At 35.2% G+C, this 57,671-nt stretch carries 59 protein-coding genes and 1 riboswitch (2 of these 60 running past the window's edge); of the genes, 17 read left to right on the top strand and 42 right to left on the bottom strand.

The genetic code is table 11. The annotated features are described in order from the left end of the window. Together uxuA and MHH98_RS20515 are read right to left on the bottom strand one after the other, a co-directional pair. On the bottom strand, positions 1 to 529 hold the beginning of the coding sequence (gene uxuA, locus MHH98_RS20510; protein ID WP_038180638.1) for a mannonate dehydratase. The gene continues 548 nt to the left of window position 1, outside the view; the window shows 529 of its 1,077 coding nt (coding positions 1–529); its start codon is at positions 527 to 529; its stop codon lies beyond the left edge, outside the window. 25 nt (positions 530 to 554) lie between these two features. Beyond that, entirely contained in the window at positions 555 to 1,574 is a 1,020-nt protein-coding gene (locus MHH98_RS20515) for a zinc-binding alcohol dehydrogenase family protein (protein WP_038180641.1), read from the bottom strand. 477 nt (positions 1,575 to 2,051) lie between these two features. On the opposite strand from MHH98_RS20515, the gene MHH98_RS20520 reads away from it, so the two are divergent. Beyond that, a complete protein-coding gene (locus tag MHH98_RS20520; protein ID WP_340713453.1) occupies positions 2,052 to 3,389 on the top strand; it encodes an AAA family ATPase in 1,338 nt (445 codons plus the stop codon). Beyond that, on the top strand, positions 3,382 to 4,110 hold the full coding sequence (locus tag MHH98_RS20525) for a hypothetical protein (protein WP_038180645.1): 729 nt from the start codon (positions 3,382 to 3,384) through the stop codon (positions 4,108 to 4,110). Before MHH98_RS20520 ends, MHH98_RS20525 begins: the two co-directional genes overlap by 8 nt. A 47-nt stretch (positions 4,111 to 4,157) precedes the next feature. Here the strand turns inward: MHH98_RS20525 and MHH98_RS20530 are convergent, their stop codons facing one another. The 4 genes from MHH98_RS20530 to MHH98_RS20545 are packed head-to-tail and all read right to left on the bottom strand — an operon-like array spanning position 4,158 to position 7,644. Then, positions 4,158 to 4,853: an ABC transporter permease gene (locus MHH98_RS20530; protein ID WP_038180648.1), complete on the bottom strand. Its 696-nt coding sequence runs from the start codon at positions 4,851 to 4,853 to the stop codon at positions 4,158 to 4,160. Continuing rightward, positions 4,846 to 5,778: an osmoprotectant ABC transporter substrate-binding protein gene (locus MHH98_RS20535; protein ID WP_340709375.1), complete on the bottom strand. Its 933-nt coding sequence runs from the start codon at positions 5,776 to 5,778 to the stop codon at positions 4,846 to 4,848. Before MHH98_RS20535 ends, MHH98_RS20530 begins: the two co-directional genes overlap by 8 nt. Positions 5,779 to 5,793: 15 nt before the next feature. Beyond that, a complete protein-coding gene (locus MHH98_RS20540; RefSeq protein WP_038180651.1) occupies positions 5,794 to 6,429 on the bottom strand; it encodes an ABC transporter permease in 636 nt (211 codons plus the stop codon). A 30-nt stretch (positions 6,430 to 6,459) separates the two neighbouring features. Next, positions 6,460 to 7,644 carry a betaine/proline/choline family ABC transporter ATP-binding protein gene (locus tag MHH98_RS20545; protein WP_038180654.1) on the bottom strand — a complete coding sequence of 395 codons (1,185 nt, stop codon included), beginning with the start codon at positions 7,642 to 7,644 and terminating at the stop codon, positions 6,460 to 6,462. Between the two features lie 344 nt (positions 7,645 to 7,988). Further along, positions 7,989 to 8,091, top strand: a riboswitch (SAM riboswitch). Positions 8,092 to 8,202: 111 nt separating this feature from the next. Here MHH98_RS20545 and MHH98_RS20550 point away from each other — a divergent pair. The 5 genes from MHH98_RS20550 (at position 8,203) to MHH98_RS20570 (ending at position 12,571) form a co-directional block, all read left to right on the top strand. Then, complete coding sequence (locus MHH98_RS20550) at positions 8,203 to 9,378, top strand: acyl-CoA dehydrogenase family protein (protein WP_340713455.1); 1,176 nt, start codon at positions 8,203 to 8,205, stop codon at positions 9,376 to 9,378. A 35-nt stretch (positions 9,379 to 9,413) separates the two neighbouring features. After that, positions 9,414 to 10,280: a transporter substrate-binding domain-containing protein gene (locus MHH98_RS20555; protein ID WP_038180659.1), complete on the top strand. Its 867-nt coding sequence runs from the start codon at positions 9,414 to 9,416 to the stop codon at positions 10,278 to 10,280. A gap of 84 nt (positions 10,281 to 10,364) precedes the next feature. Further along, on the top strand, positions 10,365 to 11,072 hold the full coding sequence (locus tag MHH98_RS20560) for an amino acid ABC transporter permease (RefSeq protein WP_340709377.1): 708 nt from the start codon (positions 10,365 to 10,367) through the stop codon (positions 11,070 to 11,072). 12 nt (positions 11,073 to 11,084) lie between these two features. Beyond that, positions 11,085 to 11,798 carry an amino acid ABC transporter permease gene (locus MHH98_RS20565; RefSeq protein ID WP_340709378.1) on the top strand — a complete coding sequence of 238 codons (714 nt, stop codon included), beginning with the start codon at positions 11,085 to 11,087 and terminating at the stop codon, positions 11,796 to 11,798. A 17-nt stretch (positions 11,799 to 11,815) separates the two neighbouring features. Further along, on the top strand, positions 11,816 to 12,571 hold the full coding sequence (locus tag MHH98_RS20570) for an amino acid ABC transporter ATP-binding protein (protein ID WP_038180666.1): 756 nt from the start codon (positions 11,816 to 11,818) through the stop codon (positions 12,569 to 12,571). A 54-nt stretch (positions 12,572 to 12,625) separates the two neighbouring features. Here MHH98_RS20570 and MHH98_RS20575 read toward each other — a convergent pair whose 3' ends face one another. Genes MHH98_RS20575 through MHH98_RS20590 form a run of 4 tightly spaced genes read right to left on the bottom strand, consistent with a single transcriptional unit; the run spans position 12,626 to position 14,989 of the window. Next, positions 12,626 to 13,030, bottom strand: coding sequence for a disulfide oxidoreductase (locus MHH98_RS20575; RefSeq protein WP_038180669.1), 405 nt, complete (start codon positions 13,028 to 13,030; stop codon positions 12,626 to 12,628). After that, the gene (locus MHH98_RS20580; RefSeq protein WP_340709379.1) at positions 13,020 to 13,670 is read right to left on the bottom strand and encodes a DsbA family protein; all 651 of its coding nucleotides are present in this window, start codon (positions 13,668 to 13,670) and stop codon (positions 13,020 to 13,022) included. Before MHH98_RS20580 ends, MHH98_RS20575 begins: the two co-directional genes overlap by 11 nt. 53 nt (positions 13,671 to 13,723) lie before the next feature. Further along, on the bottom strand, positions 13,724 to 14,572 hold the full coding sequence (locus tag MHH98_RS20585) for a M56 family metallopeptidase (RefSeq protein WP_340709380.1): 849 nt from the start codon (positions 14,570 to 14,572) through the stop codon (positions 13,724 to 13,726). A gap of 3 nt (positions 14,573 to 14,575) precedes the next feature. Further along, a complete protein-coding gene (locus MHH98_RS20590) occupies positions 14,576 to 14,989 on the bottom strand; it encodes a BlaI/MecI/CopY family transcriptional regulator (RefSeq protein ID WP_038180676.1) in 414 nt (137 codons plus the stop codon). Positions 14,990 to 15,210: 221 nt separating this feature from the next. Between MHH98_RS20590 and MHH98_RS20595 the strand changes: the two genes are divergently transcribed. After that, positions 15,211 to 15,507, top strand: a complete 297-nt coding sequence (locus tag MHH98_RS20595) for a hypothetical protein (RefSeq protein ID WP_038180679.1) — start codon at positions 15,211 to 15,213, stop codon at positions 15,505 to 15,507. 216 nt (positions 15,508 to 15,723) lie between these two features. After that, positions 15,724 to 16,206 carry a SepA family multidrug efflux transporter gene (locus tag MHH98_RS20600; RefSeq protein WP_038180682.1) on the top strand — a complete coding sequence of 161 codons (483 nt, stop codon included), beginning with the start codon at positions 15,724 to 15,726 and terminating at the stop codon, positions 16,204 to 16,206. 389 nt (positions 16,207 to 16,595) lie between these two features. Here the strand turns inward: MHH98_RS20600 and MHH98_RS20605 are convergent, their stop codons facing one another. The 3 genes from MHH98_RS20605 to MHH98_RS20615 form a co-directional block, all read right to left on the bottom strand. Continuing rightward, positions 16,596 to 17,141, bottom strand: coding sequence for an HPP family protein (locus MHH98_RS20605; protein WP_038180684.1), 546 nt, complete (start codon positions 17,139 to 17,141; stop codon positions 16,596 to 16,598). Between the two features lie 142 nt (positions 17,142 to 17,283). Then, positions 17,284 to 17,898 carry a PH domain-containing protein gene (locus MHH98_RS20610; RefSeq protein WP_038180686.1) on the bottom strand — a complete coding sequence of 205 codons (615 nt, stop codon included), beginning with the start codon at positions 17,896 to 17,898 and terminating at the stop codon, positions 17,284 to 17,286. A gap of 88 nt (positions 17,899 to 17,986) precedes the next feature. Continuing rightward, positions 17,987 to 19,231: an RNA-splicing ligase RtcB gene (locus tag MHH98_RS20615; RefSeq protein WP_038180688.1), complete on the bottom strand. Its 1,245-nt coding sequence runs from the start codon at positions 19,229 to 19,231 to the stop codon at positions 17,987 to 17,989. Positions 19,232 to 19,379: 148 nt separating this feature from the next. Here MHH98_RS20615 and MHH98_RS20620 point away from each other — a divergent pair, with 148 nt between their 5' ends. From MHH98_RS20620 to MHH98_RS20630, 3 genes are all read left to right on the top strand, one after another. Next, the gene (locus MHH98_RS20620; protein ID WP_038180691.1) at positions 19,380 to 20,078 is read left to right on the top strand and encodes a response regulator transcription factor; all 699 of its coding nucleotides are present in this window, start codon (positions 19,380 to 19,382) and stop codon (positions 20,076 to 20,078) included. 7 nt (positions 20,079 to 20,085) lie between these two features. Then, the gene (locus MHH98_RS20625) at positions 20,086 to 21,516 is read left to right on the top strand and encodes a sensor histidine kinase (RefSeq protein ID WP_076034218.1); all 1,431 of its coding nucleotides are present in this window, start codon (positions 20,086 to 20,088) and stop codon (positions 21,514 to 21,516) included. A 533-nt stretch (positions 21,517 to 22,049) separates the two neighbouring features. Continuing rightward, positions 22,050 to 24,197, top strand: a complete 2,148-nt coding sequence (locus tag MHH98_RS20630; protein WP_340713458.1) for a M28 family peptidase — start codon at positions 22,050 to 22,052, stop codon at positions 24,195 to 24,197. A 199-nt stretch (positions 24,198 to 24,396) separates the two neighbouring features. On the opposite strand, the gene MHH98_RS20635 is transcribed toward MHH98_RS20630, so the two are convergent. The 14 genes from MHH98_RS20635 to MHH98_RS20700 form a co-directional block, all read right to left on the bottom strand. After that, positions 24,397 to 24,930: a chromate transporter gene (locus MHH98_RS20635; protein WP_076034217.1), complete on the bottom strand. Its 534-nt coding sequence runs from the start codon at positions 24,928 to 24,930 to the stop codon at positions 24,397 to 24,399. Then, positions 24,927 to 25,523: a chromate transporter gene (locus MHH98_RS20640; RefSeq protein ID WP_076034216.1), complete on the bottom strand. Its 597-nt coding sequence runs from the start codon at positions 25,521 to 25,523 to the stop codon at positions 24,927 to 24,929. The genes MHH98_RS20635 and MHH98_RS20640 overlap by 4 nt, the downstream gene beginning before the upstream one ends. After that, positions 25,517 to 27,121, bottom strand: a complete 1,605-nt coding sequence (locus MHH98_RS20645) for a gamma-glutamyltransferase family protein (protein WP_038180698.1) — start codon at positions 27,119 to 27,121, stop codon at positions 25,517 to 25,519. The genes MHH98_RS20640 and MHH98_RS20645 overlap by 7 nt, the downstream gene beginning before the upstream one ends. A 2-nt stretch (positions 27,122 to 27,123) precedes the next feature. Beyond that, positions 27,124 to 28,140 carry an ABC transporter ATP-binding protein gene (locus MHH98_RS20650; protein WP_038180709.1) on the bottom strand — a complete coding sequence of 339 codons (1,017 nt, stop codon included), beginning with the start codon at positions 28,138 to 28,140 and terminating at the stop codon, positions 27,124 to 27,126. Next, positions 28,109 to 29,119: an ABC transporter ATP-binding protein gene (locus tag MHH98_RS20655; RefSeq protein ID WP_340713460.1), complete on the bottom strand. Its 1,011-nt coding sequence runs from the start codon at positions 29,117 to 29,119 to the stop codon at positions 28,109 to 28,111. Before MHH98_RS20655 ends, MHH98_RS20650 begins: the two co-directional genes overlap by 32 nt. 8 nt (positions 29,120 to 29,127) lie before the next feature. After that, on the bottom strand, positions 29,128 to 30,666 hold the full coding sequence (locus MHH98_RS20660) for an ABC transporter substrate-binding protein (protein WP_038180715.1): 1,539 nt from the start codon (positions 30,664 to 30,666) through the stop codon (positions 29,128 to 29,130). Positions 30,667 to 30,685: 19 nt separating this feature from the next. Further along, a complete protein-coding gene (locus tag MHH98_RS20665) occupies positions 30,686 to 31,561 on the bottom strand; it encodes an ABC transporter permease (RefSeq protein ID WP_412104678.1) in 876 nt (291 codons plus the stop codon). 33 nt (positions 31,562 to 31,594) lie between these two features. Next, positions 31,595 to 32,536, bottom strand: a complete 942-nt coding sequence (gene nikB, locus MHH98_RS20670) for a nickel ABC transporter permease (protein WP_340709387.1) — start codon at positions 32,534 to 32,536, stop codon at positions 31,595 to 31,597. Between the two features lie 280 nt (positions 32,537 to 32,816). Next, a complete protein-coding gene (locus MHH98_RS20675; protein WP_038180723.1) occupies positions 32,817 to 33,269 on the bottom strand; it encodes an Lrp/AsnC family transcriptional regulator in 453 nt (150 codons plus the stop codon). Between the two features lie 397 nt (positions 33,270 to 33,666). After that, complete coding sequence (locus MHH98_RS20680; protein WP_076034215.1) at positions 33,667 to 34,026, bottom strand: YxeA family protein; 360 nt, start codon at positions 34,024 to 34,026, stop codon at positions 33,667 to 33,669. 5 nt (positions 34,027 to 34,031) lie between these two features. Next, on the bottom strand, positions 34,032 to 35,945 hold the full coding sequence (locus MHH98_RS20685) for an ABC transporter permease (RefSeq protein WP_076034214.1): 1,914 nt from the start codon (positions 35,943 to 35,945) through the stop codon (positions 34,032 to 34,034). Beyond that, complete coding sequence (locus MHH98_RS20690) at positions 35,932 to 36,699, bottom strand: ABC transporter ATP-binding protein (RefSeq protein ID WP_038180730.1); 768 nt, start codon at positions 36,697 to 36,699, stop codon at positions 35,932 to 35,934. The genes MHH98_RS20685 and MHH98_RS20690 overlap by 14 nt, the downstream gene beginning before the upstream one ends. A 168-nt stretch (positions 36,700 to 36,867) precedes the next feature. After that, positions 36,868 to 38,013, bottom strand: coding sequence for a VanZ family protein (locus MHH98_RS20695; protein ID WP_038180733.1), 1,146 nt, complete (start codon positions 38,011 to 38,013; stop codon positions 36,868 to 36,870). A gap of 117 nt (positions 38,014 to 38,130) precedes the next feature. Continuing rightward, a complete protein-coding gene (locus MHH98_RS20700; protein WP_038180735.1) occupies positions 38,131 to 38,421 on the bottom strand; it encodes a DUF6509 family protein in 291 nt (96 codons plus the stop codon). 118 nt (positions 38,422 to 38,539) lie between these two features. On the opposite strand from MHH98_RS20700, the gene MHH98_RS20705 reads away from it, so the two are divergent. Continuing rightward, positions 38,540 to 39,727, top strand: coding sequence for an alanyl-tRNA editing protein (locus tag MHH98_RS20705; protein ID WP_340713462.1), 1,188 nt, complete (start codon positions 38,540 to 38,542; stop codon positions 39,725 to 39,727). Between the two features lie 106 nt (positions 39,728 to 39,833). Here MHH98_RS20705 and MHH98_RS20710 read toward each other — a convergent pair whose 3' ends face one another. From MHH98_RS20710 to MHH98_RS20720, 3 genes are all read right to left on the bottom strand, one after another. After that, complete coding sequence (locus MHH98_RS20710) at positions 39,834 to 40,568, bottom strand: sulfite exporter TauE/SafE family protein (protein WP_038180741.1); 735 nt, start codon at positions 40,566 to 40,568, stop codon at positions 39,834 to 39,836. A gap of 103 nt (positions 40,569 to 40,671) precedes the next feature. Next, positions 40,672 to 41,949 (bottom strand): dicarboxylate/amino acid:cation symporter, encoded by a 1,278-nt coding sequence (locus MHH98_RS20715; RefSeq protein WP_340713463.1) that lies wholly within the window; start codon positions 41,947 to 41,949, stop codon positions 40,672 to 40,674. Positions 41,950 to 42,238: 289 nt separating this feature from the next. Beyond that, positions 42,239 to 43,555 carry a hypothetical protein gene (locus tag MHH98_RS20720; RefSeq protein ID WP_051448595.1) on the bottom strand — a complete coding sequence of 439 codons (1,317 nt, stop codon included), beginning with the start codon at positions 43,553 to 43,555 and terminating at the stop codon, positions 42,239 to 42,241. Positions 43,556 to 43,755: 200 nt separating this feature from the next. Between MHH98_RS20720 and MHH98_RS20725 the strand changes: the two genes are divergently transcribed. Beyond that, positions 43,756 to 44,898 carry an FAD-dependent monooxygenase gene (locus tag MHH98_RS20725; RefSeq protein ID WP_340713465.1) on the top strand — a complete coding sequence of 381 codons (1,143 nt, stop codon included), beginning with the start codon at positions 43,756 to 43,758 and terminating at the stop codon, positions 44,896 to 44,898. A 53-nt stretch (positions 44,899 to 44,951) separates the two neighbouring features. On the opposite strand, the gene MHH98_RS20730 is transcribed toward MHH98_RS20725, so the two are convergent. The 4 genes from MHH98_RS20730 to MHH98_RS20745 all read right to left on the bottom strand — a co-directional run bounded on the left by MHH98_RS20730 (position 44,952) and on the right by MHH98_RS20745 (position 47,565). Then, the gene (locus MHH98_RS20730) at positions 44,952 to 45,767 is read right to left on the bottom strand and encodes a metallophosphoesterase (RefSeq protein ID WP_038180746.1); all 816 of its coding nucleotides are present in this window, start codon (positions 45,765 to 45,767) and stop codon (positions 44,952 to 44,954) included. A gap of 80 nt (positions 45,768 to 45,847) precedes the next feature. Next, positions 45,848 to 46,084, bottom strand: a complete 237-nt coding sequence (locus MHH98_RS20735; RefSeq protein ID WP_038180749.1) for a hypothetical protein — start codon at positions 46,082 to 46,084, stop codon at positions 45,848 to 45,850. Positions 46,085 to 46,232: 148 nt separating this feature from the next. After that, complete coding sequence (locus tag MHH98_RS20740; protein ID WP_081730028.1) at positions 46,233 to 46,907, bottom strand: ankyrin repeat domain-containing protein; 675 nt, start codon at positions 46,905 to 46,907, stop codon at positions 46,233 to 46,235. 40 nt (positions 46,908 to 46,947) lie between these two features. After that, positions 46,948 to 47,565 (bottom strand): NAD(P)-dependent oxidoreductase, encoded by a 618-nt coding sequence (locus MHH98_RS20745; protein ID WP_076034210.1) that lies wholly within the window; start codon positions 47,563 to 47,565, stop codon positions 46,948 to 46,950. A gap of 197 nt (positions 47,566 to 47,762) precedes the next feature. Between MHH98_RS20745 and MHH98_RS20750 the strand changes: the two genes are divergently transcribed. The 3 genes from MHH98_RS20750 (at position 47,763) to MHH98_RS20760 (ending at position 50,435) form a co-directional block, all read left to right on the top strand. Next, positions 47,763 to 48,113, top strand: a complete 351-nt coding sequence (locus tag MHH98_RS20750; protein ID WP_076034209.1) for a YybH family protein — start codon at positions 47,763 to 47,765, stop codon at positions 48,111 to 48,113. 209 nt (positions 48,114 to 48,322) lie between these two features. Further along, entirely contained in the window at positions 48,323 to 48,988 is a 666-nt protein-coding gene (locus MHH98_RS20755) for a response regulator transcription factor (protein ID WP_038180757.1), read from the top strand. After that, complete coding sequence (locus MHH98_RS20760; protein ID WP_340713467.1) at positions 48,981 to 50,435, top strand: sensor histidine kinase; 1,455 nt, start codon at positions 48,981 to 48,983, stop codon at positions 50,433 to 50,435. Before MHH98_RS20755 ends, MHH98_RS20760 begins: the two co-directional genes overlap by 8 nt. A 172-nt stretch (positions 50,436 to 50,607) precedes the next feature. Here MHH98_RS20760 and MHH98_RS20765 read toward each other — a convergent pair whose 3' ends face one another. From MHH98_RS20765 to kdpA, 8 genes are all read right to left on the bottom strand, one after another. Beyond that, positions 50,608 to 50,889, bottom strand: coding sequence for a hypothetical protein (locus MHH98_RS20765; RefSeq protein WP_038180761.1), 282 nt, complete (start codon positions 50,887 to 50,889; stop codon positions 50,608 to 50,610). A gap of 221 nt (positions 50,890 to 51,110) precedes the next feature. Then, entirely contained in the window at positions 51,111 to 51,323 is a 213-nt protein-coding gene (locus MHH98_RS20770; protein ID WP_038180763.1) for a hypothetical protein, read from the bottom strand. A gap of 142 nt (positions 51,324 to 51,465) precedes the next feature. Beyond that, complete coding sequence (locus MHH98_RS20775) at positions 51,466 to 52,143, bottom strand: ABC transporter ATP-binding protein (RefSeq protein WP_340713469.1); 678 nt, start codon at positions 52,141 to 52,143, stop codon at positions 51,466 to 51,468. A 10-nt stretch (positions 52,144 to 52,153) separates the two neighbouring features. Continuing rightward, a complete protein-coding gene (locus MHH98_RS20780; RefSeq protein ID WP_340713471.1) occupies positions 52,154 to 53,590 on the bottom strand; it encodes an ABC transporter permease in 1,437 nt (478 codons plus the stop codon). A 213-nt stretch (positions 53,591 to 53,803) separates the two neighbouring features. Continuing rightward, positions 53,804 to 54,226, bottom strand: a complete 423-nt coding sequence (locus MHH98_RS20785; RefSeq protein ID WP_038180770.1) for a GNAT family N-acetyltransferase — start codon at positions 54,224 to 54,226, stop codon at positions 53,804 to 53,806. A gap of 227 nt (positions 54,227 to 54,453) precedes the next feature. Beyond that, positions 54,454 to 55,092: a K(+)-transporting ATPase subunit C gene (kdpC, locus tag MHH98_RS20790; RefSeq protein ID WP_038180773.1), complete on the bottom strand. Its 639-nt coding sequence runs from the start codon at positions 55,090 to 55,092 to the stop codon at positions 54,454 to 54,456. Positions 55,093 to 55,102: 10 nt separating this feature from the next. Next, positions 55,103 to 57,169 carry a potassium-transporting ATPase subunit KdpB gene (gene kdpB / locus MHH98_RS20795; protein WP_038180775.1) on the bottom strand — a complete coding sequence of 689 codons (2,067 nt, stop codon included), beginning with the start codon at positions 57,167 to 57,169 and terminating at the stop codon, positions 55,103 to 55,105. Between the two features lie 15 nt (positions 57,170 to 57,184). Continuing rightward, positions 57,185 to 57,671: the final stretch of a potassium-transporting ATPase subunit KdpA gene (kdpA, locus tag MHH98_RS20800; RefSeq protein ID WP_076065550.1), read on the bottom strand. 1,208 nt of this gene lie beyond the right edge of the window; only the last 487 of its 1,695 coding nucleotides appear in the window; its start codon lies beyond the right edge, outside the window; the stop codon is at positions 57,185 to 57,187.

A 57,671-nucleotide genomic window follows, 5' to 3' on the forward strand; every position in this document is an offset into this window, starting at 1 on the left:
CGATTTCTTTATACGCTTCGAATAGTTCAGAAATCTTCGCCATTTTTTCTGGCTCCCAACCTGGAAGTGTTAAATCTGACGCTGAAGCTACTGTATTAATAAGTTCTTTTGGATCTAAATTTTCCACTTTTGCTTTTTCAAAAAATAATGCTGTTGAGCCATCTTCTAAAGGATGGAACATTTCTGTACGTGTCCAGTCGAAAATCGGCATGAAGTTATAACAAATTGTATTAACTCCAACTGCTGCAAGATTACGTATTGTTTGTTTATAATTTTCGATATACTGATCGCGTTCAGCATTACCTAATTTAATTGATTCATGGACATTCACACTTTCCACTACAGCTGTGTGGAATCCAAAGCTTTGAATATAATCTACTTCACTCTGAATCTCTTCTTTTCCCCAAACTTCACCAACCGGTTTTTGATGTAATGCCCAAACAATTCCCTGTACACCTGGGATTTGCTTCACTTGCTCTAAAGTAACTGTGTCATTACCTCGTCCATACCATCTAAATGTAATATTCATATAGCACCTCCGACATTTTTTCTTTTTACTCAAATGTGATAATAGCTTTTCTAACTTGATCTGGATGTTTTTCAATAAAGTCAAAAGCCTCTTGAACTTGATCAACTGTAAATGTATGTGTAATTAACCCATCATGACGTAACTTTCCTTCATTCAATAATTGAACAATTTTAGGGAATTGGTAGGTTTGTAAACGTGATCCAGTTACTGTAATTTGCTTTTTCGTAATTGGTAATTGCGAAATAGCCGCTGGACGCTCATCAAATCCTAACACGACTATGTTACCTGCAGCAGACACTACTTCAAATGATAACTCGAAAGTTGAAGGTAAACATACTGCATCAATCACAATATTTGCTCCTTCACCGTCTGTTATTGCCATTACACGTTCCTTCACATCTTCTGAGCCTACTTGTATGACTTCATCTGCCCCTAATTGTTTTGCATAAGCAAGTCGTTCTTCACTTAAATCTGTAATGAAAACTTTAGCACCTTGAATTTTTGCTAGTTTCAAAATACAAATTCCAATTGGACCGGCTCCTTGGATTAAAACGGTATCTCCCTTTTCTACTCCGCCTCTCCAAACAGCTTGTGCACCAATTGTATATGGTTCCGCCAACACGACTTCTTCCCATGGTAATGCAGAATCTACTACATGAAGTTGCTTCTCCGGAAGTACGATCCACTCACGCATACCTCCGTCTTCATGAACACCGAAAACAGACAATTGCTCACATACATTAGGTTGACCTTTACGACACGCATAACATTTCCCACAGTAACTAATTGGTTCTACAACGACATGGTCTCCTACTTTTAAATTTGTTACTTCAGAAGCGATTTCTACTACTTCTCCTGTTACCTCATGACCAACAACTCTTGGTAAAGTAGCAAGTGGATTTGTCCCATGATAAATATGCATATCTGACCCGCATATCCCTACACGCTTAACTTTCACAAGTACATCTGTACCTTCGCTTACTTGTGGTTTTTCCATATCTTTCATAACCAGCTCATATGGCCCTAATACTTGAAGCGCTTTCATTTTTAACATCCTTTCTTTTAGAAACTTATAGTTATAAGCAGTCTTTCTAATTTAGATGCAAATTCATAGATTACACATTACCTATTTAGATCAAAAATTTTTTCATTTGTAGAATTTTGTTGTCCTATGTAGCTAATTTAGGTATTTATAAACAATAAATCGGTTTAGTATTTATAAAATATAGTTACTAAATCGGTTTAGTGAAATTATAAAGGATATATTTTTCAAAATCAATTATTAATTGAGACAATTTTGTTTATATTTTCACTATTTTAAATAGGGTAAATTTAACAATTTGATAAATAAATAGAGAGATTACTAATGTAGTATGTCAATGATCAACCCATCTTTTATGTAACAAAAATACTATTATTAACAATAAATGACACATAACAACTTCGAGTTTATAATTAAAATTAGTATATTTTTTATCCTTTATCTAAATAATATAAACAGTTCGTTTTTAGGAGGAAGTACATGAAACCGATTATTAAAGTTCTAGATGTTACATTAAACAACCTAAAAAACGTAAAATATGGAACATTCCACATCGATACAAATTTTGACAAATTAGAAGAGGCTAATGTTATTGGATTCTATGGTCAAAATGGTTCAGGTAAGACTGCAGTTGTACAGGCATTTCAAATTTTATCGGCACTCTTAGATGGTGGAATCTATAAAAAACTTCCTCATGTTCATCATCTACATATATACTACGGTGAATCATCTTTACAACTAAATTTCCAATTCATCATCAAAAATAAATTTGGCGAGTATTTCTTAAAATACGCTGTTTCTCTTGTGATTGGTGAACAAAGGTTAAATGTGATGGCAGAAAGCTTAAGTTATCGAGAAAATAAACGAGGTAAACGCTTTAAAAATATACTCTCAAAAAACGGAGAAGAAGTTACTATCCGCACTACCAATCTCACCTCTTTAAACCAAAATGATCGAGTTAAAGTATTAGTAGCAAACCACCTTTCTAAAGAAAATCATTCTTCTTTCATTTTCAGAAAAGAAGTTAGAAATATTCTTCCCAATTATTTAGATGAAGTGGAAATGGCACTCATTCAAAATATTATTTTTGACTTCAAAAGAGATTTGCATATCATTGATAATACGCAGTTTGGCAATTTAATCTCTAATATTACGATGCCTTTTAATATACATCTCGAAAATAAACGTGGCGTGATTCCCTCCAAATTAGAAGATACTACTTTACTGCCAAAAGACATGTTCAATGCAATGAAAGAATTAATAGAACAAACGAACATTGTCCTTAAAATGCTTATTCCTGGTTTACAGATTAAAATTCATGTTCTTCATACACAAAAATTGAATGACGGATCTGATGGTGTGCTCGTTGAATTTCTTTCTCGAAAAGGCGACATCGAGCTACCTTTGAAATGTGAATCCGAGGGTACATTGAAAATAATTTCTATCTTAAGTACACTCATTGCTGTTTATAACAATCCTAATGCATGCGTTATTATTGATGAATTAGATGCTGGTGTATTTGAATACTTATTAGGTGAATTACTTGAAATTATCCATGAGAATGGAGCAGGCCAATTGATATTCACTTCTCATAACTTACGTATCCTTGAAGTACTACCAATTCATAATTTATGGTTCACTACTACCAATGAAGAGAATCGTTATATGCAATTAAAAGGTGTTAAAAAGCTTAATAATCCTAGGGATGTTTATTTACGTGCAATACAGTTAGGTGGTCAAGACGAAGCAATTTATAAAGAAACGAATGCCTATGATATGAAGAGAGCATTTAGAAAAGCGGCTATTATTAATGAGTAAAAAAGCGAAAAAAGTTGTCTTGTTACTAGTAGAAGGTGCCTGTGAAGAAGCTTTATTATACGATCGAATACGTACATTATTTAATAATAATGAAATTAGATTCGACATTATTAAAGGGGATATTTTGGGGGATTTAAATCAAAAGAACTCCAATATAAAAAACTTAATTGGAGATCGTGTTAAAAGCTATATTAATAAAATGAAATTAGGCCCTACAGATTTATTGGCAATTATCCAAATAGCCGATACAGACGGCTGCTTCATCGGCGAATCGGCCGTAATTATTGATGAAAACCAAGATAGATTAACACTTTATAACGCTACAACAATCAGCGTGCCAAATAGTAATCAACAAAGTAAAATTATTGAAAGAAACAAATTAAAAAGCAAAAACATTCATACCATGCGGACACTCAATACCATTTTATCTGGCAAGGTAAATTATCAAATTTATTATTTTTCAAGAGCACTTGAACATATTTTGTTTAACGAAGCCAATCCAGAAACACGTTATAAAGTACGTGAGGTTGAGGAGTTTTTAGAAAATGAACAAAAGCCAATAGAAGAGTTTCTTTCTAATTTTTTACCCATTTCAACTAGTATGACATTAGAAGAAAAGTATTTGGAAAGTTGGCAAAGCATATCTGCTGACCTTGCCTCTTTGGAAAGATTTACTAATGTATCTCTAATGTTCGATTATATGAAAATGATTAACGAGTAACAATAAAAGCCTTGAAACCGATTAATTTTGGTTTCAAGGCTTTTACTTTACTCATTCAAACTTTGTACTGTTGGTGTCGTCAAATTTTTATGACGCTTTACTGGATCCAATTTACGCTCTATGAAACCAAGTATCAAATCTGTAATGATAGCCATCAGTGCTGTTGGAATGGCACCTGCTAGAATAATCGCTGTACCATCCGTAGCATTTGTACCACGAATGATAATATCCCCAAGTCCACCTGCTCCAATGAAAGCACCAATTGCTGTAATACCGATAGCAACAACAAGGGCTATACGAATTCCTGCAATAATTACAGAGAGTGAGAGTGGTAACTCAATCATATACAGCACTTGAATGCGTGTCATTCCCATCCCTCTACCGGAATCGGTAAGATCCTTATTAATATTATTAATACCTGTATATGTGTTTTTAATAATCGGCAGTAATGAATATAGGAATACCGTGATAATTACTGTCGTTTTTCCAAGCCCCATACCTAGCATAAGAATCGCTAGTAATGCAAGCGCTGGTATAGTCTGTATAATATTCGCTATCGTAATGATAAACCCTGATAATTTAGCGTATTTCGAAATTAGTACGCCTAGTGGAATACCGACGATGGCTGCTAAGATTACACCGTAAATTGAGATAAGAAAATGTGTTATAAATTGCTCGAATACATAAGAACCATTTTCAGAGAAGTAGTAAAAGAATTGTTGGAATGTATTTAAATCAGTCATCCTTTTTCCCTCCTTCTGCATCTTCAAAATAATTATGTTCTTCTAAAAATTTTTCGGCCACAATAGCTGGTTCAACTAGATTGTTATCAGCTTCATAGTTAAGCTTTTGCATTTGCTCTGTTGAAATTTTACCTATTAATTTTTCAATCGCTTCTTTTACTTTTGGTTTTGCTTCTAATAATTCATTTACTGCAAGAGTACTCGCATCATACGGTGGGAAGAATTGTCGGTCATCCTCTAATACAACAAGATCATAACTTGCAATACGACCATCTGTTGTATAGCCAAGAATAACATCCATTTTGCCTGCTTCTACAGCATCGTAGACAAGCCCAATCTGCATAGGATACACGTCTTTAAAATCAAAACCATACGTTTTCACAAAGTCTTTATAGCCATCCCCTACACGATTGACCCATGAGTTGTCGACGCCTGCCTGTAAATCTTTTGCGATGCCTTTTAAGTCACTCACTTTTTTCAAATGATGCTTTTCAGCCATTTCACGTGTGACCATAAATGCATACGTATTTGCAAAACCATATGTGTCGAAAAATGTTTGATCATAGCGCTCTTGGAATATTTTTTGTACAGTATCCATCGCTTTTTTAGGATCTTTAACAGGATCTTCTTTTAAAGCCCCAGTAAGGTCTGTTCCTGTATAACGTGTTGAAGAAATATTTGCATCGCCGTTAATCATTGCTTGATGCAGCACGACACTTGATCCTAAATTATTAATCAGTTCTACCTTTTCATCTGTTTCATGTTCAATCATTAATTTCAGCATATTAGCCATAATCTTACTTTCTGTCGTTGTCATTGAAGCAATTTTCACGTCATTATCATCACTTGAACCGGTTAGTGAACAAGCAGATAAAATTAACACCGTCATAATCAAGCCAATGGTAATTATTTGTTTATATTTCATAAGCATGTTCCCCTCCTAACGTTCAATTTTTAAACCTCTTGGTGTAGCCCACTTTTCTACTTTAGATAATATAAAGTCAGTAATTAAGGCCAAAATAGTTACTAATACAGCGCCGCCAATAATAAATTCAGGTTGATAAAGGTTCAGTCCATTAAAAATAAAATCACCTAAGCCACCTGCTCCTATGTAAGATGCTAACGTTGCCCATGAGATTGCGTACACTGCAGATAAGCGAATCCCAGACATAATGACAGGGATAGCTAATGGCAGTTCCACCATCCCGATGGATTGTATTTTTGTCATTCCCATACTAATTCCTGCTGATTTCAGACCTGAATTCACAGAATTCATACCAATATAAGTATTATTTAAAATAGGTAATAGTGTGTAGATAAATAGAGCAATAATTGCAGGGATTTTCCCGACTCCTAAGAATGGAATCATAATTGCTAAAATAGCTAATGACGGCAGCGTTTGTAAAACACTTGTAATACCTAAAACGATTTTAGCGGTTCTCTGTAGTTTTGATAATAAAATACCTAAAGGAACTGCAACGACTATACCTAAAATTAAAGCTATAGCAGATATATAAAAATGTTCCCATGTTTTTTGCACAATATCTCCGCCGTTTTGTGTTATAAAATCAATCATCTACTCACGTCCTTTCTATTTAGTTAATATTCAGTTAAGTTGTTTATTAGATTCACTTTGTTGCTCTGGATTAATACCATTTGCATCCTCATTTATTTCCTCATCACCCCAAATAGTGTCGTATACCATATCCACAATATTTGCACGAGTAACAAGTCCAATTAAACGATGCTCTTCATCTACAACAGGAATGTGTTTTAAATTCCGCTTTAAAATACGACGCACTGAATCTTGTAATTTTGTACCATTTCGTACATAAAAGACGTCTTTTTCTACTGCTTCAGAAATGCTAGAAGTGGTATGTCGTGCCGTAGTTAATCCCTCAACATCGATATAACCTTTCAAATGATTTTGTCCATCAACAACAAATAATGTGTCGACACGCTTTGTCACCATCAAACGAAAAGCATCATTAATACTTTTTTCTAACGTTATAGAGATTGGTTTAATCATTACATCATCAACAATTTTTGCACTTGGTTTTTCTTGCATTAAACGGTGAGAGCCAATAAATTCACGAACAAATTCGTTAGCAGGGTTAGATAGGATATTGTCAGGAGTATCAAATTGGATAACTTGGCCACTATGCATTATGCAAATACGATCTGCCAATTTAATCGCTTCGTCCATATCGTGCGTGACGAAAATTACTGTTTTACCAAGACGTTGCTGTAAATCTTTCATCAAGTCTTGTAGCGTGTCACGAGTAATAGGGTCTAATGCGCCGAATGGTTCGTCCATTAAGATAATGTCTTGGTCTGCGGCTAATGCCCGGAGCACGCCGATACGCTGTTGTTGACCACCAGATAATTGCGCGGGATATAGATCGAGATAGCTTTGAGGTAAATTAACAAGTTCAATGAGGCGTTCTGCTGTTTGATCTTTCTTTTCTTTTGTCCATTTTAACAATTTAGGTACAAGCGTAATATTTTCACGAATGGTCATATGTGGCATAAGACCGATTTGTTGAATAACATATCCAATACTCCTACGAAGTGCTACGGGGTTCTTTTTCGCTAAATCTTCCCCTTCTAAGTATATGGTGCCTTTGGTTGGTTCTATCATTCTATTAATCATACGCATGGCAGTCGTTTTCCCACTTCCACTTGTACCGATAAAGGCGACAAATTCACCGCGTTCTATTTCAATATTCATATCATCAACGGCTTTCTTTCCACCCCTATAAACTTTCGATAAATTCTCTATCTTTAGCATAAGTATTCCCCCTCAAATTTTATAACCTAAGTTCTTTTACCCACTATCGATAGACATTAAACCTCAAAAAATAAAAATATTGAAAATATTTACTTGATTGTATAATTCATCACAATTTCCAACTGTATGAATGTGCTTGTTTCAATACGTCAAATGCTTTGATTCCTTGCAATCTACTGATCATTGATAATTAAAATCCTTCATTTATATCCAATAGAATTTATCTCATTTTAAATTGTAATCTTAGGTTCTTTTCTATAACTTTTAATCCCTACAAAAATACTTTGTTTTTCATATTGACTTTCATCTTTAGAAAAAGTAAGATAATTGAAACAATAGAATATTACTTATCATGAGAAGCTAAGGGACTGGTCCGATGAAGCTTCAGCAACCACTGTATAACAGAATGGTGCTACTTCCAGCAAGAGAAATCTTGACAGATAAGGGTGCATACACAACATTTAAGCTCCCTCTATTATAAATGGGGGATTTTTTATACCTTCAATACATAGTAATTCTATAAGAATTATAAACTTAGAAAAGACGAGGGGATTTATTATGAAAGAGATATTTATAAGAACAGAGCTACAACGACAATGGTTAGATAAGCTAGCGTTGCTTCAAGACCAAATTACAGGTAGCGCCGCAACTGTAGATGAATTATCTATCTTTCCTAAAGAGAGCTTTAGCCTGCTACGCGAAATTGGCTATCCTGCAATCACTTTGCCGAAAGAATTTGGTGGCGAAGGATTTTCAGTTTACGATATGGTCCTTCTACAAGAAACACTTGCAAGCTACGATGAGAATACTTCACTTTCAATGGGCTGGACTTTAGGAGTTGTGGGTGAATTGTATCAGGAGAAATTGTGGTCAGATGACAAGCTTAATTTTTTTGCAAACAAAGTACAAAATGGCGCCATTGTGAATCGTTCTGTAAGTGAGGCACGCACTGGCAGCCCCACTCGAGGCGGGCGTCCTGGAACAACTGCAGTTCGTTCTGAAATAGGGTGGCTTATAAATGGACGCAAAATTTTCACAACGGCTTCCCCTGTTTTAGATTATTTTTTAACTTCTGCTTGGATTGAAGAAAAACAACAAGTCGGGTTCTTTTTAATTCATAAAGATACAGCAGGGGTATCTATTGAAGAAACGTGGGATGTTATGTCGATGCGCGGCACATCAAGTCACGACTTAATATTACAAAATGTTAAAGTAAGTGACTCGGATTTAGTCGAATTACCAAATCATCCAAGCGGAGGTAAAATCAACGGCTGGTTGTTGCATATTCCTGCAACATATTTAGGCATAGCACAAGCAGCTCGTGATTATGCGGTTCACTTCGCAAATCATCATCAACCAAATAGCTTAAATGCACCGATCAGCTCATTACCAAATGTGCAGCATCAATTAGGTGAAATTGAGTTAAAACTTCAGCAATCTAGATTTGTCTTATATGGTACAGCAGAAGCTTATGACGACCCAAAACGAAGAGACTCATTGAGCAATGAAATTGCCGTTGCCAAACATACAGTGACTAATGCAGCCATTGATATCGTTGATAAAGCTATGAGAGTAGTAGGTGCAAAAAGTTTACAAAACGCTAATCCATTACAACGATATTACCGGAATGTCCGTGCGGGTCTACACAATCCTCCAATGGATGATATGACTATAACAAAATTAGCATTAACAGCTATTGAAGAAGAAAAGAAAAAGAATTCGATTGTGAATTAATAATAAAAAAATTAACTTAAAAGGGGTTTTAAGATATGTTCAGTAAAAAACTATTAAAATTTGCAGCAGTCGGTATTACTTCAATAGCAATTTTAGCTGGTTGCTCTACAAGTGAAGCATCCGATTCTAAAGATAAAGGAAATTCCTCTAAAGTACGTACCGTGAAAGTTGCCTTTGACCAAGCGAGTAAGCCAATTTCATATATTGACGACCAAGGTAATCCAACTGGATACGATGTAGAAGTGATGAAGCTAGTAGATGAATTATTACCAGACTATAAATTTGAATATGTAGGCACGACTAGTGACGACCTATTGATTGGTGTCGAACAAGGTAAATACCAAGTCGGTGTCAAAAATGCCTTCTTCACAGAAGAGCGTACAGAAAAATTCATCTACCCTAAAGAGTTCCTTGGCTTAAGTAGTGCAGGTTTAGTATTACGTAAAGAGGATGAAAATATTAAATCGTTAAAAGACTTTGCATCAGCAGGTTACTCTCTAGCACCAATCGCTGCGAATAATGCTCAATATACAGTCATCGATGAATACAACAAAAAAAATCCAGATAACAAAGTAAAACTAAAAGCTGGAGATGCTTTCACTATCGATATTGTTCAATGGGTCAATGAAGGTCGAGTAGATGGTGGTGTAATGATTGAAGGTCCTTTTAACCAACAAGTTACAGCCAAAGACGGTGCTTATCATAAATTAGAAAATGACATTGTGTACAATGAATTTGCAGTAATTAAAACATGGCCACTATACAACAAAAAAGAACAGAAATTTGCAGATGCATACGACAAAGCTATAAAACAAATTAAAGAAGAACAAAAAACAAATGAACTAAGCAAAAAATTCTACGACCGTGATTTATTTGAAGTACTTGAGCAAGTGGAGCGTTAATTGCTTATGCATACGTAACGTCCTTAGGCTGTTGAGTCATTACACTCAACAGCCTTTCCAATACAAAACGAAAATGGTGAGCATATGGAAAAATATTTTGATGCATCTTACATCTGGGAGTCACTCCCTATTTTACTCCCCTTTCTAAAGGTGACATTTATGATAGCAGGTCTGTCCATTTTACTAGGTTCTTTTTTCGGTTTATTACTTGCGATAGCCAAACTGAGTAGCAGTAGAATTGCTCAAAAACTTGCAAACGGCTATACAACTATCATGCGTTGTACACCTTCAATCGTCTTACTATTTCTCGTTTATTATGGTGTACCTGCATTAGCTGAAAATTTCGGCCTCAATTTGCATGATATTGATACAGCCATATTTGTTATCGTAACTTTCACACTACAATTTGCAGCCATTATGTCAGAAGTAATTCGTTCTTCTTACGGTTCAATTGACAAGGGCCAATACGAAGCAGCTGTTAGTGTAGGCCTAACACCTTTTCAGGCCTATCTTCGTATTATTTTTCCACAAGCTTTAGTTGTAGCACTCCCCAATCTTGGTAACGGTATGATTGCCTTATTACAAGAAGGTGCACTTGCTTATACTATCGGGCTTATTGATGTCGTTGGAAAAGCTAATCTCATTATCGCCAGCAATATAAATGCACATGCTCTCGAAATTTTTATCGCTTTAGCAATCATCTACTGGGTATTGTCATTGATCATCGAAAAATTCTTCTCAATTCTAGAGAAATTCTTTAGTAAAGGTAAAAAAACTTTGGAGACAACATAAGGAGGTACGCGCATGTCTGAAGGATTAAATTATAAATTTTTGATTGATACATTTTTCGTCGCATTGTCTGGCGTACCAGTGGCCCTACTCGTGACTATTGTTTCTTTACTGATTGCTATACCTCTTGCGTTTTCACTCGCTTTAACACGTATTTATCGAATACCTTTTATACAACGTTTAACTCAAGTGTACGTATCTTTTGTACGAGGTACACCTATTATTATTCAAATCTTCATCGTCTATAGTAGCGTTCCATTAATTTTAACCGCACTATTTAAAAAATATGATATTGCTATTGATGTCTATAAAATCCATCCAATTTGGTACGCCTTTATCGTCTTTTCATTTAGCACTACTGCCATTTTAATCGAGATTTTCCGTTCTGCACTGAGCACAGTCAACAAAGGACAGTTAGAAGCTGCACATTCGGTAGGCTTAACGACTTATCAAGCATACCGACGCATCATCATTCCACAAGCACTTGTGGTAGCACTACCGAATATTTGTACAGCAACCGTCAACCTCATCAAAGCTACTTCCCTTGGTTACGCAATGTCTTTACAGGAAATCACATTGAAAGCTAAGGTTGCTGCAAACGTAGGTTATAACTATGTTGAAGCATATATAGATATATTCATCGTGTACTTAATCTTATGTAGTGTTGTCGAATATGGATTTAAATTGTATGAAAAACACTTACGGAAATATAAATTAGCAAATGCTTAAAACTGGGGTGTGATAATATGTTAAATATTAAAAATGTGCATAAATCATTTGGCAATAATGAAATATTAAAAGGTGTCGACTTATCCATTGATAAGGGGGATGTTGTCGTCATCTTAGGTCCTAGTGGTTCCGGTAAAACGACTTTACTCCGTTGCCTTAACTTTTTAGAAAAGGCAGATCAAGGTCATGCTACTTTCGGAGAAATTGATGTAGATTTACATGATGCAAAGAAAAAAGATATTCATGCTATTCGACAGAAAATTGCATTTGTCTTTCAAAACTACAACCTATTTAACAATAAAACTGCACTTGAAAACGTCATAGAAGGCCTTATTATTGGACGTAAAGTGCCAAAAAATGAAGCTATTGAAATCGGTAAAAAAGCTTTAAGTAAAGTTGGTCTTACCGACAAATATGATGCTTATCCAAGCCAACTGTCAGGTGGACAACAACAACGAGTTGGTATTGCACGTGCAGTTGCTTTGAATCCTGATATTATTCTTTTTGATGAACCTACATCTGCTCTAGATCCAGAGCTTGTTGGTGAAGTACTAGCTGTTATGAAGAATATCGCCAATGAAGGTACAACAATGCTTGTAGTTACTCATGAGATGTCCTTTGCTAAAGATGTAGCTAACCGCGTTATCTTTATGGATGGTGGCGTTGTCGTTGAGGAAGGTAATCCTCATGAAATTTTCGTTAAACCTAAAGAAGAACGTACGAAGAAATTTTTAAAACGTGTGCTACCTGAAGATTATTCATTCTTTATTTAAATTAAAAAACGCCCACCTCTAAGTTTTATAAGAGGTGGGCGTTTTCTAATTTATTTATTTACGTTTCCATAGTACTAACATCGAAATTGTAATCAATGTAAAACCGATAAAAGATAAAAATGGAATCGTTACAAAGCCAAACCAATTAATATATTGCCCTGAGCAAGGTACTCCATTTGTGCATGTACTGAACTCATGCATGGATGGTATCTTTTGTAATGCATAATGATAGCCAGAGAGAAGCATCCCAAAAGTCGACATTGGAAGCACATATTTATAAATCGCTTTATCATTCCTATAAAATGCCATCCCTAAGAAAAAGACAAGTGGGTACATTAATATACGCTGATACCAACAAAGTGTACATGGGATAAAACCCATTTTTTCACTAAAAAACAAACTACCCATCATGGCTATAATCGACGTTATCCAGCCAAAGAGGAGTGCTTTATTTACCATTAGCAGTCGCCTCTTCTACCATTTTCACAAAATCATCGTATGTGTTTCCAGTGAATTGCTTGCCATCAATATAGATAGTTGGTGTTGATTGGACACCGAGATTTTTTGCCATTTGCATATCTTTATCCCATGCTTCTTGTCCCGCATTTTCACCAAAAGCTTTCATTACCTTTTTAGTTTCTTTCTCAGTGGCTATTTCAGATAATGCATCTTCTAAAAAGTCCTCAGTATATAAATCTACTTTTTCATAAGATAAATCTGTTGGTTGTTTACTGAACATTAGTTCATGGAAAGCCCAAAACTTCTCATTTCCCAATTCTTTATAGACCGTTTCGGCAAATTTGGCTGAACGATTGGAATCGACATTAATAAAAGAATAATTCACAAAGTAAAACTTGGCTTTCCCTGTTTCAACAAGGTCTTTATTAATAATAGGAAACAGTCGATCATTGAAGTCTTTACAACTTGGGCATTTATAATCACCAAATTCAACAATATCTACGGGTGCTGATGCTTCACCTAAAAACGGTTGCCCTTTATAATCAATTTCTGCCGATTTTTCTGCAGAATTCGTTAAAAAAATAATACCTACGATACAAACTACTACTATACCTACAAACCAAAATATTTTCTTAGACATTAATAAGCACTCCTAATCAAGACTACATTACGTAGTGTATTGGGGTAAAAAATTTACGCCAAGGCGTAAATAAATAAAGAACAAATAAAGCTAAAAACTGCTAAAGAGATTACTAACATTTTCACTGGTAAATTCCATTGAATTTCTCTTAACGGATCTAAAATAAAGCCAATTCGATAGTTAACAGATGTATCTGCAAATGATGCATAAGAAAAAGGCATTTTTTCATACTTACTTACTTTTAACATCTTCAACAAGGCACTACCCAAGTGGACAGATGTCTGCTGTTTTTCAATAGCATATTCATCTGCTAGTAATTCTTTCATGATTTTATATTTCTGATTACACCAATCTAAAATCGGAATATACCACATTGTAGATGAACAGAGTTCCATTAAAAAGATTTTAAGTGGATCTCGATTTTCCTTATGGTACATCTCGTGTGAAATAACCGCTTCTAACTCTTCGTCAGATATAAGATTCATCAAACCTGTTGATAAGACGATCTTTGGTCTTATAAACCCAATAGTAAGTGCTAATGGTGTAGGATGAGAAATGACAAGCAATACCTCTTTACCTTGGCTATATATACAATTCATATTGAGTGTAAGCATATTCTCTCTATATTGCTTAAATCTCTTTTTCATACGAATAGCATGATAGAATTGAGATCCTATTTTCCATATAGTCAAAATCAGTGTATAGCCGACCAGTATATCAAGTATATAGTCCAGTGAAGACAATCCTGCTATCCTCATCCAGCTATGACAGACGGCTACAAGATTGTATTGAACAGTCCAACCAGCTATCTTTGCTACGAAATATAAACCCATTTCTAAAAAAATAATTCCCGAAATAATGAGTGATACGATGAGGGTGATAGACGAGTGACGTTTGTACATACGTTACATGTCCTTTTTCAGTTCTTTAATTTTTTTCTCAAGCATAGCTACAAGATCATCATCGACATCTTCTAATGCATCAAGCATATGGCTAACTACAACATTACCAAACTCGTCAATTAGCTCATTAGTCATTTCTTTAGATTGTGTATTCAAAAAGTCATCTCTCGAGAGAACTGGCTTATACAAAGACGATCTACCTTCTGTTCTCTTTTGAAGAATTCCCTTGTCTACTAATCGATTCATGACTGTCATGACTGTGTTAAAGTTCGTCAACTTTTCTTGATCAAGTGTTTGTTGAACATCTTTGATGGTCATTTCTACATCGTTCCATAAAATGTCCATAATCTTTGCTTCTAGAGGGCCAAAAAAACGATTTAACCCACTTTCGTTCATTTTGAATTTTCGAATCCTCACGACTTGTTCACCTCACATTACTCATTGTAGTGTTACGTCTATTTCCAGTCAAGAATTGTTAACCAAATACTATTTATTAACATCATTTATCATCTTTAATTATTAAATATATTATGAATTCATTAAATTTGAGGGTTCAAATAACATTCTTTAATTAGAAAACTGTTAAGATATGCGTATAGTTTTTCTATCATGGGCATCTTATGATTGGAGGTATCGTCATGACTCAACAAAATAACACAGCTATATGCGCCATCAAATATCATTTAGTAGAGCGGATTACAGGTTGGTTTGAACAAACAACACAACGTACTACTCACCACATACACTTGTATACCGATTCAGTTTCAACTGCCAAAAAAATCTTTAAGTTAGAACATGTTCATGACATGTCATATAAACCTTTCTCTAGTGGGTCCGGATTATTTTATTTGCATACAAACCAAGGAGTATTCATGTTCGAAATCGAAGTGGATCCAACTCAATTTATTCAAACGTATAAAAGAATACGTGGATGAAGATTTTTTTATAAGTAGCTAATAGTTCTTTTACCTCTGTGCTATTCCATCGCTCACTAGCCACTTTCTATTATCTTCTAATACTCTGATATAGCATTCAGGTGCATTGTAAGCATTCCTGATTTATAATGAAAGGTATGAAATGAATAGAGAGTATTAATTTGGGGTTAAAGAGAGGCGCATAAGTTGCGTCATGAGTAGGTGAAGAAGGGTTTTATGTTTAAAAATAAAAAAATAAAAATCCGTGTATCTGGATGGTCAGCACTTCTGATTTTGATATTTATATTAATTCTTGGACTTTTTTTAGTAGTGACTGTACCGCTCTTCGGATTTTTTGGTTTGTATAATTTATTGGCTAAGTATGATTTAGCATCTATACAAATTTACGAACAGTGGTATAGAAATGGATTATATTACGGATGGTTTTTAATATTGATTGCCGCAATGATGTTCTTGGTGGACTTCATAAATTTATTTGTCGTTGCGAGTTTTAATCTACTTTGGTCAAAACCGGTAGCAGTTATTAGTTATGCCATACAAACTACTGTTTGTGCTATCCTTTTTAAAAGTTTATTAGTAATGAGCTTTAGTCGAATTGATGTAACATGGACTGGTTCTATTATTATATTTGTACTTTTATATATTATTGTGGCCGTATTTAGTTATGAAAAACCAGAGCAAGCTAAAAAAAATGAGTGATGTAGTTAGAGCTTCTTTAATAGAAGCTCTTTTATTTTTAGAAACCTAACATATCCAAAGCTTGACTCAATCACTAAAATTTGATAAGATTTCAATCGTTCGGTAATTTTATCGTTTTTTAATTCGGTAAAGTTCGAACTTCATGTGAGTATAAACTTGTTTTTGAGCTTCTAACACTCGGTTAGGTGCTCTTTTTTTTCATTCATTTAAATAAAAAATCCTACAACCTGCCAATAACTTAGCGATGTCGGATTTTTCATATAAATACCTAAATAATTCACTAACTATAAAATGATTCACTGTGAACAATAATTTTATAAATTAAAACAGGCACTTCTAAGTTAGCTGTTTTAATCTAAAAATTATTAACCAATTTTGGGTAGATTTTGTCACCACCAGAAAGTTGGATATCTTCTTGTGCTTCTCATGTTATTTATTATGAGTGCGAAAATAACAATTATTAGTGAACCTATTAATACAGGAGTAATGATATAATGCCAGCTGTAGTTACCCAGCATTATTATAACTGGATTGGCTCCTGCTGGTGGATGTGTTGTCTTAGTAATCATAATAAGTGCTATAGCTAACGCTACTGCTAGAGCAATTGCCCAAGGCTCGTTACCAAAAAGGTTTAGTATAATGATACCAACTGCACTTGTTAATACATGACTTCCAATAATATTACGTGGCTGTGATAGTGGTCCGTTCCAAAAAGCAAAGGCTAATAAACAACTTGAACCAAAAGGTGCCATAAACCATAGCGTATTAGTCATTTTCGTTAGTTCAAGGAGAACAAAGATCGTGATATAACAACCAATTAAAGCTGTCAGTATATCTTTCCAATTTGTTTTCAGCGGTGAATTGCCTTTACCTCTCATTTTAGCGATGTACGATAGCGTTTTTGATTTTTGTTTTGGTGATGCATTTTGTGACACGTTGTTTCCCTCCTGATTTATTTACTTTACTACAACTAAGTGAATAATTAAGGAGTCTTAATATTTAAATTATATTGCTAGAAATGCTTTTACTAGTCACTAAAAAAGAAGTTATCCACTAAAGTGGATAACTTCTTTTTTATTAGTGATTAATATATAACTCAAATATTTCTCTGTAATCTTCTTTAACATATTGCTTTTTGTTTTGAAGAACCCAATCGTTAGCGAAGCGAGCAATTTGTTCAAATGATTGAGCCGGTGTTACTACATTACTCTCTACTTTGCCGATTGACTCTGCTGCATACGTTAAGCTGTTTTGAGCTATTTCAAAGTATTGTGTGTTGTTTTTCATTTCTACTGAAATTGCATGAAGTGCTTTATATAAATCTTTAATTTCTGTGTCGAATTTTTTGTGAATATCGATGGACATTGGAATATTGTTAATAGTGAATTTAATTTCGATATCTAGATCGATTGTGCCTGCAGTTTCTAACATAACATCTGTAATTGTGCTATGTTGATAGTCATAGCGCTTTAATAGACGCTTTTTACTAATCGCATTTTCACCGTCTACGTGTATCAGTGCTTTATTTGTGAAACAATATTCGTCTGCTTTCGTTTTGATTAGGAAGTAAACAACTTCACCTGATTCGTGTAGAACGAAATCGTCGGCTTCTGTTTTGTCGAAATTTTCTTTTGGTACAACAATCCCAATATCAGAAAGACCTAGTGCATCTGAGGCAAATTTTTTAAGCATATTTTGTTCCTCCACTAATGTTAAGATTTTATTCTATCTTCTCTATATACGAAGTAACATTAGGACAAGTTCCATTTCTGATCAAAAATTATTTAGAACGTTTCTTACGGCGATAAGATGGCCACTCATTCTCACTCGCTTTAAAGTTATAAACAGGCTTAATGATAGTTTTGACATCAACAGTATTACGGACATTTTCAAGAATTTCTTCCATTGGTTTATAAGCCATTGGCGCTTCATCAAGCGTTTCCTTATTAACTGATGATGTCCAAATACCAGCCATTGTTTTTTGATATTCTTCAAGATTTAAATTTTTATTCGCTTGAGTACGGCTCATAATACGCCCTGCACCGTGTGGGGCTGAATAGTTCCAATCTTCATTTCCCTGCCCATAGGCGATAATGGAGCCGTCACGCATATTAATAGGTATAATGAGCTGTTCCCCCTTTTGCGCAGAAATGGCACCTTTTCTTAAGATCATATTGTCAGTATCGATATAATTGTGAATAGAATCAAATTCTTCAACTAAATACTTTTCAAGATCTAAATGTTCAATAATAGAACGCGCAATTTGTCGACGATTTTCTTTTGCGTATTGCTGTGCAAGCTTCATATCATGGATATAATTTTGAAAATCTTCACCTTGTACATAAGCAAGTTCCTTTGGAATAAGTGGTGTTTCTTTTTGGTATTTCTTAAGGGCAGGTTGAATTTCTTGAAAGCGCCCTTGCTCTTTTAAAGCCGCTACTATTCCTGATACATCGCGGTGTTGTATTTTTTCATATGCTATCTTTTGATAATAAGTAGCTATTTTAGCACCTACTGAGCGGCTACCTGTATGAATGCATAGATACAGGTAGCCATCCTCATCTTGAGATACTTCGATAAAATGATTACCTCCACCTAATGTTCCGAGACTAAGCTTACTTCTTTCATCATTTAAAATATGAGAAGCTATAAATTGCTGTGCTTTAGGGAAGTTGCCTGTGACGTATCGAATACTGTCGTTATCATGTAAATTGGTGCCGGATGGAACATATTGTTTTACAGTATCATCAAGCTTTTGGAAGTCGATGTCGATTGGTGCAATCTTTGTCACATGTACTCCGCAGCCAACATCCACTCCTACTAGGTTTGGAACGACTTTATCTTTTAAGACGATAGTTGTACCAATGACACAACCTTTACCAGCATGATAATCAGGCATAATACGAATTTTCGCATCGTTTAAAAATTGTTGGTCGCATAATTCTTGAACTTGTTCTACTGCTTTGTCCTGTTTAATATGGGAAAATATTTTCGCATTTGTATACAAACCCTTTATTTCAATCAAATTAGTCATCTCCTTGTAATTTTTTCCGCCAGTGTAGTTTGGGCTATTTTAACATACTAGGTGAGTGTTTGAAATTATCATATGCAGTGAAAAATGAAAACGTATACTATACTTACGATATAACAATTAATACGGAGGAGGCTTTCTAATGAACACACAATGTATTTTATTAATAGATGATGAAGAGGATTTGGCAAATTTGCTACAAACAGTATTACATAAGGAAGGCTTTTCAAATGTGATAACGGCTGGAACAATTCGTGATGGCTGGGCTAAATTCCAGGAAGTAAAACCCGAATTAGTGCTACTAGATATTATGCTGCCTGACGGTGAAGGGTATGATTTATGCAAACAGATTCGTGAAATCTCAAATGTACCGATCTTATTTATGTCCGCGAAGGATGAAGAGATTGATAAGCTCTTAGGGCTCGCAATTGGTGGGGATGATTATATTACAAAACCATTTAGCCCTAAAGAAGTGGCTTATCGAGTGAAAGCACAACTACGACGAGCAAGCTTTTCGGAGGAAAAAACAGTTTTAAACAATATTACTGTAGGCCCTTTTGAAATGAATATGGACGGTACTGAATTGAAGAAAAATGGCACAATAATCGAGCTTACAGCAAAGGAGATTGGCTTAATGAATTGTTTTATCCATCATCCTAATCAAATCTTAAGTAAAGAAACACTTTTTGAAAGAGTTTGGGGAGAAGACTTTTTTGGTTCAGATAATACAGTCATGGTGCATATACGCCGGTTACGTGAAAAGATTGAGGATACTCCATCTAACCCAACATTTTTGATCACCGTTAAAGGTCTAGGCTATAAATTGAACAGTAAGGGGTGATGATAAAATGAAGTGGAGAATAACTGGACGTTTTTTATGGTCAGTTGTAATGATTGTTATTATTGTCGGTATCATCAATACTGTGCTATTAGTTGGACTACTCCTTTATCAAAGAAGTCATCTTGCTTTAAGCACTCCTGAAACCTCTTCTGAGGAATTCACACGTTCCTTCTCTCAATATGTCGAGATTAAAAATGGTTTACCTATTGTAAATGATGAAGGTGTAAAAGCATTGCAAGATAAGAATGCATGGGTTCAATTTTTAGATTCTAAAGGGAACCAAGTTGCTGCTTATGAGACACCAGATAATCTTGCCACGAGCTACTCCCCTGCTGAAGTCGTGCAAATGTATAAATATAAAGAAGTTGATAGCAATACGACTGTTTATATTAGTACAATGGACGATTTAGATTATTTTGTCGGTGTGAAGAATTACGGGGTTGGACGTTATGTTTTGAACTATGATTATGATCAATTTTTAAAATTTATTAACCTACTTTTAATAGCATTTTTAATAGTGGATGTGCTAGTCGCTTTGATCATCGGGTTGTTGTTCACACGACATTTAACGAAACCACTTCACATATTAATTGATTTTATCGGACAACTACGTAACCGCCAATTCAAAAAAATAAACGTACCAAATGGTGTGTATAAAGACGTTTTCCTCAATGTAAATGAACTCTCAATAAAATTAAGTGAACATGAGAAAGAGCGGAATCGCCTAGATCAAATGCGTGAAGAGTGGATTAGTAATGTATCACATGATATGAAAACTCCCCTTGCATCAATTCAAGGATATGCTGAACTGATGAAGGATGATGTTGATAATCTCACTGCTAGCGAAGTACAAGAATTCTCAACTATTATTGAGAAAAAATCTATTTATATGAAAGATCTACTTGATGATTTAAATTTAACGACTCGTTTACGTAATCAACAGCTACCTATGCACTTTGAAGATATTAATATAGTAAGCTTTATACGCGAACTGACGATTGAATTGTTGAATGACCCTCAATTTGGGGAACGTCAGGTAGAATTTGTTAGTAATGTGAATAAAATCGTGCATAAAGTGGATAAAAAATTACTAAAAAGGGCCATTTTGAACTTTATCTACAATGCACTTGTGCATAACGATGAAAATGTGTGTGTAACAATAAAAATTGATACCGATTATCCACAATGTGGACAAGTTGAAGATTCACAACCTACTCTTTATAAAACACGAATAATGATAACTGATAATGGTAGAGGTATTTCACCTGAAGATATTAAACAAGTATTTGATCGTTATTACCGGGGATCAAATACAAAAAACACACACGGTACCGGGCTAGGAATGGCGATTGCTCGTGATATTATTTTCGCTCACAACGGCGATCTGCGATTATCTAGTGTATTAAATGAAGGTACAACTATTACAATTTTACTTTAGAACCAGCGCATGCTGGTTTTTTATATTTCTTTTTTTCACATAACTAAATTATCATTTTTAAAACAATATTGGTATTTAAGGGAAATTAATATCAAATTAGTAATGTACCAAAAAACAGGACACGAGTTAATAATGCTAGTTTAAAAGATTCTTTCGTGGTGTAATAGCCACAACTCTAATCACTTCATCACTTGCAGCTTGAGCTCTGGCAGAAGAAAAGACAGAAGTAAAAGTAAGTGACGCTTAGCAGAATTGAAGCAATACTCCGATAATTTTTTTATGAAATAACATCTTACCAATATGACATAAAAAGCTAAGATTAATGTAAGTTTTATTAAAATTCCACCCCATCTTAATACATTAGTTGTTAGAGTCTATGAATCTAAATTACTATTTCAAATTAAATATATTACATTCCTTCTATTTGTCGAAAAATATTTTGTCTAACAATTCGAAAAAATATTGCTATTTTATTAAAACTATCGTTTAATTAGTTCTGCTTGAAAAAAATTATTGTAAAGGAATGTGGTTAATTGAACAGATTTTTTCGTGGTGCAATAGCAACAGCTCTAATTGCATCATCACTTGCGGCTTGTACACCAGCAGACAAAAAGACAGAGGTAAAAGAAAATGAGGATTTAGCAGCAGTAAAGCAATACTCCGATAATTATTTATCAAAAGTAAGTGCTGATTATTCATTTGATTTCGCCAAAAGTCTTGAAGAATTTAAAACAAATGAAAAGCTAGGATATCGTACTGCAGGCTCTGAAGCAGAACTAAAAACTGGCGAAAAAATTGCAGATGAAATGAAGAAAATTGGGCTTACCGACGTATCAAAAGATGAATTTACAGTTGATAGCTGGACATTCGAAAAAGCAGATATGACATTCAATACAGTTGATGGTAAAGAAAAATTAGCTGTTTTAGGGGCATATCAAACAAATTTTGATACAAAGGGGACGAAAGAATTTGATGTTGTTTATGCAAATCGTGGAACATCAGATGATTTGAAAAACCTTGATATTAAAGGCAAGCTCGTACTTATAGATGTAAACCAACGAGAAGATTGGTGGGTTAACTACCCAGCCTATCAAGCTCATTTAAAAGGGGCAGCTGCAGTTATAGCCGTGCAAAGTGAAGGTTATAGCGAAGTAGATGGCGACGCTTTAAATGCACAGGATATTTGTGGACCTGATGATGCGCCTGCATTTTCTATGTCTCAAAATGATGCGAAAGAGTTAAAAAAATCACTAAAAGCAAATAACAATAAACTTACTGTTAACTTTGATGCCAAATCTACAGTTAAATTCGATCAACCAACATACAATTACTATGGGAAAATCGAAGGTAAAGATCCAGAATCATATATCATCCTTTCAGCACATTATGATTCTTACTTTGACGGTTTCCAAGATGATAATGCTGCGATTGCCCTAATGATGGGCGTAGCGAAAGGTCTAGTAGACAGTGGCTATAAACCTGAGAAAACAATTATATTTAATGCATTGGCTGCCGAAGAATGGGGCGTTTCAAATACGCGTTATGACTGGTCTACTGGTGCTTACAATCAAATTTTCCGCATCCATCCAGAATGGGTTGGAAAAGCATTTGCAGACATGAACTTCGAGCTTCCAGCTTATGAGCATACAACGACAAATGAAATTCGAGCAGATTATGAGTTGAAAAACTTCTTAACTAAATTCACGAAGTCTGTACCATCAGTTGATGGTGTATATAAAGACGGTATTTCTGTTGTATCACCATTACGCACTTGGTCGGATGATTTTTCATTCTCTATTGCAGGTGTTCCATCATTACGAAATGATTTCCAAGATAGCGAATTCATGCATTCACATTATCATACACAGTACGATAATGAAGATACTTATAACGGTCAAGCTTTAGAATTCCATTTAAATTTATATGGTCTACTAGCTATGCATTATGACCAAACAGCTGTAACACCTCTTGATTTCACAACAAGATTAGATGCATTAGCTAAATCTGTTAAATCTGATGTCTTTAAATCTGCAAATGTTTCTTCAAACGAATTAACAGCAGCTATTGAAGAAACGGCTAAAACAGCTAAAGAGATTAATGCTCAAGTTGAAAAAATTAATGCTGATTATACAAAAGCATTAGTAGCTGGTGACGAAAAAGTAGTGAAAAAGCTTTATGATGACAGTCGCTCTTTAAATAGTAGTTTGTTAGCTACTTATAAATATGCTCAAGATCAATTCGTACGTTTAACTTGGGAAGACGAACCAATTTTCCCTCACGAACACGCACAAAATAATATCCCTAACTTACAAGGAGCAATCAAAGCACTTGAAAAAGGTGATGCGGGTAAAGCACTAGATGATTATTTATGGTTAATTGATAATAACTGGTACACTTATGATTTTGACAAAGAGGTATTCGATTACTTCACAGATTATGTATTGGATCAACCTGCAGATCGTTTAATGTGGGGTGCAGGTCGTATTATGGGTCACGAAGACTTATATGACACAGTAGCATCATTGAAAAAGAAACGTGACCAAAAGAATGCTGATGTTTCTAAAGAAATATCAACTCTAAATGCAGCTCTTGAAAGACAAGAAAAATTACTAAAGACATCTGTTCAAGATGAAGTGAAAAGTGTTAAAGAGTTAAATGCACAACTTGATAAAATGAAATAATGACAACAAAATAGCTCTCTAACAGCCTGTTATCTTTCAACAATAGGTTCTATGGAGCTAAAAATGAGTCATCTTTAAAACACCTTCCAGTTAGTTTGGTATATCTAAACCAAGCTTCTAACTAGAAGGTGTTTTATTTTGCCCGTTGAGGCTATTTATCAATAACATTTGCTTTTTGTTATCCATATTACCTTGTAATTTAAAAAAGTGTAGATACCATCCCATATATCAATGCAATACAAATAACAAAAGCCGGATGAATTTTAATCTTTTCAAGTAACAAGTAAGAGCCAATCATTATTATTAATGTTGATATCCAACCTATACTTAACCAAGCATCTTTTGCGAAATCGAAAGTCATCACTAATAATAATACGGCTATGATTGGGCGAATATATTTCGTTAAATTTTTAACGTATGGTGATTCTTTGTATTTCATTAAGACACTTAACAACGCTATCATGAGGATCAAAGAAGGTGCAACTGTAGCAAAAACTGCAACAATAATGCCTAAAATACCTCCTTGGTCATATCCAACAAAGCCAGCCATTTTTGTTGCTATTGGCCCTGGTAATGCATTGCCCGCTGCGACCATTTCTGAAAATTCTTGATTGGTCATCCATTCATAGTGCTCAACTACCTCTTGCTGAACGAGCGGAATAGAAGAAGGACCCCCTCCATAACCTAAAATACCAGGAATAAAAAATGCCATAAAAATATTCCAATAAATCATTTATTATTCCTCCTTTTTACTAGAGGAGCAAAGACGATTATAAAGACCGACAAGATGACAAAAGCCGGGTGTATATTTAATAAAGACATTGCAATGAATGAAAGCAAAAGAATAATGAGTGTTTTCTTCCACCCCATAGATTCGCCAGACTTTTTAACGAAATCTAGAGCCAATATACCAAGCATTACAGCTACTACTGGTACAACCGCCGAAGCCATTGCCTGAACGGCAGGTATATCTTTATTCGTTTGTAATAAAAATAGCAATATAATCATTAATACAATTGTTGGGACTACGCTGACTAAAATTGCATTAATTGCACCTACCACTCCAGCTACTCTATATCCTATATAGCCAGCCATTTTTGTACCAATTGGACCCGGCATAGTGTTAGCAAGTGCTACTACGTCACTAAACTCATCATCTTCCATCCACTTATACTTTTTCACCACTTCTTGATGAACAAGAGGAATAGCAGATGGTCCACCGCCAAATCCTAGCATACCTACTCTAAAAAATGCGGATGCAATCTCTCCATGTAGTCGCAAAATAGGGCGTTCACTTTGGGACTTCACTTCATTTTTTTTTACCAAGTAGCAATAGCTCCATCTGTTCGTGATTCTGTTCCACCCTGTAATACGCCCGTTTCAGGATCCCTCCAAATAATTTGTCCACGGCCAAAACTTCCACCGTCTGACATCACTTGCACATTATGACCTTTTCGTATAAGTGATTGAGCAATGTAGTTCGGGAACTCTGGTTCAACATGCACAGTTTTCCCTCCAACCCACTGCCAACGTGGCATATCCAATGTGGCTTGTGGATTTAATTGATGATCAACTGTGTTAGCTACGACTTGGAAATGGCCCTGTGGTTGCATATATCCTCCCATCACGCCAAATGGTCCGATTGCTTGCCCTTCTTTTGTTAAAAATCCCGGAATAATTGTATGATATGTACGTTTTCCTGGCTTAAGAATATTTGGATGTTCTTTTTCCAATGAAAAATCATGCCCACGATTTTGTAATGCAATTCCCGTATCGGGAATCACAATTCCTGAACCAAAACCCATATAGTTACTTTGAATATATGAAATCATGTTTCCTTCTTCATCAGCTGCAGCTAGATAGACAGTCCCACCTTTAGGTAATTCATACGGTTCCGGATTAATGGCTTGCTTACCTATTAACGCCGCGCGTTTTGTAGCATATTCATCTGACAATAAATGCTGTACATCTATTGGCATTTCATCAACTTCTGTCACGAATGCCTTTCCATCAGTAAATGCTAGTTTCATAGCTTCAATTTGTCGATGAATCGTTTCAGCATCTTGCCACTTAGAATCTCCAGTCTGTTTGAAAATGTTTAAAGCCATTAGTGCAATTAATCCTTGACCATTCGGGGGAATTTCCCACACATCATACCCATTATAAGTAGTAGAAATTGGATCTACCCATTCCACTTTATAATCAGCTAAATCTTCTTTCGATAAATAGCCACCATGTTGTTTCATAAATGCATCCATTTTCTCTGCTAATTCTCCATGGTAAAAAGCATGTCCATCGGTTTCTGCTATTTGTCTTAAAGTTGAAGCATGGCCAGGAGATGACCACATCTCTCCGATGTGCGGTGCACGATCATTAGGAGCAAATGTATCAAACCAACTAGTAAACTCCTCGGATGTACATGTTTCCTTGAATTTACGATATGCAGAATCCCAAAACTTTCCTAATATCGGTGAAACAGGATATCCCTCTTCAGCATATCGGATAGCAGGTTCAAGTACTTCTTTAAACGATAGCTTACCAAATTTTTTAGAAAGCTCTACCCAACCGGCTGGTACACCAGGAACTGTAACTGGTAATACGCCATATGTAGGGATCTTTTCATACCCTTTTTCCCGTAATTTCTCAACTGAGATTGACTTTGGAGCAGGCCCCGATGCATTTAGACCATGTAGTTGATCCTTAGTCCAAACTAATGCGAAGGCATCTCCACCAATACCATTTGAAGTTGGTTCTACAACTGTTAATGCAGCCGCTGTTGCAATAGCAGCATCAATTGCATTCCCGCCTTTTTGTAAGATTTCTAGTCCTGCTTGAGCAGCTAATGGTTGTGAAGTTGCCACCATACCTTTTCTGCCAAATACAGTATGACGTTTTCCCGTGAACGGGTGAAATAAATGATCCATTTTTATACCTCTCCTGACACAATACTAGTCCCAGCATAATGACATGCTACGAAGTGACCGCTTGTATATTCTTCCCACTGTGGTTTTTCTGTTTTACAAATATCTTTTACTACCGGACATCTTGTATGGAATGGACAACCTGTCGGTGGATTTGCTGGATTTGGCAAATCTCCTTGAAGTCGTACCCGTTGAACTTTAGTGTTGACAGATGGTCTTGGAATCGCAGATAATAACGCCTGAGTATATGGATGAAGAGGTTCTTTAAAAAGTTCCTCAACTTCTGCCAACTCAACTGTATTCCCTAAATACATTACAAGTACACGATTGCAAAAGTATCGAACTACACCTAAATCATGTGAAATGAACATATAGGATAAGTGATATTTTTCTTGTAATGTCTTCAATAACTTTAGTACTTGCGCTTGTACTGATACATCTAAGGCTGATACCGCTTCATCACAAATAATAAAAGAGGGATTAAGAGCAATTGCCCTTGCAATGCCAATCCTTTGGCGCTGCCCGCCACTAAATTCATGTGGATATCTGTCATAGTGCTCTTCTTTTAAGCCTACTTCTCCTAATAACTTAAGAACTGCTTCTTTACGTTCTCTTGCCCCCATGTTTGTATGAATTGAAAATACTTCACTTAGTGCATCTCCAACTCGTTGTCTCGGGTCCAAAGAAGCAAAGGGATCTTGGAAAATCATTTGCATTTCCTTAACAAACCTTAGCTTTTCTTTTCTCTTGAGATCTTGTATCTCTTCATCGCGAAAACTAATTTTACCTTCAGTTAAAGGCTCTAAGCCTAGTATTGCTCTGCCTAATGTTGATTTTCCACATCCTGACTCGCCTACTACGCCTAAACTCTCGCCTTCATATAATTCTAAATTTACCGATTCTACAGCTTTGACATGATTTTGTACACGTCTTAATAATCCACTTTTAATAGGAAAATATTTTTTTACACCATTCAATTTAAGAATTATTTTACGCTTTTGCAACTCCAATTGCTCTACCATTATTACTCGCCTCCTCTTCGACCAACCAACAGCTTACATTATGATCATTTCCAATTTCAAATTCAGTAGGTGCTGTGATTCTACACTGCTCTATAGCGAATTGACATCTTGGATGGAATCTACAACCTGAAATCTGCTCTGTTAAACTTGGTAACGATCCAGGTATTGGTTCTAACTCAAACTCAGGGTCATCAACATTGGGCACGGAGTTTAACAAGCCTATTGTATATGGATGACGAGGTTGATTAAATATTTCTTCTACTGATCCTTCTTCAATTTTCTTTCCTCCATACATAACCATCACTCGATCCGCAACTTCTGCCACAACACCCATATCATGGGTAATAAACATAACGCCCATATCTAATTTTTCTTTAAGCGAATTGATTAAATCGAGAATTTGAGCTTGTATAGTCACATCTAAGGCAGTAGTTGGCTCATCAGCAATGAGTAAACCAGGGTTTCCAGCTAAGGCAAGTGCAATCATGACACGTTGTCTCATTCCACCACTTAATTCATGTGGATATTGCTTCATCCGTTTTTCAGGGTATGGAATACCTACTTGTTTTAATAACTCTATTCCTTGTATATTAGCTTGCTTTTTATTTACTTTGTGATGCAACATGAAAGGTTCTCTTAATTGGTAACCTATTGTTAATACAGGATTCAATGCGGTCATAGGTTCTTGGAATATCATTGAAATTTTTGATCCACGCAATTTTCTCTTTTCTTCAGCATTTAATGCATGGATAGCTTGATTTTCATATTTAATCTCACCACCTGAAATTATACCGTTATTTGGAAGTAACCCCATGATAGATAAAGATGTTATACTTTTGCCACAACCTGATTCTCCTACAATACAAAGTGTTTCTCCCTTTTTAACAAAAAAGGAGACATCCCGCACAGCTTGAACATTCCCATCAGCTGTACGGAATTCAGTAATTAAGTTATTCACTTCCAACAATGTCTCCCTCATAAATTACCCTACTTTCTTTTCACATCTTTTAATAACCATTTTCCATTAGGTTCTAATATTAATCCCTCATATTTATTGTTCATTGCCGCTGTCACAACACCATGATACATAACGACTACAGCGTTATCCTCTAACAATAAACCATTTGCTTGATTAAGATATTCTAATCGCTTATCTTGGTCAATCGTTTCTCGAGAAGCATCTACAAGTTCATCGAATTTCTTATTACTATATTTTGTACGATTGGATTCTTTAATATTATCGCTATGCAGATTTGGATATAACATTTCAGACCCATCTTGTGTTAAGTTAGCCCAGCTTAAGAAAGTAATATCGTATTCTCCTGCTCTAGCAGTATCTAAGAAAGCTGCCCATTCCATAGTTTCTATTTGAACTTTAAAACCCGCTTCTGTTAATTGCGCTTGTACAATCTCAGCCATTAAAATAAAGTTTGCTCTGTTTGCTGTTAAAAGTTTAATTGGACGATTTGAATATCCATTTTTATCTACTAATGATTTTGCTAGCTCAGGGTCATAGGCTTGTCCAGCGGAATCCTTGTCCTTTTCATATCCAAAAATCTCTGGTCCTAAAACACTGTCACTGCGTACGCCTAGACCATTTAATTTTGATACAAACGCATCACGATCAATCGCGGCTGCTATTGCTTTTCGCAACTCAGGATCTTGATTTTCTTTAATAGAATGATTAACAGTTAGGTAATAAATTGAACTGCCATTTTTCTTTGTAACATCAATATTTTTTAGAGAATCAATACGACTAATTTGTTCACTTGGCAAATTATCAATAAAGTCAACTTCACCTGTTTGTAACATAGATATAGCTGTTGAGACCTCAGGCACTACCTTGAAAACTAGTTGTTGAATTGCTGGTGTACCATCACGGTATTCATCATTAGCCTCTAAAACTACTTCATCGCCTGGCGTATAACTTACAAACTTAAATGGCCCTGTACCTACAGGTTCTTTCATTAAATCTTGTTTTTTATCAGCGGTAGGGCTCACTATAGCAGCATTTGTATGAGCTAAAGAAGCTAAGAATGGGCCATATGGGTACTTCGTTTTAATTTTAATCTCATATTCATTAATTACATTAATTTCATCTACTGGTTCTAGTAGAGATGCACGAGGAGCAGCAGTTGCTGGATCACGCAATTTATCGAATGTATACTTTACTGCTTCTGCATTGAAAGGTGTACCATCATGAAACTTTACATCTTTTCGAAGTTTAATCATCCAAGTATTTTCATCTGTATTTTCATAAGACTCTGCTAATTTTGGTGTGATTTCTCCAGTTTCAGAATTGCGGTTAAATAACGTTTCATAAACATGCTCTTGCACGTTTGCTGATATAGAATCATTTGTTAAAATCGGAGATAGACCAGCGACATCAGCGGTAGAAGCGTACACAAACTTATCAATTGATCCATCTGCATTAGCCCCCCCTGATGGAGCTGAACTGGATTTTCCACATGCTGCTAAAATAATAGACATTAGTAGTAAAAGTAAAAACACTAGATTTTGTTTCATTTCTTTTCCTCCCCATAACTTAATGAATATCCATATTCGGATCAAGCGCATCACGCAATCCGTCACCAACAACATTAAATGCAAAAACGGTTAACATTATAGCTATTCCTGGGACAATAGTTAAATGTGGCGAAGTCCACATAAAAGCTTGTCCTTGAGCAATCATTGCCCCCCATTCAGGACTAGGTGGCTGAGCACCAAGACCTAAATAACTTAGTGAAGCGGTAGATAAAATGGCTGTAGCCATTCGCATTGTTGCAAATACAATAATTGGCGCGAATGAGTTCGGTAAAATATGTTTAAATATTATTCTAAAATCGGATGCTCCAAGAGACCGCATAGCCATAATATATTCTTTTTCTTTTATAGAAAGGGCAGACCCTCTGACAATACGCGCACATGCAGGAATAGACCAGACACTAATCGCAATCGTAACTGTCACTAGACTTGCTCCTAACATAGCAATAATTAACATTGCTAATAGTGTTCCGGGAAAAGCAAATAATAGGTCAACAATTCTCATAAGGAATCCATCTAACTTTTTGTAATATCCTGCCAATAAACCTAGTATCAATCCTCCTACCAAGCCTAGTGACACGGATGAAATAGCTACTAATAATGAAATTCGAACACCGTATACAATTCTTGACCAAACATCTCGACCATAGTTATCAGTTCCTAACCAATGACCTTCTGAAAAAATAGGTAATTCGCTTTGTGCAAGATTCTGCTTAATCGGATCATGCCATGTAACCATTGGAGCAAATATCGCCATTAAAATTTGTACTATAATAATTAGTAATCCTATAACTGCTAGTTTATTTTTCAATAATCTTTTAGTTAAAGAAATAAAATTACTTTCCATCTTTTTAGGCTTAGTTACTTGCTCTTCCATATTTGATAAAGTCGTCATTTCTGTCCTCCTCTCTTAATCGTAATTAATTCGTGGATCGATAAATGTATATACGATATCAACTACTAAGTTCACGACTACAAATAATGTCGCAACAAGCAACACTGAACCTTGTACTAAAGGAAAGTCTCGCATAGCTATAGCATCAATCATTAAACGCCCAACACCATTAATAGCAAATACTTTCTCTGTAATTATTGTTCCACCGAGTAAAAGTCCAAAATTCAGACCGATTACGGTAATAACCGGAATCATCGCGTTTTTTAACGTATGTATCCAGATAACTTTTCCTTCCTTCAATCCTTTTGCCCTAGCAGTTCTAATATAATCAGCTTTCGCGACTTCTAGAATAGAGGAGCGTGTCATACGGGCAATCATTGCAGCAGACCCTGTACCTAATGTAATAGCAGGCAATATCAACTGCTTAATTCCTTCCCATGTATACAACGGCTGATCCATTCCACCAACTGGCAACCACTGTAAATTCACAGCAAAAACTAAAATTAGTAACGCACCTAACCAAAAATTTGGAATTGAAATTCCTGCTAGCGCAAAAGTTGTAGATGTTGCATCTAGCCATGTATTATGGCGTAATGCAGATATTAATCCAGCGACAATACCAATAATTATCGCAACAATCATACTTGCTATGGCCAACTTTAAAGTATTCGGAAATCGGACAGCTATTGCCTCAGAAACTGATTGTTTTGTCTGATAAGAATATCCAAAATCCCCCTGTACTGCATTTTTTACGTAACGACCATATTGAACGAGGAATGGGTCATTCAACCCCAAGTTATCTCGTATATTTTCAAGGTCAGATTCAGTTGCAGTTGGTCCGCCTATCATTGTTGAAGGGTCACCTGGAGCAATATACATAGATGAAAACACAAGAAATGATATCCCCACTAATAACAATAAAAGTTCAACTATTCGTCGAGCAATTAGACTTATCAAATCAAAACCTCCTTAATCATTTGTTAATTAAAAACCCCATTTGGATTAACAAACGGATAGTTTTCACTGTTTTTGATTATAAAATATAAAATTATAAAAATCTATAGAATTTTCGAAATTTTTAAATTATATTGATTTTCATTACATTAATTAATCAATTTATATTTAATTATTAACAAATGAATGGAAATACAAAGTTATCGATCAGATGTTAATCTCGAGGGATTCACAAAAGTTCGGCTCTACAAATCAAAAAAAAGAGAACCGAATATCGATTCTCTTAGAGTTTTAATCCTAAACGACTTTTAAATCTTCTAAGTAATATATTACTTTCAACTCGCGTTATTCCTTCTAAAGCATATAACTCTTCATTAATAAACTTTTCTAAACTGGCGAAATCATCGACTAATACGTGCATGTGTAATGTTGATGGCCCTGTCATTTGATAACAACTTACTACACTATGATTAAAAGCTAATTTTTCTGCCACTTCAACTAATGATTTTGGCTCACAATCTACTTCAAAAAAAGCAGAAACATTTTTTCCTATTTTTTCAGAATTCACCACCACTGTAAACCGTTCAATTATTCCTTTTTCTTGTAAATTATTAACTCGTTCACGAATAGCCACTCTTGAAAGATTTAATTCTTTACCTATATCTACATAAGAAATTCGTCCATTTCCAATTAATAAATCCAATATTTTTTTATCGATACTATCCATTTGCTCCATTCATATCACCCCTTTATTTTCAACACAATATAGTTTTTAACTAGTTCTTTAATAATATAGCTGAAATATTCGTCAGTAGAAAGAATATTTCATTAAAAAACCATTAAAACTCTGAGAATTTAGCAAGCTCAAAACTTATTTTATATAACATATGTACTGTAATATACACTCAACAAGAAAGAAATTTTTAAGTCATGTACTCTTTTAAAATAGTAAACTTATTCTTTTTAAAGCACTCTATTTGTATCAAAGAACTCAATATGTCCCGGGAAATTATTTTCATATAAATTCATTTAACTTTCATATTAAAGATTTATCCATTTCCCTATCTTTGAATATATGAAAAGGTTGCCACCAATTCTGTGAGTTAGAATTTGGTGACAACCTAATTAGATAGTTATTTTAATTTCGCTTGTGCTTCTTTTGGAATATCCGAAAGCTTAACTTCATCGTATGAAGAAACGCCTTTTTTGTCTTTTACATAAAGCATTAAATATGCATCTTTACGTAAGTTTTTACTTGCAGTGAATTCAAATGATTTTGCTTCACCTTTTGCATTTACGCCTTCTAGATTATAAATATAAGTGACAAATATTTTCCCATCAGACTGCTTCTCCTCTTTTTTAAAACCATCTTCTGTAATATGCACATAATAGTTATCTGCATTCATACGATTAAAATCAATTTTCCCTAATACTACAATGCCTATAACCCCAATTAGGATCAGTGCGCCAATTGCAATTAAAAATTTTTTCATTATTATCATCCTTCTCTTTTATTATTTTGGGTAATAATTCGATTATATGAATAAACCGTTAATACGTAATAGATTCCATAAATAGCTGTGTAAGCAACCATCCATATGATGACAGGCTTAGTGAAATCCATCGAAAATAACTTTGAAAATGCTGTTAATGCTACGGCACTATGTGTAAGACCAATGACAAGTGGTACAGAGAAAATAACAAATACTTGAGATGCCACTGTTTTTCTCATTTCTCTTGCACCAACACCCATTTTATAAAGCATATTGTATTGTGACTTATCTTCCTCTGCTTCTGTTAGTACTTTGAAGTAGATAATACTACCTGTGGCTGCTAGGAAGACAAGTCCTAAGAAACTACCAATGAATAATAGTGAACCCATTCCTTCAATACCGTTTTGATAATCCTCAGGTGCGCTTGAAAATTGAGCTTTGTCAGGCAATACACTAGCAATTTTCTTAGATAAATCAGTTGTTGCATCATCTACTCCAATAGCACGGAATTGCACACTCTCACCTTGTTTTTCAAGCTCTTTATATTGCTCATTTGTGACTACTAGTGTCATTCCTGCCATTAGGTTTAAGACTGGAACTTCATGATACCCTTCCAATGTAATTGTTGTTCCTTTTTTTTCCGCTGTAATCGTCTTACCCGCATATTTCGGCGATAGACTTTCATGATATTGAACATCAATCATAGTCGCTTTATTACCTTTTAAATTTAGTTCTTCTTTTTGTTGAAGTTTCGCTAACTTGTTGTATGTTGTTTCATTGATTACTGTGTAAATACGTTTATCTCCGTCTGTTCCCATTGCCGAATCAAGTTGCTTCGCCTCAAATGTAACGAATAATGCTGAGATATTTTCATCATATATTGTATTTGGTAGTAATGATGTTACTTTTTCGTTATCGACATTCGCTGTTTGCTCGTACATAAATGTGTTTGGATCAGTGAGCTTTACATTGTCATTAATATTGTAATACAGACTGTAAACCGCACCTCCAGCTGTTACTGTTGTTGCACTCAAAATAGCGATAACAGTTAATGTACGGGCGTTACCACGAACCCGGTAAAGCAATTGTGAAATGGTCATTAAGTGTAGACCTTTCCAAAGCCATTTTTCACGACGCTTGAATAAAGTTAGAACAAAACCTGTAACACTATGGAACAAAAGGAAAGTTCCTATAATAACTGTTGCTAATATAATAAGTGGTGTAAACATTCCTAAAATACGCCATGCTTCGGATGTTAATAAGTTCTGTAAAGCTAACCAATAACCCGTTCCGATGCTTATTACGCCTAAGATAGCGACAATCCATGACGGCTTGGGTGCTACTTCACCTTTCTTCGATGCATGGAATAGATCGATTAATTTAAATTGATAGATTAAACGATATCCTTGGAATGAAGTGATGAAGAAGATAATTAGGAAGACAGATGCTGTATTTATAACCGCTTCCGTTGAGAACGTAAATGGAGCGACAACATCATAACCCATTAAACGGATTAATAAGGTAACGAACAATTTTGAACTAAGGAATCCTAGAAAAACACCTATCACTAATGAAAATACACCAAGTAATAAGTTTTCAAAAAATAACATGAAACCAATTTGACGTTTTCTAACGCCTAATAATGCATAAAGCGCTACTTCCTTTTTTCTCTTTTTCATGAAAAATGAATTTGAATATGCGATGAAAATAGCAACAAAGAAGAGTAGTACTACGGCGGCTCCACTCATAAGGGACCCCATCTTCTGTGAAGACTTCGTCATATCAGAGACAATATCGCTATATTTTAAAGTAACAAAGGTAAAATAAATGACGATACTGAATACCATCGATGCGATATACAAAAAATACTGTGAAAAATTTCGTGCAATATTTTTTCTAGCTAAACTAAATAACGTCATCAACCTCACCCCCAATTGCAGATAAAGTATCTAAAATTTCTTGGAAAAACTCTTTCCGCGTTTGATCGCGACGGTAGATTTCCGTTGAAAGCTTGCCATCCTTAATGAATATAATGCGGCGGCAAAAACTTGCGGCGAAAGCATCATGCGTAACCATCATAATCGTTGATTCGTTGTTCTCATTAAGTGAACTTAAGCTTTCTAGTAGGTCTGTTGCAGATTTTGAATCTAGTGCACCTGTTGGCTCGTCAGCTAAAATGAGCGCAGGCTCTGTAACAATTGCTCTTGCAGCAGCCGTACGTTGCTTTTGACCTCCTGAAATTTGATATGGATATTGACTAAGCAAAGATTCAATTCCAAAAACTTTAGCTATTTTTTGGACGCGTTGTTCAATTTCTTTTGCAGGTACTTTTGCAATTGCTAACGGTAATAGAATATTTTCTTTTACGGTTAGTGAATCTAGCAAGTTGTAATCTTGAAAGATAAAGCCAAGATTATCGCGTCTAAAATCTGAGAGCTCAGCTTCCTTCATATCATGTATACCCTTATCATTCATAAAGATTTTACCTTCTGTTGGCGAATCGATTGTTGCAAGAAGATTTAGTAATGTTGATTTACCTGCTCCTGAGGGACCCATAATCCCAACAAATTCACCATGCTCAATTTGAAATGATATATTTTCTAACGCTGTGTAAGTATTCGATGTTTTACCATATATTTTTTTGACGTTTTCTATTTTTAATAATGATTCCATTTGCGTCACCTCTACTGTCATTTGTTGATATACATACTATATCGCCTCATCCTTACAGCATAATTGTCGTAACCTTACAGGAACCTTAAATCTTATTCGAGCACTATTAATTGTTATTTTCGCAAATAAAAAAAGACTTCCCGATTTACAGAAAGTCCTTTTCTATCTTTATTTTCTCGTTGTGTGTAAGTCTGATGCTTCATCAAAGTAAAATCGTCGTTTGCCTTTTCCAAATGCAACGAGCAATGCATGGAAGAACAGAACAACTATTAATACTAATTCAAGTAAGTTTGTACCCAGTGCTAAAAATACTTTTAATTTATAATACGGTGAACCAATTTGTAAGTTCATTTGAGCGAAAATACTTAGTACAAAGAATGCAAAATAAGTAAGATAGATTGCACCAAAACGTTTGAACAATCGCTTATTTGTATCTATAGTACTTACTTTACTATCATAGCGGAAACGCATAATTTTCGAACCAATTGAATGTCCATTCCACAAGATTGGAATGACAAAAAATGCAATGAAAATGACAATAGATTTAATCAGGAAATTTATAATTAAATTTGACTCTGTAAATGTAGTGCTTAATTGCCCAAGCAGATCAATAATGAAAATATCAATAAGTAATGCGATTAATACAGACATTGCACGAACATCATCAAGTGCAATCAATCTTTCCGCTTTTGCATTAATGCTTTCTTTTGATGGGAACAATGCCAAAATAGCAGGTGCGATGAAGAAGCCAAGTATGCCGCCTAATGTATTAAGCATCAAATCATCCACATCAAAAATACGATACGCACAGTTATAAATACCATAAATACCCGTCACTTGTGTGATTTCATAAAATAATGTTAATGCAAAAGTTAAGCCAAGTGCCCTTTTCCAGTACTTTCTTTGTTGAAAGAAATAACGTAAGTATACGCCAAACGGTAATAGTAATAAGAAATTAAAAAAGGCTTGATAAAAGGCAGACTGTTTAACTAATAATGCATATGTACTTGGCTGAGATAAAATCACACCACTATTTTTAAACATATCTGAGATAAAGGTAAACGGCATCAATGAATAATGCTGTGTACCTGGCTGTTGTGTAATACAAGTATTACGTGATTCTGGTAATGGGAGTAGAACTAAAAATAATGCGCTAATAAAATAAAAAATAAATGAAAATGCGATTAGCGTCGTTGATAATGGCAAGTATCCATATTTACGATATGTGTAAATAAGCCAAGGCACAAAAATAATAACGGCCAAAAGGATAAATACTATCATTGCAACGTAAATTGGCTGTGTATAAGCTGACATGCTCTCCTACCTCTTTCGTCATTAATTCATAAAATAATTCTCATCATACCAAAAAAGGCATTCAGATTAAAAGTATTTAAACTAAAATCGAATGCCTCCTGTTACCTAATCAATTTGTTATTCGCCTGCTATAATGCGCTCTTTACAAAAACTCAAAATCAATTCTTCTTCATCTTCTTCTAGACCAAATTCGAGCATTTTTTCAGTACCTTTATCAATGATGAAGTAATTCGCAAGCTTAAAGTCGTCCTCTTTTTTCCCTACGATTGCGCGAATCTCAAGACCACCTTCTACAAATAGTTCGTCTTCTTCATCTACTTCGATATCTAATAAGAATTCAAAGCGTTGTCCTTCAATAATATTTGTAGGATCTAAAATTTCATCCATTGTATATGCTAAAATGTCCATAAAGAATCGCTCCTCTTTTGCATGTTTCAATCATTAATATTAAAGCAAAAATGCGATTAGTAAAGTTTTTAGCTGATTTACCTGTACTTTTCGATAAAAAAATTAGGAGTGATGACGTTTGCAGACATTATTTTACTATCAAAATGCGATGATGAAAGAGTTTCCAGCAAAAATTATAAGAAAAGGGATTGAAGATGACGGACGCGAATTTATCGTGCTTGATAATACAGCATTCTTTCCTACTGGTGGCGGTCAACCTCATGATACAGGTACTTTAAATGGCATTGCCGTAGTAGATGTAGAGAAAGTGGACGACGAAATTCGTCATTATATTGCAGAGTCTTTACCTAACGATGATGAATTGGTAATGGGCGTGCTCGATTGGGAACGACGATTCGATCATATGCAGCAACATGCAGGGCAGCATATTTTGACCGCTGCTTTTGTTGAGCTATTCGGCTACCAAACCATTAGCTTCCATCTAGGGCGAGGAACTGTAACGATAGATTTAGATATTGAAAACATTAGTGAAGACGAACTTGTAGCAGTAGAAGCTCTAGCTAACAAAATTATTTTGGAAAATCGACCAATTGAAACAAAGTGGGTGACAGTAGATGAATTAGAACGCTATAACCTTCGTAAAGCACTGAGTGTAACAAAAGAAATTCGCCTGGTTATCATTCCAGATTACGATTATAACGGCTGTGGTGGTATTCATCCCACTTCAACCGGACAAGTTAGCACCATTAAAATTATGCATACTGAAAAACAAAAAAGAAAAATACGCGTGCATTTTGTTTGTGGCGGACGCGTATTAAGTGAACTACACTGGCGAAAAAATGAACTAAGTAAAGTGGCTAAACTAGCAAGTACTCCTGAAAACGAAGTGGCTGATACAGTTTCAAAACTATTTACTGTTCAAAAAGGATTAGAGAAAGCTTTAGATGCAGCCAAAGAACAATTGCTATCATATGAAGCATTAGAACTTGCAACAACCACTAAAAACGGTGTAACTGGTGCTGTTTATGCAGCGCGTTCCATTCAAGAATTGCAAAAGTTAGCTCGACTAGTTATAGCCGAAAATGAAAATATCGTGGTGCTTCTCGTTGCTGAGCAAGGAGAGAAGTTACAGTTTGTCGCTGCTCGCGGTACAAATGCAATTGATATGAGTATGAAAGATATTTCTTCAGCAGTCCTACCATTATTAAATGGCAAAGGTGGCGGTAGCGATGCCTTTGTACAGGGTGGTGGCGACCATACGATGACGGGTGCTGAATTACTAGAGAAGATGAGAAATATTATATAAACAGGCAACCAGTTAGCTCACTTTTTTACAATTAAAATAATCCACCTCTTTCTATAAAGAGGTGGATTTTAAATTATCAATTAAACCAATTAACTGAGTTCAGCAATTACTTATAATAATTTACAACAATTTGTACGATTAATAAGAGCGTAATACCCCGTAATAGCGGATTAATATATTTCACATTCATTTTACGCGCCACTTTAATGCCTACTTGTGCGCCAATTATACCGCCAAACATTAAAGCAATTGTCAGTGGCCATTCGATTTTCCCTGTCGAAATGTATGTGATAGAACTACCAAAGCATCCTGCAAAAACACCTACTCTATTTAAGCCTACCGCACGGATATAAGCAATTTTCTGACTTGCATATAAATACATCTGTAATGTACCACTTCCAGGTCCAAACATCCCGTCATACATACCAATTCCAAATAACGATGAACCGGTTTTAATATTCAGCTTAAATTGTTCTTCCCCTTCAAAATTACTTTTCTTTAATAATGAAGTTATAAAAGCAAAGCCTAATAAAAAAATTGCTACTAGTGTCAATGTATCTCCACTCATTAACGAGGCAACCATTCCTCCTGTTGCTCCGCCTAATAAACAAGTGACTAACACGATACCTGATTCCTTTAACGTAATTTCCTTCTCTTTAAAGATTACTAGAAAGCTAGTAAATGAACTAACTGTATTCGCTACTTTATTTGCTCCAATAGCAGAATGCACGGGTAGACCATAAAGAAGCATCGTCGGTAAAGAAATCAATCCACCTCCCCCGCTTAGTGTGCCAATAAAGTTTCCGGCAAAGCCAATCACAATGAAGATAAAAAATGACACAAGACCCCTTCTTCCATCTTATCAACCTACTTCCATTTTATACGAAGTCGTCATAACAATAAATGTAAATATAAAATGGCCACCCATAGGATGACCATTCATTTTAATATGAGCTATGACCCTCTAATTCAAATGAATCCTCTTCATTTGAATTGCTGTCTTCAAAAGTTTCACCTTTGCGCTTTTCACTTTCTGTTATATACGCTGCACAAGTGATATCACCTGTTGTATTAACCGCTGTTCGTGCCATATCGAGTAAACGATCAATTCCAATAATAAGAGCTATTCCTTCAACTGGAAGCCCAACAGATTGTAAAACCATTGCCAGCATAATCAGTCCCGCTCCAGGTACAGCTGCGGTTCCAACACTTGCTAGTACAGCAATCATAACAACTGTAACAAGTTGACCAAAAGTTAAATCCACGTTGAATACTTGAGCGATAAAAATCGTTGCTACTCCTTGCATTATGGCAGTGCCATCCATATTCACTGTTGCACCTAATGGTTGGACAAAACTACTAATGGCCTTAGGAATACCCATCTTCTTCTGAGCTATCTCCATTGATACAGGTAATGTTGCACTACTACTTGATGTACTGAAGGCCACGGTCATAGCTGGGAAGAAGTCTTTGAAAAATTGCACCGGATTTCTACGACATAATAATGATATAGCTGTACCATAAACAATGAACATATGCAAAATAAGTGCGAGCATGACTACAACCATATAAAGTCCCATCGCTTTGATGGCACCTATCCCTTGTTTACCGATAGCAGAAGCAAGTAAACCAAATGTACCGTATGGAGCAAACTTCATCACGATGTTCACTAAAATCATCATGACTTCATTTCCCTGGTTTATCACTTTCAGTAAAGTGTTTGCTTTGCTTCCAAGGTAGCTAATAGCTATCCCCACAAAGACTGCGAAAAAAATAATCTGAAGCATATTTCCTTCTACCATTGCTTGGATAGGGTTTGTTGGAATAATAGAAAAGAACGTTTCTGAGATGGGTGGGGCTTTGTCTGCTTTATATTCTAAGCCTGTTGTTTCGAACTGCCCGATGTTCCCTGGTTGAATTATCGAAGCTAAGCCAATCCCTAAAATAATAGCCATTGCCGTAGTCAATAGGAAAAAGACCATCGTTTTAATACCTATACGTCCTAACTTTTTTGGATCACCAATATTCGCAGTCCCTAAAATAATGGAGAAGAACACAAGTGGCACTACAAGCATTTTAATAAGACTCAAGAAAATGGTACCTAATGGGCTAAAGAAGTATTGATCCACCTTAGGAAAGATATCCTCCGCCCACATATTCATCCCAATACCAACTAACGCACCTAATATGAGTGCAATAATAATATTACGAGCTAACTTCATCTTTTTCCCTCCTCGTTTAATGGAATACCAATTTCTAAATAAAAAATTATAGAAAATGCCCGCAGTGATATAGTATTGACTATTTTCACATACGGGCATTTTAACTAACTATTTACTTAAAACTTAACGATCAATAAAGGAGTTTAATGCTGTACTTAAAATACATCATCAATGAACTTAAATATTAACTACAATAAGTATTTTTTAAATGGGTAATTTACAAATACCCTCTAGTTCAAATTCTTAAACCTTGTTTAAATAAAAAATTTTCAAATACAAACGACAATTTTTAAATTCTATCTTTAATGAAAAGCATCTTTTGATCGACGATTGTTTCAGTTATAAATTTATTCCAATCGACTATTAATGCGTTATAGCAAAATACATCTGGTAGCTCAACTTGATAATTATTCGTTGGAGCTTCCTCATAAAACGTATTCCAATCATTTTGCTCTTGGTAGCGTTCTAATTTACTCACTTGTTGCACTTTCTTTTGGAATATATTGTAGGCCAATAAGATTGTTGCTTCAAATACTTGTTGAGGATTTTCTTCCTGTAAGCTATTACGCAAACGTTTTGCCCAATCCTCAACCGTTTCACGATTTAAATCGCTAAATGCTTCTCGATTTCTAGTATAAGGATTATTTTTAGTCTCTAATTGACGTTGATTTATATCTTCTATTTTGTAGTTGAAAAATGATAAATACGCAGTCTCCATTTTACTAGCTAGTTCAGGGGATATACCATCTTTTTGAATCAGAAGTTCTAACTTCATACCTAAAAACCCAAGCTCTACTCCTAGCTGCTCCTCGCTAACGGAAGTTGATTTTTGGTTAGCTAATCTACGTTGTACTGCTTGGTAAAAAGCCGCTACTGCATTTAATTCCAATGTTGTATACGGATTTTCTCTTATTTTAATACGATTCTCATCTATTTTAGCTATCACTAAGCGTAGAATATCTCCCATAAAATATGAATCTCTTTCCAACCACTCATCCGATGTACCTTTAATAAAAGCGTAATCCTTATTTGCTACAACAAAATTTCCGTATTTAGCAAGTTTGTATTGATAAATCCCTTTAATCGATTGCTCCATTAAAGCTGATTCTCCTACTACTTCATTTTTTTCAAAAAAAGCGCCGACAGAATCAATAAAAGCATTCGACATTCTTTTTAACCCACGACCAAAAATTTCATCCAGTTTAGCAAGTTGTGCTACTTGGTCTTCACTTTCAAAATCACGTTCGATACGCATTTTATATGTGATATATTCGGAAGCTAAATAATCGAGATGCTCGCCAATAGCAGGAAGTCGTTCAAAAGAAATCCCACCTTTTGTACTCACATTAAATTCGACCATCTTCCAGAAAATTTCTTTTGGCAAGCCTTGTTGTTGAAATTGCTCTTCTGTAAGCGATTGCATTTTCATTCGCTTATCTGCTGAAAAATACATCGGTAAACGCTCCTGTACTTCCGCAATATATTTTTTCTTCAAGTGTTTTACCGTTTTCACATCTAAAAAAGGTTCTAAAATATTATTTTTATCGGCTTGATTCGTGTGTTGGTCAGGTAGGGACACTCTATTTTGTACATAATAATTGTTCACTTTACATGTCGCCCTCCTTTTAATAGTAATTATCGGTTATGTGAACATATAAATACCGACTGCATCTGTATGAATATTTTAACAATTTAATGTAGATGCGACTAGTCCTATTTATGAAACGTAAGCATAATAGGTACAACCGTCTTTGTTATACCCTATAATTATAGTAAATAATTCATTTCTGAAAGGTTTGATTATAGTTGAAGATTGCAATCATTGGTGGCGGCATCGGAGGTTTATGTGCTGCAGTTGCCCTTCAAAAAAGACAAATACATGTTGAAGTTTTCGAAGCCGCTCCTACTTTCCAACCCGTTGGCACCGGTATTGGCATTGGTTCAAATGCCATGCAGGCACTCATGAAAATGGGCGTTGGAGAAAAGGTCTATACAAATGGAACGACTTTGACAACGCAAGTGTTTCAAAACAGCATTGGAAAAATATTGAACACAATCGATTTTGGTGCTATTAAACGACTTTACGGACAGGAAAACATTACGATTCAACGGTCTGATCTACATAGTACTTTATTAGAAGCTTTAGCTGAAGGAACGGTGAAATATAGTAAGAAATGTGTAGATGTTGTATCTGAGGATACGCAAGTAACTGCTTTTTTTGAAGATGGGACATATGTGACAGCTGATTTGCTCATTGCGGCAGATGGCATTCACTCGCCTATTCGGCAAAAACTTGTACCTGACTCTGCTCCGCGTTATGCCGGTTATATGTGCTGGCGTGGTGTAGCTGAAAACAAGGGGCGTGTTGATGAACATACATCCTGTGAAATATGGGCAACTTCTGGACGATTTGGCTATGCCCCCTTGAAAAACGGACAAGTTTACTGGTTTGCCTGCGTCAATGCACACGAAAATGATGCTTTTTATCACACCCTAGGTCGAAAAGAAATCGCTCGTTTGTTTGAAAAATTCCCTGCTCACGTTGCTGACCTTATACTGGATACAAAACCAGATGCTATTTTACACCATGATATAAAAGATATCCGTCCTCTAATGAAGTTCGCATATGGACGTATCGTTTTGTTAGGAGATGCTGCACATGCTACAACGCCAAATATGGGCCAAGGGGCTGGGCAATCGATTGAAGATGCACTTGTTTTAACGACGGCTCTTGCTGAATACGCTAATTTTCAAGACGCTCTCCAACACTATGAAAGCGAACGCGTAGCTCGTACAGCAAAAGTAATCTCACTTTCACGCCAAATTGGTTGGAGCGCTCAACTTGGTTCCCCGATTTTAGCTAAGGCACGAGATATCGCCTTTCCACTTATACCGTCAAAGGCTTTACTGTGGAGATTAAAATTCCTATTTGATGTGAAGTTTAAATAATAAAATCGCTAAGTACTGAAATGCTTATCAGGACCTAGCGAAATTTTTTATTATTATATAGAATGTAATTCCACCACGACAATTTCAGGTAAATTGAGTAAGCGAACAGGCATTAGACTATTACCAAGCCCCCGACTAATTACTTGAGTCATATGATCGACCTCGAATGTACCAGCTGTATATTTCGGAAAGAATCCTTGCCCTGGTGCGATGAGACCACCGACACCTGGCAAACGGAATTGTCCGCCATGTGCATGACCAGAAAATGTTATATCAATATTATTTTCAGCATATACTGTCATGTATTCAGGACGATGAGCTAGTAAAAGCTTAAAATTAGCCTCTGATTGATGGAGAAGTGCAGTATCTAGCATTGCTTGTGTATCTGTTCCAGCAAGCGGATCTTCAATACCTACAATTTGAATTACTTCTCCATCTTTTTCAAATGGCAAGGTACTGTTTGATAATACATTGACGCCCAGTTCAGTAAGAGCACCTTTAATTTCGGAAACTTTATTTACAGCTATTTCATGATTACCTGTAACATAATAAACCGGCGCAATTTTCACAAAACCAGCGACAGCCTGCATGCTCTCCTCCAAATCATAGCGGTTGCGATCAATAACATCGCCTGTCAAGAAAATGGCATCCGGCTTTGCATCTAGAACCTTTTTAATAAGTCGATCCTGCTTATTGCCAAATGTAGCATCGTGTAAATCAGAAACTTGAACGATGCGCATACCATCGAAAGATTTTGGTAATTTCTTAGACTCTATTTTATACGTCGTTGTGACTAACCATTTGTTATTTACTATACAAAAAATCACAACCAGTATTAATCCGATAATAATACGTAAAATCTTCTTCAATGGTCATCGCTCGTTTCTTTAATCTCTTTTTTCCTCATTACAATCCTTAACATAATACTATCAACTATATTCATTGGGTATCAATATTCAACTGGTGGATACATTCTCGACCCGTTTTCATCTAATACATTGATATGTTTCGGAACTTTCAGAATGACATAAGTAGAGCCATCAGCACCGATATTTCCGTCAATTGTGTCAAATCCACTTTGGGCAAATGGGAAAAGACCAATTTCATCTGTAAAAATATTACCTTCGAATTCATATGAATCAGGTTTTTTAAAATTTAATGTATGCTGATCTGACCAGCTAATCACAGTTGGCTTAACTTTCTCTGAAAGATCTATATTGTACAGGGTACTATGCGTTTTATAAACTTTACCCTTAATTTACTGTTTTATAGTGAGTTTGCTTATTGCCGCTATCGGATAATTAATCGGAACACTGATACAAGCAAAATTGGAATTAATATCGAGCTTTTCTTAACAGTTTTTCAATCTCTTTGTAACCAAGTTTTTCTGCATGCTCAAGTGGAGTAACACCATCTCTATCCGCAAGATTTGGATTAGCTCCATGCTCTAACAAAATACGCACAGTTTCTTGTTGTTTTTTACCACCATCGCCTAAGATGATTGCTTCTAATAATGCCGTCCACCCTAAGTTATTAATATGATTCACATCACTATTTGTTTCAGTTAATAAAAATTTTACAACATCAACATACCCGTGCTCAGAAGCTGGAATTAAAGCAATACCACCATAGCGATTTGTAATTTTAGGATCTGCACCGGCTTTTGAAGTTAGCTTTACAATGTCCAAATAACCTTCTGCTCCTGCATATAAAAATGGAGAATTTTGCATATCATCTTGAATATTTACATCGGCTCCTGCTTCAGTTAACACTTTCGCCGATTTCACGTCGTTATTATATGTCGCAATCATAAGCGCTGTGCGTCCTTTGCCATCTTGTGTATTAATATCTTGTTCAGATTTCAGCGCTTTTTTTACAGCATTACTATCTTGCTTCTCAACAGCTTCAAATAATGACATCTGTACCCCTACTTTCTTAACTGTCACATAACCTGCAAATGCTAAACCTAATGATACAGCCGCAAAAATTGCTTTATTACGCATTCCCATATGATTTCACCATTCCTCTTTGTGAAACTACTTTTCCAAATTAGTATGCCAAACCGACACGTAAGTGTTTAAATTCATTTTGAAATAATTCATGATAAACGAAGTGAGCAGTGTCACCTACTGTAATTTTCTCTCCGTTTAGTGGTAGCATATTTCTTTCTGTACGATATACACCAATAGCTGAGCCATCTGGTAAATAAGTTGGACAAGCAATTGTCCAATCTAAATCCGATGCTTCTAATGCACGGAATGCTTTTGCATGTTCCTCTGCCGCAAAAGTAAGCTTTCGTTTGGATTCAGATGATTGGAAGCGTAGTTTTCCTCTTTCAGCGCGGCTATCTAAAATGCCGGCTGTACCGATTGTGACGATTCTTTTTACATTTAGTTGCTCCATCGCCCTAATAATATTTGGGACGCCTTCTGATAATGTTGTCGTTTTGTCCGTACCAATTGCACTTATTACTGCGTCTGCCTGCTCCATAGCTTGGACCGTATGTTCAAAATTTTTAACATCTCCTTTAATCTTTTGGAGATTTGGATGTGCTGGCAATTTTTCTAGCGAACGTACGAGTACCTTAACTTCATGCCCTTCAGCTAAGGCACGTTGTAATACTTCATTTCCTACGCGTCCGGTTGCACCGAAGATTGTGATTTTCATTTGGTGATGCTCCTTTATTATTCTTATAATTGGTGATTTATGAAATGGTTTATATATTTTTTCATCGTCTTCTTTATAGTTTAGCATTGTTTGTTTTGTTGGAAATAATAGAATGCTTTATGGAAGTTTTTTGCGTAAATTAGACAGGGGATTTAGGGATTAGTATACTATTTTTAACAATCTATAGGAGGGATTCCATGCAGATATTAGATAGTTATATTAAAGCTACAAATACGCATGATTTTAAGCAAGTAAAAAAATTGTTGCATCCTAAAGCTGTATATTTTTTCTCGGATCAGACCTGCACATGTCACGAAGAAATCCAACAATACTTTGAAAATGCTTGGTCAATAGTAAAGAATGAAAATTACGAAGCACATGATGTTGAATGGTTAGACCAAAAAGAAAGCTCTGCAACTTGTATTTATACATATTTCTATGAGGGATATATTAATGATGAGTATATATGTGGCAAAGGAAGAGCCACTAATATTTTTGTGAAAGAAGCGGATAAATGGCTTCTAGTTCATGAGCATTTAAGCTCTTAAAAGTAATGATCAATAAGATACTTTCTAAGAAACATAAATAAAACCCGTATACGAAGATTTCCATACATTCGTATACGGGTTTTGGAGAGTTAGTATAGAAATAAACAAAGTTTCCCTATTAATTTTCTATATTGTTTCTAAGTATCATACCAATGTTTCTTCACATAAACTCCAGATAACACGGTTATAATGCTTTAAGAGGTGATACAGTGAGAAACTATCAAGTTCTTGTAGTAGAGGATGACAAAGAAATTCAAGAGTTAATAAAACAATTTTTAATGACACAAAACTATATTGTTGAAACCGCATCAGATGGATTAGAAGGAATGAGACAATTTAATAAGCATTCCTATGATTTAATTCTTTTGGATGTGATGATGCCAAACCTTAGGGGATTTGAAATGGCACAAATGATACGAAAACAGTCTAATGTACCAATTATTATGCTAACCGCATTAGAAGAAGAACAACATCAAATGAAAGGCTTTGATATTGGAATCGATGATTATATTACTAAGCCTTTTTCTTTCCATGTTCTGATTAGACGAGTCGAAGCAGTACTGAGAAGAAGTTATGATCAAAGTACGGATAATCATTTAGTATTTAAAGAAGTCCATGTTGATTGTGAAGCATATAAAGTATATGTTAATGAGATTGAAATACTATTAACTACAAAAGAATTCGAAATTCTGCAACTACTACTTCAAAATGAAAAAAAAGTACTTACAAGAGAGCGAATTATAGAAAAGGCTTGGGGCTACGAATATTGTAGTGAAACACGTATTATCGATACACATATTAAAAACATACGAAAAAAATTAGATATACCTTATATTAAAACCGTAAAAGGCATTGGTTACAAAATCGATGAATAAAATATTAAAAATCACAAAGATGAATCGAATTACTTATAAACTCTTTTGGATTACTTCACTTATTTTGTTAGCCTTTGCATTAGTCATGTATCTAACTTTATACTTCTTTCTCCCTACGTTTTATGAACAGTATAAAACAGATCAACTTCAAACAGGAATAGAAGAAATAATTGATAAATCCAAGGATCTTACTTTTCAAAATGCAATACCACTTCTTGATAAATATTCACAAAAAAATAACGCAATAATCTACCTTCAAGATCAAGAAGGAAGAATTATTTATTCTCCTACCTTTTCCTTTACCGGTAGTAATAGTCAAGGGGTAGCAGTAACGCCGGCTACTAAAGGTCCATTGGAGAATTCAGATAATCTTTCCAATTCGTATAATGCTACCATACCTATTCAATTCCTAAACGTTAACTTAACACTCGTGGTGTTCGCAACATTTCAACCTATTAATGAAGCTTCACAGGTATTGGCCCTTTTCCTTCCTTATATTAGTATTATTGTGATTGTTATTGGTTTAGGTAGTGCTTATTTGTATTCACGGTTCATCACAAAACCTCTCATTTATATTAATCAAGGGGCACAAAAGATGGCGAACTTGGATTTCTCTGAAAAAATCGAGGTTCGATCCAATGATGAGCTAGCGGAATTATCCAATAGCTTAAATGATATGTCAGTTAATTTACAACATACTATGCATGATTTAAAGAAAGCAAATCAACAGTTAAAAAGCGATATTGAAAAAGAAAGAAAAATAGAAGAAAAACGCAGGGAATTTTTCTCAATAGTAGCACATGAATTAAAAACTCCTCTCACCGTCATGAAAGGATACTTAGAAGGAATGATTTATAATATTGGCCCGTATCAAAATCGTGACCAATACTTAAAGAAGAATCACCAAATTATCGAAAGTATGGAACAACTTGTTCGCGAGATTTTAAGCATGTCAAAATTAGAGCAACATACTTTTAAACTACAATTGGAAGAAGTAAATCTCTCAGAATTAATTAATACAATCACAAAAGATCTTGAATTTTTTGCTTCTCAAAAAGACATTCAAATGATAAAACAAGTTGGTTCTCACCATCTTGTTTATACAGACCGGGTTCTTTTAGAAAAAGCCTGCAAAAATATTGTTCATAATGCAATTATGTATTCACCTCATGGAGAGAAAGTATATATATCTTTAACTGCGGACTCAAAACAACACATTCAAATTAAAGTCATTAATACAGGTATTAAAATTAAAGAAGAGGATTTACAGCAAATTTTCGATCCGTTTTATAGAATCGAAAAATCAAGAAATCGAAATACTGGTGGAAGTGGCTTAGGGTTATATATTGTAAAGCAAGTTTTTGAAACACTTTCTATTACCTATTCTTTAAATAACACTGAAAATGGCGTACAATTTTTATTTACCATTCCTTTATCCACAAAGTGAACAACAAAATAGTTTAGATTTTAATTTTGAAAGAAATTTCTATAATTTTTTTCAAAAGATCATTTTTAAGAAGAAGAAAAAATCCATTTTGAAAGAGATAATTCAAAATGGATTTTTCTATGTAAAATTGTTAACTACATTTAACCTTTGAACAACTTATATTCTAACAACCTCAATACTCTTCAATAACTTTTTTGTCCCTCATGACAGCTAACAACATAAATACACTAAACAAGACTATAAAACTTGCAATAATTGATAAGCCGTATGAACTATTTAATTTAAGGAGAGTATTATTCAAAATGTTAAAAATACAAAAAGAAAGCAAAAATCCATAATATATTGGTCTTCTTTTAGGTTCTTTTGTAGATTCAATATATGTGAAAGAAAGCCATACAAAGAGTGGAAAATAGAATACGGCAATCGTCATAAAAATCCAGCCACTTAGTTCCAATAGATTTACTCCTCTCTAACCTTTTCGTGAATAAAAATGTTCTTTTTCATTTCATTCTACCTTAAAATATTCCAAATAAAAACAACTTGCGGGATTTTAAATCCACAAGCTGTTTTTATTTGGAAGGCAACACACCTATTATTTGATCCTCATTCGTTGAGGACCTTTGCCTTCTGAGTCTATCTTGAAGCTATCCCATTATTCTTTCTATCTTCTGAAACTCAACTAGGTGATCCTGTTCTACCACTCTCATGCTTATCTTGGTTAGAAGGGGGCATCACTTCTGGATTTGGTGCATTTGGCATTCTACTATCTTGATACGAATCTGTTTCTTTTGGACCCGATTCTGTGTTATAGCCTAAATTTAAAAGATTTAAATACGTACCAATTAAAATACCGATTGTCACTAGACCAATAGAAGCCACAATTTTCATCGTATCTCTCTCACCCCTTTCTTATGAGTTTCACCACTGTATTTCTAGATTTTATCTAATTAGAACTATACTAGTTTGCATGGTTTTATTTCTTTTTTCACAGCGTTACCGACATATTTTTTAGCTTTAATACTCGTTTTCCCTATAATTGTCTAAGTACTAAATTTCTTTTTTCTAGATACAACGCTTTATCTGATTGCTTGGCCACTTCTTGGGAATGAGTAACGACAATGATACATTTATTTTCTTTATGAGCAAGTTCTTTAAATAGGTCGATAATTTCCATAGAAGTTTCTTGATCTAGATTTCCAGTTGGTTCATCAGCAATTAATAAATCTACGTTACAAGATAGTGCGCGAGCAATCGCTACACGCTGTTGCTGACCACCGCTAAGCTGTAATACTTTTCTTTTTGCTTCTACTTCTGTTAATCCTACCTTACTTAATAACTCAAGTGCTCTTTCTTTTTTGTCTTTTACATCGACCCCTGTAATCTCCATCGCGGTGACTACATTTTGAAGAGCAGTCATATACGTTATAAGATTATAAGATTGAAAGATAATCGAAACATGTTTGTTTCGATAAGTATCTAGACCTATCTTCCGTATATCTCTTCCGTTGTATAATACATAACCACCTCTTGGAACATCTAATCCACTTGCTAAACTAAGGGTAGTTGTTTTCCCCGATCCTGATGGTCCTAAAATGGTATATAAGCAGCCCATTCGAAACGAGAAGTTTACGTTATCTAAAATATTGATTTTTTTATTATTGCTGTGATAGTGATAATTCAGATTTTTGAATTGTAATATAGTATCCATGTCTATCCCTCTATTCGTCTTTTAATAAAATTTCTTTTGGATTCAATCGAAGAATCGATAATGCCGGAAGAAGTGTTGCTAAAATTGCGATTAATAGACCGAACCCACCTAAATTCAAAATATCTTGTGATGTTACACTTACATCAATATTATCAATAGGATCTACATCTTTACCTAGATCACCATCCATCGCACTCGTAATCATAACCGCTTTTCCTTGTTCCCCTGGATTATTTTCTTGCTCTTCAGAAGCCGTAATTTCTTTCTGTAATAAACTGTCTCCCATTTTTTGAGAAACTGCCCCACCCGTAAATATAGAAAGGCTAAATGCTAAAACAGCTATACATAATACTTCTACTAAGAGTTGACCTATTAATTTCCCTTTCTTCTCACCAATCGCCAGTAAGATACCTAACTCCTTCCGACGTTCTTTTATAGTCAACATTATGATAAGACCAAGAATAATTGTTCCAGTGATTGAAACCATATATACAATCCATTTTGAAGTGGTTGCCATGTTTTCAATAGGGCCGATCATTTTTTTATATAAGGCATCATGAGCATCTAGTTTAAATAGGTCAAAATCAATGTTTGTTTTCTTCCCCAGTGCTTTAAAAGCATCGATATGATCTGGATCATTTAAGTAATAAATGGCTTTATCAATGGGTGTGCCCTTCATATTCTTATTTCCAGAAAATTCTTTTACCGATTCGCACGAAACATATATTTTGTTAGATGGCTTCAAGAACGCTATTGGCATGTTTTGGCCAGTTGTATCGGATGCTTCATAAATCCCTATTATTTCTACCTTTATTTTCGATTTTCCATCGTCTGTTTTGATCTTCACCTTATCACCAACCTTTAGCTTGTTTTGTTCAGCTAACTGTTTTTCAATCAAGGCTACTTTCTTACCTTTATCTTCTGCTGTTATGGTACGCCCCTCAATGATTTTCTCCGTTCCTTCTGTAAATCCTTTCAATAAATCAGAGCTTCTCACGCCGACCAATGATATATTTGGCATTTCTCTATCATTTTGGCCTCCACCAACGAAACCAACCGAGCCTTCATTTTCATTTTCATCAACCTCAATGGGAGTAAAGCCATCCGCTAAACCATAAGCTTCTTTTATATAGTTGAAATTTTTTACATAGGGTGATTTAGCTAACTTATCTGCTTCCTCTGTAGAAATTTCCGGAAGATTTATTTTCTCATTTGGATTTTCTTCATACTGTTTTTCTATATGTTTTTGAACCTTTTTTTGGTCTAATCCTAGCGTTACGTCAACGCCCAACTTTTTTCTAGCAAGATCACTCGCTGTCTCTGTGACATTTTGCATGGCGAATCCTGCTAAGGTTAAATTAGCAACGACTAAAAATACAGTAAATAGGATAAGGGATTTCCCCTTTCTTGCTCTTACACTTAAAAATGCTCGTTTAATAAAATTCATTTCCATAACCTCCTTGATATCTAAAATATATAGCACTTGTCTGGAGCTAGTATGAAGTTATCTAGGAGTCTATCAATAGATATGAGGAAGTTTATGTGGAGAAGATAATATTATAATTTATGGTTTTACCAAACGAGATAAAATATGTTTAACTATAAAAGAGCTGTCCCAAAGTCGATAAAAACCTACTTTGGGACAGCTCTTTTGTATTTTTTATAATTCCTTTTTCAAATAGTAATGCTGATAGTCTCTGCCAACATTATCAATGCTACCAAATACCTCATAGCCATGCTTTTCATAAAAGCCTAATGCCTGAAAACTTAGTGTATCTACTTTGATAAAATCACATTTTGTTTCTATTGCAATCTTTTCTATTTCTAATAGAAGTTTTGTACCATATCCATATTCACGTAAATCTTCATCAACGATTAATGAATGTATTTCTAACCAATTCCAACACACTTGACCTATAATGCCACCTCGAACGTTGCCGTGTTCATCTTTAAGAAAAATACTAATCTCTTGATACCTGCCTCTTAAATCTACTGGGAAGTGAGCCAAATTATATTTATATAGCTGGTCATTTATGTAATCGTGACTACTTTTATTTTTTTCTTTAATAATTTGAATCTCCATATACAATTCCTCCTTTTTCGCTTTCATATACTTGTTCTTGATAGACCGGCAAATACCTGCTTTAAATACTTATGAAAATGCCATTTTGTTAAGGTTTTAACTGTATGAAATTTATTTCAATTTCTTAATAACAAAATCAACTACAAAAGAATTAGCCATCGAGCGCCGATAAACCACGGTAACTAAATGGCTATTTCATCCTATTTATCACAATTATTATTTCCTAATTATTTTCCCTTCATTTTTTTATAAATATCTAAATTTGCACTAAGGACGTTAACTTTATCCTCTCCAAAAACATTAAATGTGCGACTATCAGTATTTGCTTTTACAATGTCATTCACTTCGTCTTCAGAGAGACTGCTTGCTTGTGCTATACGTTTTATTTGGATTTTTGCAGACTCTACACTGATATGTGGGTCAAGTCCCGATCCAGATGCCGTAACTAAATCAGCTGGAATTTGTTCACGTTGTACCCCTGGGTTCGCTTTTAGAAATGTTTCAATATCTGCTTCCATTCGTTTTTTTAGCTCAGGATTAGACGGTGCATAGTTAAAGGTACCTGAACTGACGCCATTATAATTTGTCTCCCCCTTAGCATTGGGTACAAGATCTTCTTTCGTATAAACATTGTAATTGATGGCTGAAACACGCCCCCAGAAAAATTCAGGTGAAGTAAAAGCCTGCCCCAATTTATCCGAGCCTATCATTTTGCCATCCATCTCAATTAAACTCCCGTTTGCCTCATGATTGAATAACACTTGTGCCATCCCAGTGACAGCGAATGGATAAAGTAAGCCACACAATACAAACATTAATAATGTAACCTTCAGCGCTTGTTTAGAATTGCTAAAAAATGCTTTCATGTTATCCCTCCTATAAACCCATTAAATTCAATATTGGTCCGCTCATTAAATCGATTAGTTTAATACCTATAAAGGGTGCGATAATACCTCCTAGCCCATATACTAGCAAGTTTCTTCTTAATAATTTCGAGGCACTCATTGGCTCATACTTCACTCCCCTCATTGCTATTGGGATTAAGAGAGGTATAATAACCGCGTTAAAGATTAGTGCTGAAATGATTGCACTTGTTGGTGAATTTAACTGCATAATATTTAGAGCACTCATTTCCGGAACTGCAACCATTAACATAGCGGGTATGATAGCGAAATATTTTGCTACGTCATTTGCAATACTGAACGTCGTTAATGCACCTCTAGTCATGAGTAATTGCTTCCCTATTTCTACAACTTCAATAATTTTCGTAGGATTAGAATCTAGATCAACCATATTTGCTGCTTCTTTCGCAGCATTCGTTCCCGAGTTCATAGCTAACCCCACATTCGCTTGTGCCAAAGCGGGTGCATCGTTCGTGCCATCACCTGTCATAGCGACAATTTTCCCTTGAGATTGTTCATCTTTAATCACCTTGATTTTATCTTCAGGTTTGCTTTCAGCAATAAAGCTATCCACTCCAGATTCTTTTGCTATTGTAGCTGCAGTGAGTGGATTGTCACCTGTACACATGATGGTTTTAATCCCCATTGAACGAAGTTTTTCAAAACGCTCTTTTAAACCAGGCTTTACGATATCTTTGAGATATATAACGCCAAGAATCTTTTCATTCTTCATTACTACTAATGGTGTACCACCTAAAGATGATACTTGATGAACTAGACTTTCTAGATCCTTCGGTACTTCATAACCAGCATTTACACTCTTATTTTTTATCGAATCATACGCACCTTTACGTATTTTCGTTCCATCCTTCATATCTAGACCACTCATGCGAGTATATGCTGAAAATGCAATATGTTCGCTCGTATCAATGACCTTTCTTTCATCAGTACTATCCACATCTAATTGACTTGCAAGAGCTAAAATAGATTTCCCTTCAGGCGTATCATCTGTCAATGAACTTAACCATGCCGCACGTATTAATTCTTTTTTCCCAACACCTTGGATAGGTAAAAATTCGGAAGCAAAACGATTTCCATAAGTGATAGTACCTGTTTTATCTAAAATCAATGTATCCACGTCACCGCATGATTCCACAGCTTTACCTGACATAGCAATCACATTGAACTGTGTTACACGATCCATGCCTGCGATTCCAATTGCCGATAACAATCCTCCAATTGTTGTTGGGATTAAACAGACGATCAAAGCAACAAGTGTGGCGATTGGAATATGCACTTGTAGATAAGTAGTCATAGGATAAAGCGTAACAACAACCAGTAAAAAGATAATCGTTAAACTGACTAATAACGTATTTAGGGCAATTTCATTCGGTGTTTTTTTTCGACTAGCCCCTTCAATAAGAGCAATCATTTTATCTAAAAAAGATTCCCCAGGCAGTGAGGTGATTTCAATTTCCAGCCAATCACTCGTCACTGTCGTTCCACCTGTAACAGATGAAAAGTCTCCACCTCGTTCTTTCACAACAGGTGCTGACTCGCCAGTGATTGCCGATTCATCAACTGTTGCAATTCCATCAATTACTTCCCCGTCATTTGGGATAACTTCTCCTGCCTGAACTAAGACAATATCACCTTTCTTAAGTTCATCGGCTTGTTTTTTGACCTGCGTTCCATCAGCAAGTAAAACGCAAGCCTCTGTCACTGTTTTTGTTTTCTTAAGTGACTGAACTTGCGCTTTTCCACGCCCTTCTGCAATGGATTCAGCGAAATTCGCAAATAAGATTGTAATAAACAAGATGAAAGCTACTATCGCATTATAAAGACGGGCCGATCCCTCAGTGACATCACCCATCATATTCGGGAAAATGGTTAACAAAACGACAAAAACAAAACCTACTTCCACTACGAACATAACCGGATTTTTTATCATATATAAAGGATTTAATTTTTTGAATGCGCCTAAAATTGAACTCTTCATAATATCACGATTTATAAAACTCTTTTTCGTTACGGTTTCCATTTATGTCTCTCCTCATTAAGAACGTATTTGTAAATGTTCTGTAATCGGGCCTAATGCTAAGGCTGGCAGGAAGGTCAATGCACCAATCATCAAGACAATAGCAATAAGCAAGAATGTGAACATCGGATTGTCGGTTTTCAATGTCCCCACCGAATCACTGTGCCATAACTTTTTCGCTAGAAGCGACGCAATGGCAAGTTGAATAATGATAGATAGATAGCGTCCAAAGAACATAGCAAAGCCAGTGGTCATGTTCCAAAATGGCGAGTTATCAGCTAAACCTTCAAACCCTGAACCATTATTTGCTGAGGATGAGGCATATTCATATAAAACCTGTGATAATCCATGTGCTCCCGGATTTGTAATTCCTGCGATACCAGCAGTAGTCGCTACAGCAAGAGCTGAGAATAACAATATAAGAGCCGGGTGGATTAAAATGCATAGTGCAATTAATTTCATTTCTTTCTCTTCGATTTTTTTGCCCAAAAATTGTGGAGTACGT

This window comes from Viridibacillus sp. FSL H8-0110, assembly GCF_038003565.1.
Classification (GTDB): domain Bacteria; phylum Bacillota; class Bacilli; order Bacillales_A; family Planococcaceae; genus Viridibacillus; species Viridibacillus arenosi.

Excerpts from the sequence above, each read along its gene's own strand:
- MHH98_RS20515 (WP_038180641.1), bottom strand. The coding sequence starts at position 1,574 with ATGAAAGCGCTTCAAGTATTAGGGCCATATGAGCTGGTTATGAAAGAT.
- MHH98_RS20520 (WP_340713453.1), top strand. The coding sequence starts at position 2,052 with ATGAAACCGATTATTAAAGTTCTAGATGTTACATTAAACAACCTAAAA.
- MHH98_RS20525 (WP_038180645.1), top strand. The coding sequence starts at position 3,382 with ATGAGTAAAAAAGCGAAAAAAGTTGTCTTGTTACTAGTAGAAGGTGCC.
- MHH98_RS20530 (WP_038180648.1), bottom strand. The coding sequence starts at position 4,853 with ATGACTGATTTAAATACATTCCAACAATTCTTTTACTACTTCTCTGAA.
- MHH98_RS20535 (WP_340709375.1), bottom strand. The coding sequence starts at position 5,778 with ATGAAATATAAACAAATAATTACCATTGGCTTGATTATGACGGTGTTA.
- MHH98_RS20540 (WP_038180651.1), bottom strand. The coding sequence starts at position 6,429 with ATGATTGATTTTATAACACAAAACGGCGGAGATATTGTGCAAAAAACA.
- MHH98_RS20545 (WP_038180654.1), bottom strand. The coding sequence starts at position 7,644 with ATGCTAAAGATAGAGAATTTATCGAAAGTTTATAGGGGTGGAAAGAAA.
- MHH98_RS20550 (WP_340713455.1), top strand. The coding sequence starts at position 8,203 with ATGAAAGAGATATTTATAAGAACAGAGCTACAACGACAATGGTTAGAT.
- MHH98_RS20555 (WP_038180659.1), top strand. The coding sequence starts at position 9,414 with ATGTTCAGTAAAAAACTATTAAAATTTGCAGCAGTCGGTATTACTTCA.
- MHH98_RS20560 (WP_340709377.1), top strand. The coding sequence starts at position 10,365 with ATGGAAAAATATTTTGATGCATCTTACATCTGGGAGTCACTCCCTATT.
- MHH98_RS20565 (WP_340709378.1), top strand. The coding sequence starts at position 11,085 with ATGTCTGAAGGATTAAATTATAAATTTTTGATTGATACATTTTTCGTC.
- MHH98_RS20570 (WP_038180666.1), top strand. The coding sequence starts at position 11,816 with ATGTTAAATATTAAAAATGTGCATAAATCATTTGGCAATAATGAAATA.
- MHH98_RS20575 (WP_038180669.1), bottom strand. The coding sequence starts at position 13,030 with ATGGTAAATAAAGCACTCCTCTTTGGCTGGATAACGTCGATTATAGCC.
- MHH98_RS20580 (WP_340709379.1), bottom strand. The coding sequence starts at position 13,670 with ATGTCTAAGAAAATATTTTGGTTTGTAGGTATAGTAGTAGTTTGTATC.
- MHH98_RS20585 (WP_340709380.1), bottom strand. The coding sequence starts at position 14,572 with ATGTACAAACGTCACTCGTCTATCACCCTCATCGTATCACTCATTATT.
- MHH98_RS20595 (WP_038180679.1), top strand. The coding sequence starts at position 15,211 with ATGACTCAACAAAATAACACAGCTATATGCGCCATCAAATATCATTTA.
- MHH98_RS20600 (WP_038180682.1), top strand. The coding sequence starts at position 15,724 with ATGTTTAAAAATAAAAAAATAAAAATCCGTGTATCTGGATGGTCAGCA.
- MHH98_RS20610 (WP_038180686.1), bottom strand. The coding sequence starts at position 17,898 with ATGCTTAAAAAATTTGCCTCAGATGCACTAGGTCTTTCTGATATTGGG.
- MHH98_RS20620 (WP_038180691.1), top strand. The coding sequence starts at position 19,380 with ATGAACACACAATGTATTTTATTAATAGATGATGAAGAGGATTTGGCA.
- MHH98_RS20625 (WP_076034218.1), top strand. The coding sequence starts at position 20,086 with ATGAAGTGGAGAATAACTGGACGTTTTTTATGGTCAGTTGTAATGATT.
- MHH98_RS20635 (WP_076034217.1), bottom strand. The coding sequence starts at position 24,930 with ATGATTTATTGGAATATTTTTATGGCATTTTTTATTCCTGGTATTTTA.
- MHH98_RS20645 (WP_038180698.1), bottom strand. The coding sequence starts at position 27,121 with ATGGATCATTTATTTCACCCGTTCACGGGAAAACGTCATACTGTATTT.
- MHH98_RS20650 (WP_038180709.1), bottom strand. The coding sequence starts at position 28,140 with ATGGTAGAGCAATTGGAGTTGCAAAAGCGTAAAATAATTCTTAAATTG.
- MHH98_RS20655 (WP_340713460.1), bottom strand. The coding sequence starts at position 29,119 with ATGAGGGAGACATTGTTGGAAGTGAATAACTTAATTACTGAATTCCGT.
- MHH98_RS20660 (WP_038180715.1), bottom strand. The coding sequence starts at position 30,666 with ATGAAACAAAATCTAGTGTTTTTACTTTTACTACTAATGTCTATTATT.
- MHH98_RS20665 (WP_412104678.1), bottom strand. The coding sequence starts at position 31,561 with ATGGAAGAGCAAGTAACTAAGCCTAAAAAGATGGAAAGTAATTTTATT.
- MHH98_RS20675 (WP_038180723.1), bottom strand. The coding sequence starts at position 33,269 with ATGGAGCAAATGGATAGTATCGATAAAAAAATATTGGATTTATTAATT.
- MHH98_RS20680 (WP_076034215.1), bottom strand. The coding sequence starts at position 34,026 with ATGAAAAAATTTTTAATTGCAATTGGCGCACTGATCCTAATTGGGGTT.
- MHH98_RS20685 (WP_076034214.1), bottom strand. The coding sequence starts at position 35,945 with ATGACGTTATTTAGTTTAGCTAGAAAAAATATTGCACGAAATTTTTCA.
- MHH98_RS20690 (WP_038180730.1), bottom strand. The coding sequence starts at position 36,699 with ATGGAATCATTATTAAAAATAGAAAACGTCAAAAAAATATATGGTAAA.
- MHH98_RS20695 (WP_038180733.1), bottom strand. The coding sequence starts at position 38,013 with ATGTCAGCTTATACACAGCCAATTTACGTTGCAATGATAGTATTTATC.
- MHH98_RS20700 (WP_038180735.1), bottom strand. The coding sequence starts at position 38,421 with ATGGACATTTTAGCATATACAATGGATGAAATTTTAGATCCTACAAAT.
- MHH98_RS20715 (WP_340713463.1), bottom strand. The coding sequence starts at position 41,949 with ATGAAGTTAGCTCGTAATATTATTATTGCACTCATATTAGGTGCGTTA.
- MHH98_RS20740 (WP_081730028.1), bottom strand. The coding sequence starts at position 46,907 with ATGGGAATGCGTAATAAAGCAATTTTTGCGGCTGTATCATTAGGTTTA.
- MHH98_RS20745 (WP_076034210.1), bottom strand. The coding sequence starts at position 47,565 with ATGAAAATCACAATCTTCGGTGCAACCGGACGCGTAGGAAATGAAGTA.
- MHH98_RS20750 (WP_076034209.1), top strand. The coding sequence starts at position 47,763 with ATGCAGATATTAGATAGTTATATTAAAGCTACAAATACGCATGATTTT.
- MHH98_RS20760 (WP_340713467.1), top strand. The coding sequence starts at position 48,981 with ATGAATAAAATATTAAAAATCACAAAGATGAATCGAATTACTTATAAA.
- MHH98_RS20770 (WP_038180763.1), bottom strand. The coding sequence starts at position 51,323 with ATGAAAATTGTGGCTTCTATTGGTCTAGTGACAATCGGTATTTTAATT.
- MHH98_RS20775 (WP_340713469.1), bottom strand. The coding sequence starts at position 52,143 with ATGGATACTATATTACAATTCAAAAATCTGAATTATCACTATCACAGC.
- MHH98_RS20780 (WP_340713471.1), bottom strand. The coding sequence starts at position 53,590 with ATGAATTTTATTAAACGAGCATTTTTAAGTGTAAGAGCAAGAAAGGGG.
- MHH98_RS20785 (WP_038180770.1), bottom strand. The coding sequence starts at position 54,226 with ATGGAGATTCAAATTATTAAAGAAAAAAATAAAAGTAGTCACGATTAC.
- kdpC (WP_038180773.1), bottom strand. The coding sequence starts at position 55,092 with ATGAAAGCATTTTTTAGCAATTCTAAACAAGCGCTGAAGGTTACATTA.
- kdpB (WP_038180775.1), bottom strand. The coding sequence starts at position 57,169 with ATGGAAACCGTAACGAAAAAGAGTTTTATAAATCGTGATATTATGAAG.